Annotated in this window: 50 protein-coding genes and 1 pseudogene (2 of these 51 only partly in view); 29 read left to right on the top strand and 22 right to left on the bottom strand. The window is 74.0% G+C overall.

Annotated features, from left to right (window positions below; all coding sequences use genetic code 11):
• On the top strand, positions 1-942 hold the 3' portion of the coding sequence (gene glgX, locus ACFWZH_RS18450) for a glycogen debranching protein GlgX (RefSeq protein WP_384431636.1). It extends 1,281 nt beyond the left edge of the window; only the last 942 of its 2,223 coding nucleotides appear in the window; the start codon falls outside the window, past its left edge; its stop codon occupies positions 940-942.
• 234 nt (positions 943-1,176) lie between these two features.
• Positions 1,177-3,729 carry a malto-oligosyltrehalose synthase gene (gene treY, locus ACFWZH_RS18445; protein WP_384431632.1) on the top strand — a complete coding sequence of 851 codons (2,553 nt, stop codon included), beginning with the start codon at positions 1,177-1,179 and terminating at the stop codon, positions 3,727-3,729.
• Between the two features lie 7 nt (positions 3,730-3,736).
• On the opposite strand, the gene ACFWZH_RS18440 is transcribed toward treY, so the two are convergent.
• Positions 3,737-4,645 (bottom strand): LysR family transcriptional regulator, encoded by a 909-nt coding sequence (locus ACFWZH_RS18440; protein ID WP_384431629.1) that lies wholly within the window; start codon positions 4,643-4,645, stop codon positions 3,737-3,739.
• 120 nt (positions 4,646-4,765) lie between these two features.
• On the opposite strand from ACFWZH_RS18440, the gene lpdA reads away from it, so the two are divergent.
• Both lpdA and otr(A) read left to right on the top strand, forming a co-directional pair.
• Positions 4,766-6,202: a dihydrolipoyl dehydrogenase gene (gene lpdA, locus ACFWZH_RS18435; protein WP_384431626.1), complete on the top strand. Its 1,437-nt coding sequence runs from the start codon at positions 4,766-4,768 to the stop codon at positions 6,200-6,202.
• A 178-nt stretch (positions 6,203-6,380) separates the two neighbouring features.
• On the top strand, positions 6,381-8,333 hold the full coding sequence (gene otr(A), locus ACFWZH_RS18430) for a tetracycline resistance ribosomal protection protein Otr(A) (RefSeq protein ID WP_384431624.1): 1,953 nt from the start codon (positions 6,381-6,383) through the stop codon (positions 8,331-8,333).
• A gap of 22 nt (positions 8,334-8,355) precedes the next feature.
• Here otr(A) and ACFWZH_RS18425 read toward each other — a convergent pair whose 3' ends face one another.
• Positions 8,356-8,901: an FHA domain-containing protein gene (locus ACFWZH_RS18425; RefSeq protein WP_384431621.1), complete on the bottom strand. Its 546-nt coding sequence runs from the start codon at positions 8,899-8,901 to the stop codon at positions 8,356-8,358.
• 199 nt (positions 8,902-9,100) lie between these two features.
• Here ACFWZH_RS18425 and treZ point away from each other — a divergent pair, with 199 nt between their 5' ends.
• From treZ to ACFWZH_RS18405, 4 genes are all read left to right on the top strand, one after another.
• Positions 9,101-10,873, top strand: a complete 1,773-nt coding sequence (gene treZ, locus ACFWZH_RS18420; protein WP_384431618.1) for a malto-oligosyltrehalose trehalohydrolase — start codon at positions 9,101-9,103, stop codon at positions 10,871-10,873.
• 25 nt (positions 10,874-10,898) lie between these two features.
• Complete coding sequence (locus ACFWZH_RS18415; protein WP_384431615.1) at positions 10,899-12,542, top strand: PucR family transcriptional regulator; 1,644 nt, start codon at positions 10,899-10,901, stop codon at positions 12,540-12,542.
• 63 nt (positions 12,543-12,605) lie between these two features.
• Entirely contained in the window at positions 12,606-13,556 is a 951-nt protein-coding gene (locus ACFWZH_RS18410; RefSeq protein ID WP_384431737.1) for a metallophosphoesterase family protein, read from the top strand.
• Positions 13,553-14,212, top strand: coding sequence for a 4'-phosphopantetheinyl transferase (locus ACFWZH_RS18405; RefSeq protein ID WP_384431614.1), 660 nt, complete (start codon positions 13,553-13,555; stop codon positions 14,210-14,212). Before ACFWZH_RS18410 ends, ACFWZH_RS18405 begins: the two co-directional genes overlap by 4 nt.
• Before the next feature lie 154 nt (positions 14,213-14,366).
• On the opposite strand, the gene msrB is transcribed toward ACFWZH_RS18405, so the two are convergent.
• The 4 genes from msrB to ACFWZH_RS18385 all read right to left on the bottom strand — a co-directional run bounded on the left by msrB (position 14,367) and on the right by ACFWZH_RS18385 (position 18,247).
• Positions 14,367-14,774, bottom strand: a complete 408-nt coding sequence (gene msrB / locus ACFWZH_RS18400; RefSeq protein WP_384431611.1) for a peptide-methionine (R)-S-oxide reductase MsrB — start codon at positions 14,772-14,774, stop codon at positions 14,367-14,369.
• A gap of 20 nt (positions 14,775-14,794) precedes the next feature.
• Positions 14,795-16,198, bottom strand: a complete 1,404-nt coding sequence (murC, locus tag ACFWZH_RS18395) for a UDP-N-acetylmuramate--L-alanine ligase (RefSeq protein ID WP_384431608.1) — start codon at positions 16,196-16,198, stop codon at positions 14,795-14,797.
• 139 nt (positions 16,199-16,337) lie between these two features.
• On the bottom strand, positions 16,338-17,015 hold the full coding sequence (locus ACFWZH_RS18390; RefSeq protein ID WP_384431605.1) for a response regulator: 678 nt from the start codon (positions 17,013-17,015) through the stop codon (positions 16,338-16,340).
• Complete coding sequence (locus ACFWZH_RS18385) at positions 17,012-18,247, bottom strand: sensor histidine kinase (protein WP_384431602.1); 1,236 nt, start codon at positions 18,245-18,247, stop codon at positions 17,012-17,014. The genes ACFWZH_RS18390 and ACFWZH_RS18385 overlap by 4 nt, the downstream gene beginning before the upstream one ends.
• Positions 18,248-18,431: 184 nt before the next feature.
• Between ACFWZH_RS18385 and ACFWZH_RS18380 the strand changes: the two genes are divergently transcribed.
• Both ACFWZH_RS18380 and ACFWZH_RS18375 read left to right on the top strand, forming a co-directional pair.
• Entirely contained in the window at positions 18,432-19,532 is a 1,101-nt protein-coding gene (locus ACFWZH_RS18380; RefSeq protein WP_384431599.1) for an ABC transporter permease, read from the top strand.
• The gene (locus tag ACFWZH_RS18375) at positions 19,529-20,215 is read left to right on the top strand and encodes an ABC transporter ATP-binding protein (RefSeq protein ID WP_384431596.1); all 687 of its coding nucleotides are present in this window, start codon (positions 19,529-19,531) and stop codon (positions 20,213-20,215) included. The genes ACFWZH_RS18380 and ACFWZH_RS18375 overlap by 4 nt, the downstream gene beginning before the upstream one ends.
• Before the next feature lie 114 nt (positions 20,216-20,329).
• Here ACFWZH_RS18375 and ACFWZH_RS18370 read toward each other — a convergent pair whose 3' ends face one another.
• Both ACFWZH_RS18370 and ACFWZH_RS18365 read right to left on the bottom strand, forming a co-directional pair.
• Positions 20,330-20,803 (bottom strand): indole-3-glycerol phosphate synthase, encoded by a 474-nt coding sequence (locus tag ACFWZH_RS18370; protein ID WP_384431734.1) that lies wholly within the window; start codon positions 20,801-20,803, stop codon positions 20,330-20,332.
• A 156-nt stretch (positions 20,804-20,959) separates the two neighbouring features.
• Positions 20,960-21,784, bottom strand: a complete 825-nt coding sequence (locus ACFWZH_RS18365) for a pyrimidine reductase family protein (protein ID WP_384431593.1) — start codon at positions 21,782-21,784, stop codon at positions 20,960-20,962.
• 67 nt (positions 21,785-21,851) lie between these two features.
• On the opposite strand from ACFWZH_RS18365, the gene zapE reads away from it, so the two are divergent.
• Positions 21,852-22,976 carry a cell division protein ZapE gene (gene zapE, locus ACFWZH_RS18360; RefSeq protein WP_384431590.1) on the top strand — a complete coding sequence of 375 codons (1,125 nt, stop codon included), beginning with the start codon at positions 21,852-21,854 and terminating at the stop codon, positions 22,974-22,976.
• Positions 22,977-23,015: 39 nt separating this feature from the next.
• Here the strand turns inward: zapE and ACFWZH_RS18355 are convergent, their stop codons facing one another.
• Positions 23,016-24,014, bottom strand: coding sequence for a hypothetical protein (locus ACFWZH_RS18355; protein WP_384431587.1), 999 nt, complete (start codon positions 24,012-24,014; stop codon positions 23,016-23,018).
• Positions 24,015-24,066: 52 nt separating this feature from the next.
• Here ACFWZH_RS18355 and ACFWZH_RS18350 point away from each other — a divergent pair, with 52 nt between their 5' ends.
• Together ACFWZH_RS18350 and ACFWZH_RS18345 are read left to right on the top strand one after the other, a co-directional pair.
• On the top strand, positions 24,067-24,720 hold the full coding sequence (locus ACFWZH_RS18350; protein ID WP_384431585.1) for a TetR/AcrR family transcriptional regulator C-terminal ligand-binding domain-containing protein: 654 nt from the start codon (positions 24,067-24,069) through the stop codon (positions 24,718-24,720).
• Between the two features lie 88 nt (positions 24,721-24,808).
• Entirely contained in the window at positions 24,809-26,185 is a 1,377-nt protein-coding gene (locus ACFWZH_RS18345; RefSeq protein ID WP_384431582.1) for an alkaline phosphatase PhoX, read from the top strand.
• Between the two features lie 82 nt (positions 26,186-26,267).
• Here the strand turns inward: ACFWZH_RS18345 and ACFWZH_RS18340 are convergent, their stop codons facing one another.
• The 3 genes from ACFWZH_RS18340 to ACFWZH_RS18330 all read right to left on the bottom strand — a co-directional run bounded on the left by ACFWZH_RS18340 (position 26,268) and on the right by ACFWZH_RS18330 (position 28,303).
• A complete protein-coding gene (locus ACFWZH_RS18340; protein ID WP_384431579.1) occupies positions 26,268-26,513 on the bottom strand; it encodes a hypothetical protein in 246 nt (81 codons plus the stop codon).
• A gap of 48 nt (positions 26,514-26,561) precedes the next feature.
• Entirely contained in the window at positions 26,562-27,230 is a 669-nt protein-coding gene (locus tag ACFWZH_RS18335; protein WP_384431577.1) for an ABC transporter, read from the bottom strand.
• Between the two features lie 122 nt (positions 27,231-27,352).
• Entirely contained in the window at positions 27,353-28,303 is a 951-nt protein-coding gene (locus ACFWZH_RS18330; RefSeq protein ID WP_384431574.1) for an ATP-binding cassette domain-containing protein, read from the bottom strand.
• Between the two features lie 282 nt (positions 28,304-28,585).
• On the opposite strand from ACFWZH_RS18330, the gene ACFWZH_RS18325 reads away from it, so the two are divergent.
• The gene (locus tag ACFWZH_RS18325) at positions 28,586-29,344 is read left to right on the top strand and encodes a peptidyl-tRNA hydrolase (RefSeq protein ID WP_384431571.1); all 759 of its coding nucleotides are present in this window, start codon (positions 28,586-28,588) and stop codon (positions 29,342-29,344) included.
• A gap of 118 nt (positions 29,345-29,462) precedes the next feature.
• Here ACFWZH_RS18325 and ACFWZH_RS18320 read toward each other — a convergent pair whose 3' ends face one another.
• The 5 genes from ACFWZH_RS18320 to ACFWZH_RS18300 form a co-directional block, all read right to left on the bottom strand.
• A complete protein-coding gene (locus ACFWZH_RS18320) occupies positions 29,463-29,810 on the bottom strand; it encodes a DUF1330 domain-containing protein (RefSeq protein WP_384431732.1) in 348 nt (115 codons plus the stop codon).
• Positions 29,811-29,927: 117 nt separating this feature from the next.
• Positions 29,928-30,839 carry an AAA family ATPase gene (locus ACFWZH_RS18315; protein WP_384431569.1) on the bottom strand — a complete coding sequence of 304 codons (912 nt, stop codon included), beginning with the start codon at positions 30,837-30,839 and terminating at the stop codon, positions 29,928-29,930.
• Between the two features lie 2 nt (positions 30,840-30,841).
• Complete coding sequence (locus tag ACFWZH_RS18310) at positions 30,842-32,053, bottom strand: RNA ligase (protein ID WP_384431566.1); 1,212 nt, start codon at positions 32,051-32,053, stop codon at positions 30,842-30,844.
• Positions 32,054-32,225: 172 nt separating this feature from the next.
• Positions 32,226-32,813 (bottom strand): hypothetical protein, encoded by a 588-nt coding sequence (locus tag ACFWZH_RS18305; protein ID WP_384431563.1) that lies wholly within the window; start codon positions 32,811-32,813, stop codon positions 32,226-32,228.
• A gap of 230 nt (positions 32,814-33,043) precedes the next feature.
• A complete protein-coding gene (locus tag ACFWZH_RS18300; RefSeq protein WP_384431560.1) occupies positions 33,044-33,889 on the bottom strand; it encodes an SDR family oxidoreductase in 846 nt (281 codons plus the stop codon).
• A gap of 141 nt (positions 33,890-34,030) precedes the next feature.
• Between ACFWZH_RS18300 and ACFWZH_RS18295 the strand changes: the two genes are divergently transcribed.
• Positions 34,031-34,429, top strand: coding sequence for a winged helix-turn-helix transcriptional regulator (locus ACFWZH_RS18295; RefSeq protein WP_384431557.1), 399 nt, complete (start codon positions 34,031-34,033; stop codon positions 34,427-34,429).
• Between the two features lie 291 nt (positions 34,430-34,720).
• On the opposite strand, the gene ACFWZH_RS18290 is transcribed toward ACFWZH_RS18295, so the two are convergent.
• Positions 34,721-35,848 (bottom strand): NADH:flavin oxidoreductase, encoded by a 1,128-nt coding sequence (locus tag ACFWZH_RS18290; protein WP_384431554.1) that lies wholly within the window; start codon positions 35,846-35,848, stop codon positions 34,721-34,723.
• 205 nt (positions 35,849-36,053) lie between these two features.
• Here ACFWZH_RS18290 and ACFWZH_RS18285 point away from each other — a divergent pair, with 205 nt between their 5' ends.
• From ACFWZH_RS18285 to ACFWZH_RS18265, 5 genes and pseudogenes are all read left to right on the top strand, one after another.
• A complete protein-coding gene (locus ACFWZH_RS18285) occupies positions 36,054-36,743 on the top strand; it encodes a LysE family translocator (RefSeq protein WP_384431551.1) in 690 nt (229 codons plus the stop codon).
• A gap of 135 nt (positions 36,744-36,878) precedes the next feature.
• Positions 36,879-38,196: pseudogene (locus tag ACFWZH_RS18280) on the top strand (DUF692 domain-containing protein).
• A 5-nt stretch (positions 38,197-38,201) separates the two neighbouring features.
• Complete coding sequence (locus tag ACFWZH_RS18275) at positions 38,202-39,209, top strand: TIGR04222 domain-containing membrane protein (protein ID WP_384431548.1); 1,008 nt, start codon at positions 38,202-38,204, stop codon at positions 39,207-39,209.
• A 113-nt stretch (positions 39,210-39,322) separates the two neighbouring features.
• Positions 39,323-40,120, top strand: a complete 798-nt coding sequence (locus tag ACFWZH_RS18270) for a TIGR04222 domain-containing membrane protein (RefSeq protein ID WP_384431546.1) — start codon at positions 39,323-39,325, stop codon at positions 40,118-40,120.
• Positions 40,121-40,204: 84 nt separating this feature from the next.
• Positions 40,205-41,890 (top strand): alpha/beta hydrolase, encoded by a 1,686-nt coding sequence (locus ACFWZH_RS18265; protein WP_384431544.1) that lies wholly within the window; start codon positions 40,205-40,207, stop codon positions 41,888-41,890.
• Positions 41,891-41,962: 72 nt separating this feature from the next.
• Here ACFWZH_RS18265 and hemQ read toward each other — a convergent pair whose 3' ends face one another.
• Entirely contained in the window at positions 41,963-42,724 is a 762-nt protein-coding gene (gene hemQ, locus ACFWZH_RS18260) for a hydrogen peroxide-dependent heme synthase (protein WP_384431542.1), read from the bottom strand.
• Positions 42,725-42,726: 2 nt separating this feature from the next.
• On the bottom strand, positions 42,727-44,205 hold the full coding sequence (gene hemG / locus ACFWZH_RS18255) for a protoporphyrinogen oxidase (RefSeq protein ID WP_384431539.1): 1,479 nt from the start codon (positions 44,203-44,205) through the stop codon (positions 42,727-42,729).
• Between the two features lie 125 nt (positions 44,206-44,330).
• On the opposite strand from hemG, the gene ACFWZH_RS18250 reads away from it, so the two are divergent.
• The 4 genes from ACFWZH_RS18250 to ACFWZH_RS18235 all read left to right on the top strand — a co-directional run bounded on the left by ACFWZH_RS18250 (position 44,331) and on the right by ACFWZH_RS18235 (position 48,923).
• Positions 44,331-45,452, top strand: a complete 1,122-nt coding sequence (locus tag ACFWZH_RS18250) for a DUF4349 domain-containing protein (protein ID WP_384431536.1) — start codon at positions 44,331-44,333, stop codon at positions 45,450-45,452.
• A 94-nt stretch (positions 45,453-45,546) separates the two neighbouring features.
• Positions 45,547-46,743: a thiolase family protein gene (locus ACFWZH_RS18245; protein WP_384431534.1), complete on the top strand. Its 1,197-nt coding sequence runs from the start codon at positions 45,547-45,549 to the stop codon at positions 46,741-46,743.
• A gap of 162 nt (positions 46,744-46,905) precedes the next feature.
• Positions 46,906-47,544, top strand: a complete 639-nt coding sequence (locus tag ACFWZH_RS18240) for a chloramphenicol phosphotransferase CPT family protein (RefSeq protein WP_384431531.1) — start codon at positions 46,906-46,908, stop codon at positions 47,542-47,544.
• A complete protein-coding gene (locus tag ACFWZH_RS18235) occupies positions 47,541-48,923 on the top strand; it encodes an FAD-dependent oxidoreductase (protein ID WP_384431528.1) in 1,383 nt (460 codons plus the stop codon). Before ACFWZH_RS18240 ends, ACFWZH_RS18235 begins: the two co-directional genes overlap by 4 nt.
• A gap of 54 nt (positions 48,924-48,977) precedes the next feature.
• Here ACFWZH_RS18235 and ACFWZH_RS18230 read toward each other — a convergent pair whose 3' ends face one another.
• Positions 48,978-49,976 carry a hypothetical protein gene (locus ACFWZH_RS18230; protein ID WP_384431526.1) on the bottom strand — a complete coding sequence of 333 codons (999 nt, stop codon included), beginning with the start codon at positions 49,974-49,976 and terminating at the stop codon, positions 48,978-48,980.
• A gap of 37 nt (positions 49,977-50,013) precedes the next feature.
• Positions 50,014-51,081 (bottom strand): uroporphyrinogen decarboxylase, encoded by a 1,068-nt coding sequence (gene hemE, locus ACFWZH_RS18225; RefSeq protein WP_384431524.1) that lies wholly within the window; start codon positions 51,079-51,081, stop codon positions 50,014-50,016.
• A gap of 102 nt (positions 51,082-51,183) precedes the next feature.
• Between hemE and ACFWZH_RS18220 the strand changes: the two genes are divergently transcribed.
• The 5 genes from ACFWZH_RS18220 to ACFWZH_RS18200 all read left to right on the top strand — a co-directional run.
• Entirely contained in the window at positions 51,184-51,840 is a 657-nt protein-coding gene (locus ACFWZH_RS18220; protein ID WP_384431521.1) for a DUF3000 domain-containing protein, read from the top strand.
• A gap of 283 nt (positions 51,841-52,123) precedes the next feature.
• Entirely contained in the window at positions 52,124-52,786 is a 663-nt protein-coding gene (locus ACFWZH_RS18215; protein ID WP_006602452.1) for a response regulator transcription factor, read from the top strand.
• Between the two features lie 77 nt (positions 52,787-52,863).
• Positions 52,864-54,144, top strand: coding sequence for an HRDC domain-containing protein (locus ACFWZH_RS18210; RefSeq protein ID WP_384431518.1), 1,281 nt, complete (start codon positions 52,864-52,866; stop codon positions 54,142-54,144).
• A 498-nt stretch (positions 54,145-54,642) separates the two neighbouring features.
• Positions 54,643-55,869, top strand: a complete 1,227-nt coding sequence (locus tag ACFWZH_RS18205) for a thiolase family protein (RefSeq protein WP_384431515.1) — start codon at positions 54,643-54,645, stop codon at positions 55,867-55,869.
• Positions 55,866-57,088, top strand: partial view of a 3-hydroxyacyl-CoA dehydrogenase NAD-binding domain-containing protein gene (locus ACFWZH_RS18200; RefSeq protein WP_384431512.1) — the 5' portion only. It continues 913 nt past the right edge of the window; 1,223 of the gene's 2,136 nt are visible here — the first part of the coding sequence; it begins with the start codon at positions 55,866-55,868; its stop codon lies beyond the right edge, outside the window. The genes ACFWZH_RS18205 and ACFWZH_RS18200 overlap by 4 nt, the downstream gene beginning before the upstream one ends.

The following is a 57,088-nucleotide window of genomic DNA, read 5'->3' as shown; positions in this document are numbered from 1 at the left end:
TCGTCGGACCTCTATCAGGAGGACGGGCGGCGGCCGCTGGCCTCGGTGAACTTCGTGACCTGCCACGACGGCTTCACGCTGCGCGACCTGGTCTCGTACAACGACAAGCACAACGAGGCCAACGGCGAGGACAACCGCGACGGCGAGCGCTACAACCGGTCCTGGAACTGCGGCGCCGAGGGGCCCACCGACGATCCCTCGGTGCGGCGGCTGCGGTCCCGGCAGATGCGGAACTTCCTCGCCACGCTGATGCTGTCGCAGGGCGTGCCGATGCTCAGCCACGGCGACGAGTTCGGACGCAGCCAGCAGGGCAACAACAACGCCTACTGCCAGGACAACGAGCTGTCGTGGGTGCACTGGCCGCAGGACGTGCCGGGGGCGGGCGCCGAGCCGGGGACGGCCGACGACGCGGACGGGGCGGACGGGGCGAACGCGACGGATGAGGCGGCCGGGCCGCAGGAGGCACCGGGGGCGGACGAGGAGCAGCGGGCGCTGCTGGCGTTCGTCCGGCAGATGGTGTGGCTGCGGCGCGACCACCCGGTCTTCAGGCGCCGGCGGTTCTTCCAGGGCCACCCCATGGAGGGCACCCACGACGAGCTGTCGGACATCGCGTGGTTCACGGCCGGCGGCGGGGAGATGGGGCCGCGCGACTGGCAGTCGGTGCACGCCAAGTCGCTGACCGTCTTCCTCAACGGCAGCTCGATCTCCGAGCCGGGTCCGCGCGGCGAGCCGATCAGCGACGACTCGTTCCTGCTGATGTTCAACGCCCACGACCAGGAGAAGGAGTTCGTGATCCCCGAGCACCTCGGCCGGCAGTGGCAGGTCGTGGTGGACACCGACCGGCCGGAGGGGGTGGCCGACGGCGCCGGCGCCAAGGTCAAGGCCGGCGACCGGCTGACGCTGACCGACCGGAGCCTGCTGGTGCTGCAGCGGCCGGCGTAGCCTCGGGCGTCCGGTCAGGCCGGTCCCAGCCGCCAGGCGGCCACGGGCGCCGGGTAGCGGCCCAGTGTCCAGGCGGCCGCATGCCCGTGCCGGGGGTCCGGCGCGTCGCGGAGTACGGACACCAGCGCCGGCTGGGGAGCAGCCGCTGCCGGTGAGAGTGATCAGGCCGCTCGGGTGATGACAATGCCGGAAGGAGATGACAGATCGGGCCCCGGGCGGGGTACGGGTGTTCCCATGACGCAGCCATCGAGTCCGTCGCCGACCGCCACCTACCGGCTGCAGCTCCAGCCGGACTTCCCGTTCGCCGCCGCCGAGCGGGCCGTCCCCCATCTGGCCGCGCTGGGCGTCTCCCATCTGCATCTCTCCCCGGTGCTGGAGTCGGTGCCGGGGTCCACGCACGGCTACGACGTGGTCGACCACTCGGCGGTACGGGCCGAGCTGGGCGGCGAGCGGGGGCTGCGGGCGCTGGCGGCGACGGCCCGTGCGCACGGGCTCGGGCTGGTCGTCGACATCGTGCCGAACCACATGGCCGTGCCGGAGCCGGTGGCGCTCAACGGCCCGCTGTGGGAGGTGCTGCGCGACGGGCCGGCCTCCCCGTCTGCGCGGTGGTTCGACATCGACTGGGACGGCGGGCACGGCGGGCGTCTGCTGCTGCCGGTGCTCCACGGGCCGCTCGGCGACGAGGCGCAGCACTTCCGCGTCGACGCCGCGGAGGGGGTGCTGCGCTATCACGCGCACACCTTCCCGCTGCGCCCCGGCACCGAGGACCTTCCGCTGGAGCGCCTCCTGCCGGCGCAGTGGTACCGCCTCGCCTGGTGGCGGCTGGCCCGCAGCGAGCTCAACTACCGCCGCTTCTTCACCATTTCGGAGCTGATCGGGGTGCGCGTGGAGGACCCCGAGGTCTTCGCGGCCACGCACGACACGGCGCTGCGGCTGGTCCGTGACGGCGTCATCGACGGGCTGCGGATCGACCACCCGGACGGCCTGGTGGACCCCGCCGGCTATCTGGCCCGGCTGCACGAGGCGACCGGGGGCCGCTGGACCGTCGTCGAGAAGATCCTCACCGGCGACGAGCGGCTGCCCGCGAGCTGGACCTGCGCCGGCACGACGGGCTATGACGCGCTGCGGCACATCGACGGGCTCTTCGTCTGCCCACAGGGCTCCGGGCGGCTCTTCTCCCACTACCGCGACTTCGTCACCCCGCTGGCCGACGAGGGGGGCGACTGGGAGGAGACGGTGCGCCGGGCCGCGTACGAGGTCGTCACCCACGATCTGGCCGCGGAGGTCGAGCGGCTGGTGCGGACCGCGGCACGGATCAGCGCGCGCGACCCGCGGCCCGGTGACCACGCACCCTGGGCGCTGCGGCAGGCGATCCGGGAGCTGCTGGTGCGGCTGCCGGTCTACCGGCCGTACGCCGCCGACGCGACGCGGGCGGTGACGGACGCGGCGATGCTGGGGCGGGCGGCGGTGCGGGCGCGCGGCGCGTTCCGGGTGCCCGAGGAGGCGCGGGCGGTGGACCTGGTCCACGATCTGGCGCTGGGCCGGTGGACGGACGAGGCGGCGGGGGGCGACGGGTCGCGGGAGCCCGCGCCCGAGCGGCACGACGCGGACCGCGCCGACTTCGCCGCCCGGTTCGCCCAGACCGCGTCCGCGCTGCGCGCCAAGTCCGTCGAGGACACCGCCTTCTACCGCTATCCGGTGCTGCTGTCGGCCTGCGAGGTCGGCGGCGACCCCGGGGAGCCCGCGCGGGGCCCCGCGGCCTTCCACGCCTACTGCGCCCGGATCCAGCGGGACTGGCCGGCGACGGCCACGGTGCTCACCACCCACGACACCAAGCGCAGCGCCGATGTGCGGGCGCGGATCGCGGTGCTGTCGGAGTGCCCGGACCGGTGGCGGGACGCGCTCGGCGCGATGGGCGAGGCGGCGGTGTGCGGGGCCGCGGGCGGTTCGATGGACGGCGCGGGCCCGGCGGACCCGATGGTGTCCTGGCTCGTCTGGCAGACCGCGTTCGGCCTGGGCGCGCCCGCCGGGCAGTCCGCGGCGACGGGGGCGCTCCCCCAGCTACCGCTGGGGGCACCCCCACCGGACGACAGCTGGGAAAGGGTCGCGGCCGCGGTCCTGAAGTCCGTACGGGAGGCCGGGCTGCGCACCTCGTGGACCGAGCGGAACGCGGACTACGAGGAGGCGGTGGCGGAGTTCGTCCTGGGCGGGCCGTGCGGTCCGTCGGCCGCCCCGCTCGCCGCGCTGGGCGAGGAGCTGGCCCCGTTCGTCCGCGCCAACGTACTGGGGGCCACGCTGTTGCACCTGACCATGCCCGGCGTCCCCGACCTCTATCAGGGCACCGAGCTCGGCTATGCCGCGCTGGTCGACCCGGACAACCGGCGGCCGGCCCGGTTCCGTCCGGAGCTGCTCGCCGAGCTGGACGGCGGGGCCGCGCCGCGCGATCTGTCCGGCGAGAAGCTGCGGTTGACGGCCGCGGCGCTGCGGCTGCGGCGCGAGCACCCCCGGTGGTTCGGCGCCGGCGCGGCGTACGAGCCGGTGGAAGCCGAGGGGCCGGCGGCCGAGCACTGTGTGGCGTTCTGCCGTGGCGGGCGGGTGCTGACGGTGGTGACCCGGCTGTCGCTGCGGCTGGTGGAGACCGGCGGCTGGTGGGACACCGGGCTCCGGCTGCCCTCCGGGGGGACGTGGCGCGAGCTGCTGAGCGGGCGGGAGCTGCCGGGCGGCGCGGTGGTGGGGCTGAGCGAACTGCTGGGGGAGTCGCCGGTGGCGCTGCTGGTCCGCGAGTGACGCGCCGTCAGTCGGCTGGCCGGCCGGACCGGGGGCCGTCGTCCCCCGCCCCGTCGGCGGCCCGCAGCAGCTCGGTGAACTCCGCGGCGGCACCGGTCAGTTCGACGCGTGAGAAGACCGTGATCTCGCGCCGCCAGGGCGGGTCGGTGGGCACCGACGCACAGTCCAGGCCGCGCAGTTCATGGGCCGCGGTCAGCAGGACGCCGACGCCCGCCGACGCCATCCGCACGGCGGTCGAGCTGTGCTGGGTGCGGACGGCGGTACGCGGGGTGAAGCCCACCCGTTCGCACTCCAGGTCCAGCCAGCGCCGGCCCTCGACCATCGGCTCCAGGCTGCACCGCACCCAGGACCGGTCGGCCAGCTCGGCCAGCCGCACCGACTCGCGGGCGGCGAGCGGATCGCCGTGCGGCACGACCAGCACCATCCGCTCCCGCCCCACGACGGTGACCGGCCCCTGCCAGTCCTTGGGGCCCGGCCCGAGCGCCATGTCGGCGACACCGCGCGCCATGTGCTCCTCCAGCTCCTCGGTGGTGGCGTACTCGTGGAGCACCAGGCGCACACCGGGGTGCTCGCGGGTCCAGCGTGCGCAGACCTCCGGCAGCACCCCGATCGCCTGCGCATGCACCGTCGCGATATGCAGTTCGCCGCTGTGCGCGCCGCCGGCGGCCAGCGCGGCGCGGCGGGCCTGCCGGGCGCTGCGGACGGCGAGTTCGGCGTGCGGGAAGTAGGCCCGGCCCATCGCCGTCAGCCGCACCCCGCGCGGCATCCGCTCCAGCAGCGGGCCGCCGACCTCCCGCTCCAGCGCCTTGATCTGGTGCGAGAGCGCGGACTGGGTGACGTGCAGCGCCTCGGCGGCGCGGGTGAAGGACTCCTCCTCGATGACCGCCACCAGATACTCCATCTGCCGCAGGCTCATCGCCCCGCCCCTCCCCGCCGCACGCCCCACCGCCCATGACGATCCTTCATCACCACCATAGAAACATTGCCTTGGACTCATCGCCGCAGGTGGGCGGAGTCTGAGCACATGCCTGATCGCATGAGTGAGACAGACTCGAACACCACGGACGTCATCGTCATCGGCGGCGGCACGGGCGGCTACAGCACCGCCCTGCGCGCCGCGTCCCTGGGCCTGCGGGTGGTCCTGGCCGAGCGCGACCTGATCGGCGGCACCTGCCTGCACCGCGGCTGCATCCCCAGCAAGGCCATGCTGCACGCCGCCGAGCTGGTGGACGGCATCGCCGAGGCCCGGGAGCGGTGGGGCGTCAAGGCCACCGTCGACGCCCTGGACTGGCCGGCGCTGGTGGCCACCCGCGACGACATCGTCGCCCGCAACCACCAAGGCGTGGCGGGGCACCTGTCGACGGCACAGGTCCGGGTCGTCAAGGGCACGGCACGGCTGACCGGTTCGCGTACGGTCCACATCGAGGGCGCCGGGGACGTCACCGCCCGGCGCGGCATCGTGCTGGCCACCGGCTCCCGGCCGCGTCTGCTGCCGGGCCTGGAAGCGGACGGCCGCACGATCGTGACCAGCGACGACGCCCTGTTCGCGGCCGAACTCCCGGCGTCCGTAGTGGTCCTGGGCGGTGGCGCGATCGGCGTCGAGTACGCCTCGTTCCACCGTTCCATGGGCGCCGAGGTCACACTCGTCGAGGCGGCGCAGCGGCTGCTCCCGCTGGAGGACGAGGACGTCGGCCGCCACCTGGCGCGCGGCCTGAAGAAGCGCGGCATCACCGTCCGTACGGGCGCCACCCTCACCGGCACCGAGCTGCTGCCGGACGGTGTCCGGGCCACCGTGACCACCGCCGGCGGCGAGGAGCTGGTGATCGAGGCCGAGCGGCTGCTGGTCGCGGTGGGGCGCGCCCCGGTGAGCGACGGGCTCGGCCTGGAGGCCGCCGGACTGTCCACGGACGCCCGGGGGTTCGTCGTGCCGGCGGACTGGTCGCGGCTGGAGACCGCCGTACCGGGCATCCACGTGGTCGGGGATCTGCTGCCGCCGCCGTCGCTGGGGCTGGCTCACGCCTCCTTCGAGGAGGGCCTGCTGGTGGCCGAGACTCTGGCGGGCGTCCCCACGCGGCCGGTGGACTACGCGACCGTCCCGCGGGTGACGTACTCCTCGCCGCAGACCGCGTCGGTCGGTCTGACCGAGGCCGAGGCACGCGCCCGCGGCCTGGAGATCAAGGTCAACTCGATGCCGCTGGCCGCCACTGCCAAGGGCATGGTGCACGGACAGGGCGGCATGGTGAAGGTGATCGCGGCGGCCGACGGTGCGGGCGGCGAGGCCACCGGTGCGGTGCTCGGCGTGCATCTCGTCGGGCCGCACGTCTCCGAGATGATCTCGGAGAGCCAGCTGATCGTGGCCTGGGACGCCGAACCCTCCGACATCGCCCAGCACGTCCACGCCCACCCGACCCTGTCGGAGGCGGTCGGCGAGGCCTTCCTGACGCTGGCCGGCCGCGGGCTGCACCAGCACTGAGCGGACGGGGGCGCGCCCCCGCGGACCGGACGATCAATTCGGTTGCGCGGGGGCGCGCCGTTGGTCAGCATGGCCCGGTCAGCACGACCCTTTCTGAAGCAGGAGCACGGAATGCGCGGATTCCTCGGAACGCCCCCTCGCCCCGTCCGGACGACCGTTCTTGAGGAATCCACCTTCCATGCTTCCCTCGCACACCCTGAACATCGGGATTCTCGCCCACGTCGACGCAGGTAAGACCAGCCTCACCGAGCGGCTGCTGTTCGACACCGGCGCCATCGACCGGCTCGGCAGCGTCGACGCCGGCAGCACCCGTACGGACACCGGCGAGCTGGAGCGGCAGCGCGGCATCACCATCCGCTCGGCCGTCGCCTCCTTCACCGTCGGCGAGGTCCAGATCAACCTCATCGACACCCCCGGGCACTCCGACTTCATCGCGGAGGTCGAGCGCGCCCTGGGGGTGCTCGACGGCGCCGTGCTGCTGCTGTCCGCGGTGGAGGGCGTCCAGGCCCGGACCCGGGTGCTGATGCGGACACTGCGGCGGCTGCGGCTGCCCACCCTGCTCTTCGTCAACAAGATCGACCGGGTCGGCGCCCGGGACGAGGCGCTGCTCGCGGACATCCGCCGCCTGCTGACGCCGGTCGCCGTCCCCATGACGTCGGTGTCCGGCCTGGGCACCCCAGGGGCGCGCTCGGTGCCGTACGCGCTGGAGGACCCGGGGGTCCGCGACCGGATCGCCGAGGCGGTGGCCGAGGCGGACGAGTCCGTGCTGGCCCAGCTGGTCGAGGGCCCGCCGCCCACCGCGGACGGGCTGCGCGCCGCCCTCGCCGCGCGCACCGCCGACGGTTCGCTGCACCCGGTGTACTTCGGTTCGGCGCTCGGCGGCCAGGGCGTCGGCACGCTCGTCGACGGCATGGTCCGGCTGATCCCACCGGCCCCGGTGGTCACGGGCACCGAACCCCGCGGCACGGTCTTCGCCGTCCACCAGTCGCCGCGGGGCGAGCGCACGGCCCATATCCGGCTCTACGAGGGCGAGTTGCGGCCCCGGCAGCGGATCGAGCTGCACCGTCCGGGCGCCCCCGACGGCGCCGGCGGCCCGCTGACCGGCCGGATCACCGCACTCGACGTCGTCGGGCGACCGCCCGGCGACGACGGACCGCTGACCCCGGGCAACATCGCGGTGCTCCGCGGGCTGCCCGGCATCCGGACCGGCGACCGCCTCGGCCCGCCCACCGGCGCTCCCGCCGAGGCCGGTCTCTTCCCCTCCCCCACCCTCGAAACCCTCGTCCGGCCCGGCGATCCGGCACACGCCGCCGCGTTGCGCGCCGCGCTGCTGGCACTCGCCGACCAGGACCCGCTGCTGCAGGTCCGCCCCGCGCCCGACGGCGCCACCTCGGTGCTGCTGCACGGCGAGGTGCAGAAGGAGATCATCGCGGCCACCCTGCGTCAGGAGTACGGCATCGAGGCCGTGTTCGCACCGAGCCGGGTGGTGTGCGTGGAGCGGCCGTGCGGCGTCGGCGAGGCGCTCCACGAGATCGCCCGGCGCGGCCACACCGGCCCCTGGGCCACGGTCGGGCTGCGCGTCGAACCGGGCGCCCGCGGCTCCGGCCCGGTCTTCGCCTACGAGACCGAACTGGGGGCGCTTCCGCACGGCTTCCACCAGGCCGTCGAGGAGACCGTACTGGCGACCCTGCGGCGGGGCCCGCGCGGTCTGGCGGTGACGGACTGCCGTGCGGTGCTGACCCGCTCCGGCTTCATCGGCCCGGTCAGCACCGCCGGGCACTTCCGCGCGGTCACGCCCGGCGTGCTGCTGCGCGCCCTGGAGCGGGCCGGCACCCGGGTGTACGAGCCGTACCACGCCTTCGAGGCCGAGGTCCCGCTCGCCGCGCTCGCGCCCGTGACCGCCCGGCTGGCCGCGCTGGGCGCGGAGCTCGGCGAGACCTCCGGCGGCCGCCGGTCCTGGCTGCTCAGCGGCGCCCTGCCGGCCCGCCATGTCCAGGAGTTCGAGGGGCTGTTGCCGGGGCTGACGCACGGCGAAGGGGTGTGGATGTCGTATCCGTCGGGCGATCGCCCGCTACGGCAGGACGCGGCGTCGCTCAGGGAGGGGAGCCAGGTCCTGGGGCAATGCACCTAGGGCCTGCCCGATGGGTCAGGCCCTAGCGCTCCGTCAGCACGTAGTCCACCCTGCCGAAGGTGATGTGGTCGCCGGGGCCGACGGGGACCTCGCCGACCACCCGGCGGCCGTTGACGCAGGTGCCGTTCGTGGAGCCGAGGTCGCGCAGCAGCCAGCCCTTGCCGGCGCTGCGGAGTTCGGCGTGGGCGCGGGAGACCGTCTCGTGGTTCAGGCGCAGGCCCACCCCCGGGGCCCGCCCTATGAGCAGGGGGAACGGTCCCGGCTCCGGCAGCAGGAGCTTGGGCAGCCGCTCGGTGCGCCAGGCCCTGCGCACCCGTATGTGGAAGGCCGATACCCGGCCGACCATCCGCAGCAGGGTGCCCTGGAACTTGCCGCGGCTCTCCAAGTCGGCGGTGACCAGGTCGAGTTCGGAGTGCTGTTGGGCGGTGAGGACGAGTTCCAGACGCCGCAGAAAGGTGTCCTGGGACAGCCGTCCCTGCGCCGCGCCGTCGCGCAGCAGATCGAGAGCGCGTTCCCGGTCGGCATCCGACGGGCGCGCCGGGCGCGCGGGGAACTCGAGCGAAGTCATGCCGTGATTGTCCGACCACCGCGTGCCGCTGTCCAGGCGATGTAGGTGCGCGGGGCGGTCGACCCGGTCACGTCGGCCGGCTCCCCGGAACGGCCCAGCGCGATGGCGCATTGTCGGCCCGCACCGCCCCGCCGGGCTGTGCGGGGGCGCGACGGCATGCTTGGCTCGTGGGAACCGCCGCGATCGAAGGAGGACGGCCGTGCTGTTCGAGGTGTGGGCGCCGAGGGCCGGGCAGGTCGTTCTCCAGTGGGCGGGGGACCGGGCCGGTGAACCGCTGGTCGCGATGGAGCGGGACGAGGACCGCGCGGGCTGGTGGCGCGCCGAGGCGCCGGCCCGCGACGGCGACCGCTACGCCTTCCGGCTCGACGGCGGGCCGCCGCGGCCCGATCCACGCGCCGCGCGGCTGCCGGACGGCCCCGGCGGGCCCGGCGCGGTCGTCGAGCACGACCGGTTCGGCTGGCGGCACCCGTGGTCCGGCCGCCCGCTGCCCGGCGCGGTCCTCTACGAGCTGCACATCGGGACGTACACCCCCGAGGGCACCTTCGACGCCGCGGCCGCGCGGCTGCGGCACCTCGCCGACCTGGGGGTCAGCCATGTGTCGCTGATGCCCGTCTGCCCGTTCCCGGGCACCCACGGGTGGGGGTACGACGGGGTCGCGCCCTGGGCGGTGCACGAGCCGTACGGCGGGCCCGACGGGTTCAAGCGGTTCGTGGACGCCGCGCACGGCCTGGGCCTGGGAGTCGTCCTCGACGTGGTGCACAACCACCTCGGACCGTCGGGCAACCACCTCCCCGAATTCGGGCCGTACTTCACCGAGACCCATCACACGCCGTGGGGAGCGGCGGTCAACCTCGACGCGCCCGGCTCCGACGAGGTGCGCGGCTACCTCGTCGGCAGTGCGCTGGCCTGGCTGCGCGACTACCGGCTCGACGGGCTGCGGCTGGACGCCGTCCACGCGCTGCACGACGACCGGAGCCCGCACTTCCTGGCCAAGCTGTCCGCCGCCGTGGACGGGCTGGCCGGCCGCCTGGGGCGCCCGCTGTTCCTGATCGCCGAGTCCGACCTCAACGATCCGCGCACCACCGCACCCCGGGAGGGCGGCGGCCAGGGCCTGCACGCCCAGTGGAACGACGACTTCCACCACGCCCTGCACACCGCGCTCACCGGCGAATCCCAGGGCTACTACGCCGACTTCGCACGTGCCCCGCTCGCCGCCCTCGCCAAGACCCTGACCGGCGGCTTCTTCCACGACGGTACGTACTCCAGCTTCCGCGGCCGGGTGCACGGCGCGCCGCTGGACCTGCGCGACACGCCCGCGTACCGACTGCTGGCCTACGCCCAGACGCACGACCAGGTCGGCAACCGGGCGCTCGGCGACCGGCTCGCCGCCGACGTGCCCCCCGGGCTGCTCGCCTGTGCCGCCGCGCTGGTGTTGTGCTCGCCGTTCACCCCGATGCTGTTCATGGGTGAGGAGTGGGGGGCGACCACGCCCTGGCAGTACTTCACCGACCACACGGATCCGGAGCTGGCGGAGGCGGTACGGGCCGGCCGGCGGCGCGAGTTCGCCGCGCACGAGTGGGCGGGCGAGGTCGGCGACTGGCCCGACCCCCAGGACCCGGCCACCCGCGACCGCTGCGTCCTGGACTGGTCCGAACCGGCCCGCCCGCCCCACGCCCGCCTGCTGGCCTGGCACCGTACGCTGCTGACGCTGCGCCACGAGCTGCCCGCGCTGACCGACCCCGATCCGCGCCACACCGACGTCCGCTTCGACGAGGACGCCCGCTGGCTGCTGCTGCGGCGCGGCCCGCTGCGGGTGGCGGTCAACCTGGGGCGGGACACCACGGCGGAGATCGCGGTGGCGGACCGGGACACCGGCCTGCAGGCACTGGCGGGCTGGCCCGAGGCCCGGCTCCCCGGCGCGGACGGGGTGCTGCGGCTCCCGCCGGAGTCGGTGGTGGTCCTGGGCCCCTAGGCGCTGTCTGAGGGACACTGGAGCCGTGCCCCTGCGTATCTCCGACCTCCTGGCCAGGCCCGATCTCCGTCTGTCGGTCACCTACGAGGTGCCGCCGCGGCTGCTGGACCGCACGGTCGAGGCGGCGACCGTCTCGGATCTGCTGACGCCGGGCAAGTGGCTGCAGGGCGGTGAACTGCTGATGACCATCGGCCTGTTGCTGCCGATGGAGCCGGCCGCCTGCCGGGCCTACGTCCGGGACGTCGCCGAGGGCGGGGCCGCGTGCCTGGCGCTCGGGCTGGGGCAGGGACTGCCGTACCAGGAGGCGCCGCGCCCGCTGGTGGCGGCGGCCGAGGAGGCGGGCCTGCCGCTGCTGACGGTGCCGGACGAGGTGCCGTTCATCGCCGTCACCAAGGCGGTCTTCGACGCGCGGGCCGACGAGCAGCGTGCGGCGCTGCACCGGGCGTTCGCGACCCAGCGGCGGCTGACGGCCGCCGCGGCGGCCGGCGACGGGCTGCGGCCGATGCTGGCGGAGTGGACGGCCGCCACCGGGGTCGGCGCCGTGGTGCTCGATCCGCTGGGGCGCCTGCTGGCGGCGGGCGGGCGCGAGCCGCAGCCACCGCCCGCGCAGGCCCGCGAGCTGATCGAAAGGGTCGCCACGCGCGGGCTGCGCGGCAGCGCGTCCAGTACGGCCGCGGGGCAGCAGCTGGAGGTGCAGCCGCTGGGTGCGCGGCGGCTGCGCGGGCTGCTGCTGCTCACCGGCAGCCCGGACGAGGCCGCCCGCTCGGTCGTCCCCGGTCTGGTCTCGCTGCTGTCCCTGGAGCTGGAGCGCCGGCATCTGCGCGACGAGCCGGAGCGCCGCCGCAGGTCGGCACTGCTCTCGGAGCTGGTCGCCGACGAGGATCCGTCCGCCGACCGGGCCCGGGACATCCTGCACTCGGTGGGGCTGACCGCCGAGCGGGTGCGGGGGGTCGTGGTGGATCCGGGCGGCGCGGACGGTGCGGCCGGTGCCGGACGGCCTGCGGGAGACCCGACGGGGGACGCGGCTGCCGACGCCGCCCAGGAGACGGCCGCCGATCTGGCCCTGGCGATGCCCGGCGGCCTGGTCCGGGTCACCGAAGCGGCGCCGGGCGGCGCACCTGGCCGGCTCATCGAGGCGGTGGTCGGCGAGGAACTGGACATCCGCGATGTGCTCGCCCGCTTCGCGCCGCACTGCCCGGCGGGCATCGGCCCGGCCACCGCCCCCGAGGCCGTACGGGTGTCGCTGCGTCAGGCCGCCGGTCTGCTCGCCGTCAGCCGGTCCAGCGGCGAGCCGGAGGAGGCCCGGCAGAGCCAGTCCAGCCGGCTGCTGCTCGACCTCGGTGACCGCCGTACGCTGCACGGCTACGCCGATTCCGTGCTGGGTCCGCTCGACCTCGCGGACAACGGCGAGGAGCTGATCGCCACCCTGGCGGCCTGGCTGGAGACCGGCGGCGCCTGGGACGCCACCAGCCGCCGCCTCGGCGTCCACCGGCACACCGTGCGCAACCGCCTCGACAAGGCCATGGACCTCACCGGCCGCCGCCTCGACGACCCCGACGACCGCTTCGACCTGTGGCTGGCCACCCGCATCCGGCGCGGCGGCGCGCCGTCCGCCCACACCGCCGCCCGACCCGCTCCCCCGCCGCCCCCCACACCACCAGCCCGGTGACCGACGCCGCTGTGTGCCCGCCCCGCCTTTCGTTCTGGCCTCCACACCGTCTTTACTTCGATGGTGACCTATGAGATCCGCACCCTAGAACCCGGCGCCGCCGGCCCAGCCCCCACCGCCCCCGCTCCCGGCTCCGTACGGGGCGGCGGGCGCGGGACCCTGGTGGCCGTCAGCGATCTGCACATCCGCTACAAGGAGAACCGCGAGATCGTCGAGCGGTTAAGACCGCGGTCCGATGACGACTGGCTGCTGGTCGCCGGTGACGTCGGCGAGTACGTCTCCGACATCCGCTGGGCGCTCGGCCTGCTCAGCGAGCGGTTCGCCAAGGTGGTGTGGGTGCCGGGCAACCACGAACTGTGGACCCCGCCGGACGACCCGGTGCAGCTGCGCGGCGTGGCGCGCTATGAGCATCTGGTGGACATCTGCCGGGAGTTGGGCGTCCTGACGCCCGAGGACCCCTATCCGGTCTGGGAGGGCGTCGGCGGGCCCGCGGTCATCGCCCCCCTCTTCCTCCTCTACGACTACACCTTCCGCCAGCCGGGGCTGACGTCGAAGGCGGAGGCGCTCGCCCAGGCCGAGGAGGCCGGGGTGGTGTGCACCGACGAGTTCCATCTGCACCCGGACCCCTATCCGACGCGGGAGGCCTGGTGCCAGGCGCGGGTGGCGGCCACCGAGGCCCGGCTCGCCGCCGTGCCGGAGGAGCTGCCGACCGTCCTGATCAACCACTGGCCCGTGGTGCGCGAACCCACCCGGCCGCTGTGGTACCCGGAGTTCGCGCTGTGGTGCGGTACGGAGGCGACCGCCGACTGGCCGCGGCGGTTCCGCGCCGCCACCGTCGTCTACGGCCATCTGCACATCCCCCGGCTGCTGATGTGCGACGGCATCCCCCATCAGGAGGTGTCGCTCGGCTACCCGCGGGAGTGGCAGCGCCGCTCCGGCGAACCGGGCCGCCCGGTCCAGATCCTTCCCACCCCGGCCGCGGTCGCGCCCGACGTCACGGGGAGCCACGCATGATCGACAAGTTGCTGCCCGCGCCGATCGTGACCGCCGAGGCCTTTCAGGACGTGCCCCTGTCCGAGATGTTCCCCGAGGAACAGGCGCTGGTGGCCAAGGCGGTGCCCAAGCGTCAGCTGGAGTTCGGCACCGTACGCAGCTGCGCCCGCAGTGCGCTGTCCCGGCTGGGCTTCGCCCCCGCGCCGCTGCTGCCCGGCCGCGACCGGGCGCCGCAGTGGCCGGCCGGTGTCGTCGGCGCGATGACGCACTGCGCCGGCTACCGCGCGGCCGCCGTGGCCCAGCGCCGGGACATAGTGACCGTGGGTCTGGACGCGGAGCCGAACCTGCCCGTGGACGACCCCGGCGTCATCGATCTCGTCACCCTGCCCGAGGAGCGCGCCCAGCTCCGCCATCTGGCGGACCTGGAACCGGAAGTCAGCTGGGACCGGCTGATCTTCAGCGCCAAGGAGAGCGTCTACAAGGCCTGGTACCCCCTCGCCCAGCGCTGGCTGGGCTTCGAGGACGCCCTGCTCACCCTCGACCCCACGGACGCCACCTTCACCGCCCGCCTCCTCGTCCCCGGCCCCGTCGTCGACGGCAGGGAGGTCACCGAGTTCAGCGGGGGGTGGCTGGTCGAGGCCGGGTTCGTGGTGACGGCCATCGCCATGACGGCATGAGGCGGGGCTGACGGCTCACGGCTCACGGCTCACGGCTCACGACTGACAACGGCACGGGGCCGGCGGTGGGAGGGGGTTGCCCCGCCCGCCGCCGGCCCCGCGTCTCGTCCGGTGTCAGCCGGCTTGGCCGACCGTCAGTCGTCTTCGTCGCTCGTCAGTCCTCGTCCGCCGTCAGCCGCAGCGAGATGCTGTTGATGCAGTAGCGCTGGTCCGTGGGGGTCGGGTAGCCCTCGCCGGCGAAGACATGGCCGAGGTGGGAGCCGCAGCGGGCGCAGCGGACCTCCGTCCGCACCATGCCGTGGGAGCGGTCCTCGATGAGCTCGACCGCCTCGGAGTCCTTGGGGTCGTAGAAGGACGGCCAGCCGCAGTGGCTCTCGAACTTGGTGTCGGAGCGGAAGAGCTCGGCGCCGCAGGCACGGCAGGAGTAGACACCGGCGGTCTTGGTGTCGGTGTACTCGCCGACGAACGCGGGCTCGGTGCCGGCCTGCCGGAGCACCTGGTACTCGGCGGGGGTCAGCTCGGCGCGCCACTGCTCATCGGGCTTGTCGATCTCGTACGGCATCTGGGTGCCTCCTCCTCAGCTCAGCTGCCCAGGCGGGTCAGGATGGCGGGGCCGAGGTCGGTCACATCGCCCGCGCCCATGGTGAGAACAAGGTCACCGGGCCCGGCCATTCCGGCGATCACGTCCGGGACGGCGGCCTGGTCGCTCTCGGCGGTGACGTCGGCGCCGGCGGCGCGCGCGGCGTCGATGATCAGGGAGCTGGTGACACCGGGGATGGGGTCCTCGCGGGCCGGATAGATGTCCAGGACGACGGAGGCGTCGGCGAGGGCCAGCGCCTGGCCCATCTCCACGCCCAGCTCCTGGGTGCGGGAGAAGAGATGCGGCTGGAAGACGACGACGATACGGCTGTCCGAGCCCTGCGTGGCGCCGCGGATGGCCTCCAGGTCGGCGGTCATCTCCGTGGGGTGGTGGGCGTAGGAGTCGATGACCTGGACGCCGGCGGCCTCGCCCTTGAGCTGCAGGCGGCGCTTGACGCCGGTGTACTTGCCGAGGGCGGAGGCGAGGTTGTGCGGCGGCAGGTCCAGGGCGACGCCGGCGGCCAGGGCGGCGACGGCGTTGTGGGCGTAGTGCCGGCCGGGGACGGAGACGGTGAAGGTCAGGATCTTGCCGCTGGTCAGGGCGACGGTGACGTCGCTGGTCAGGCCGCGGGGGTTGACCTTGAGGATGCGGACGTCGGCGTCCGGCGACTCGCCGTAGGTGACGACCTCGATGTCGTAACGGCCGGCGATCTTGGCGGTCAGCTCGCGGGCGCCGGGGTGGTCGGCGGAGATGACCAGGGTGCCGCCCGGGCGGATGCGGCCGACGAAGGTCTCGAAGGACTCGTAGATCTCGTCCATCGAGGCGTAGTTGGCGTGGTGGTCCAGCTCGACGTTGAGGACGATGGCGACCTCGGGGGCGTACTTGTGGAAGCTGCGGTCGCTCTCGTCGGCCTCGGCGACGAAGATCTCGCCGGAGCCGTGCTCGGCGTTGGAGCCGGGGGCGTCGAGGTCGCCGCCGATGGCGTAGGACGGCTTGAGGCCGAGGGCACCGAGGGAGACGGCGAGCATGGAGGTCGTCGTCGTCTTGCCGTGGGTGCCCGCCACCGCGATGGGGCGCAGGCCGTCCATGAGGGAGGCCAGCGCGTCGGAGCGGTGCACGACGGGGATGCCGCGCTCATGGGCGGCGGCCAGCTCGGGGTTGTCGGGGCGGATCGCGGAGGAGACCACGACGCTGGTGGCGTCGGCGGCGAGATGCCCGGCGGCATGGCCGATGTGGACCGTGGCGCCGAGGTCGCGCAGGGCCCGGGCGGTCGCGGAGTCCTTGGCGTCGCTGCCCGCCACCTGGGCGCCGCGCTGCGCGAGGATCTTGGCGATGCCCGACATGCCGGCTCCACCGATGCCGATGAAGTGCGGCCGTTCCATCGAGGCTGGGATGGCGGGTGCCATGGTGCGTCTCCCTGATCGTCGATCATCGCGAGCGGTACTGCTGTCGTTCTGTCGTGCTGCCGATGATTCTCGCACCCGGCACCGACAGCGCCGGTCCGCGGACCCCGGCCGGCGACGGCACCGGTCCGCGGGCCGCCGCTCAGCGGCGGATCAGGCCCTGGGCGGTGGCGGCGGCGACCGCGGACGTGCGCGAGTCCACGCCCAGCTTGGCGTAGATGTGGACAAGGTGGGACTTGACGGTCGCCTGGCTGAGGAAGAGCCGCTTGCTGATCGCGGCGTTCGACAGGCCGTCGGCGACGAGCTGGAGGACCTCGGTCTCCCGGCGGGAGAGCGCGGTGGCGGGGGTCCGCATCCGGTCCATCAGGCGCAGCGCGATGGTGGGCGCGAGCGCGGACTTGCCGGCGGCGGCGGTGCGCACCGCGGCGGCCAGTTCCTCCGGCGGGGCGTCCTTGAGGAGGTAGCCGGTGGCGCCGGCCTCGATGGCGGCGAGGATGTCGGCGTCGGTGTCGTACGTGGTCAGCACCAGGACCCGGGGGGCACCGGGGCGGGCGGCGATCGCGGCGGTGGCCTGGGAGCCGAGCATCCGACCGCCGAACTGGAGGTCCATGAGGACCACGTCGAGGTCGCGCTCCGCGGCGAGCTCGACGGCCTGCTCGGCGGTGGCGACGTCGGCGACGACCTCGAAGTCCGGTTCGGTCTCCAGGACGGCGCGCAGCCCGGCACGCACGACGGGGTGGTCGTCGGCGAGCAGCAGCCGGATGACGGGGGCCCCGCCCTGGGGCGAGGCCGGCGTCCCGGGAGAGTCCGTAGTGGTCACGAGGCGGCCTCCGGGGTGGCGGGTGCTGCGGTGCAGGGCAGGGTGACGGCGACGGCGGTGCCCTCTCCGGGGGCGGACTCCACGGCGAGGGTGCCCTGCAGCGCGCGGGCCCGGGCGCGCATCGCGGCGAGGCCGAAGCCGGTGCCGGAGGCCGCCGCGGAGCCCGGTGCGGGCACCTCCGCGGGCACGAATCCGGCGCCGTCGTCGACGACGTCCAGGGCGACCTCGGTGTCCATGTAGCTGAGGGTCAGCTCGACGCGGTCGGCGGCGGCGTGCTGCACGGTGTTGGCGAGCGCGGACTGGGCGATGCGCAACAGGGCCACCTCGTGCGGGGTGGGCAGGGCGGTGGGCGCGCCGGAGACCTGGCAGTGCACGGCGAGACCCGACGTACGGGCGGTGGTGGCGCAGAGCCGCTCCAGGGCGGCCGGCAGCGTCCCCGCCTCCAGGTCGGGCGGGCTCAGCGCGCGCACGAAGCGGCGCGCCTCGGCGAGGTTGTCCACCGCGGCGGTACGGGCCTGGCGGACATGGCCGAGGGCCGTGCCGGGCCGCTCCGGCAGGGCGCGTTCGGCGGCCCGCAGCAGCAGCTGGATGCTGGACAGGCCCTGGGCGAGGGTGTCGTGGATCTCGCGGGCCAGCCGCTCGCGCTCGGCGAGCACTCCGGCGGCGTGTTCCGCCGTGGCGAGTTCGCTGCGGGCCGCGGTCAGCTCCTCGATGAGGCGGCGGCGCTGCTCGCTCTCCCGATAGAGGGCCTCGTAGCCGAGGACGACGGCGACGGCGACGGCGGCGCCCAGCGCGGGCCCCAGCACCGTGCCCACGCTCAGGGTGTGGGTGTGCCAGCCGAATCCGGCGACGGCGAGGGCGGTGGTGGCCACGACGGCGGGCAGCGCCCAGCGCAGCGGCAGCAGATGCAACTGGACGAAGAAGAGCGGGAAGGCCAGCCACACGCCGTCCGGGGTGAGGGCGAGCAGCACCAGCCAGAGCAGTGCCACGGCGCCCAGCCAGAGCGCGGCGGCACCCGTGGAGCTGCGCAGACGGGGCAGCTTGGGGCCGATCGCGTACACGGCGAACAGCGCGACGGCGGTCGGGACGACGGCCGCGGCGTCCGGCGCGTGGTCGGCGACCGCGCGGACGACGGCCAGCCCGAGCAGCGCGGCCACCATCAGATGCAGGCAGCTGCGCAGGACCCGCAGGACGGGGGTGAGGGAGTGATCGGTCACGGCTTCTTCGGTCACGGCCTCTTCAGGCTAAGGGCCACCTTCACCTGCGGCATCAATCGAAGGGTTGATCCCGGGGCGCACCTTTCGACGCCGGTGAACCACTCCGCGGCGCGATGCCGGAGCCCCGCCCGGGAGGCGACGGTGGACACCAGTCGCCGGGCAGTGGGTCCGGCGCCCGGATCCGAGGAGAGACCCGCCGGTGTTCGTCGCCTGGAGAGACCTGAGATTCGCCAAGGGGCGGTTCGCCCTGATGGGCACCGTCGTCGTGCTGATCACGGTGCTGGTGGGTCTGCTGTCCGGCCTGACCGCGGGCCTGGGCCGGGAGAACACCTCGGCGATCACCGCGCTGCCCGCCGACCACCTGGTGTTCTCCGCCCCCGCCGGGGACGACGCCGTCGCCTTCGCCGGTTCGCGGCTGCCGGAGCGGACCGTGGGGCGGTGGGCCCGGGTGCCGGGCGTACGGTCCGCCGAACCGTTGGGTATCACCACGACGAAGGCGGGTGCGGACGGGCGGACGGCCACGGTGTCGGCGTTCGGGGTGCGCCCGGGGGCGCGGCTGGGCGCGGACACCGGGCGGGTCGGCGAGGGCGCGGTGGTGCTGTCCGAGAAGGCCGCCGACTCGCTCGGTGTGCGGGCCGGGGGCTCGCTGACGCTGGGCGGCCGTACGGTGCGCGTCGCGGCGGTGTCGGGCGCGGCGATGTACAGCCACACACCGGTGGTCTGGACGACGCTGGGCGACTGGGCGCGGCTGTCGGGCGGCTCCGGGGGCCAGGGCCGCGGCTCCGCTCCCGCCCCGGGGGCGACCGTGCTGGCCCTGTCCACCACCGGGAGCGCCGATCTGGCGGCCGCCGACAAGAAGCTGGGCACCCGGACCGTCACGACCGACGACGCGCTGCAGGCGATCGGCTCGTACTCCGCCGAGAACGGCTCGCTGCAGCTGATGCGGGGCTTTTTGTTCGCCATCTCCGCGCTGGTCATCGGGGCGTTCTTCACGGTGTGGACGATCCAGCGCAGCGGCGATGTGGCCGTGCTGAAGGCGCTGGGCGCCTCGACCCGCTATCTGCTGCGGGACGCGCTCGGCCAGGCCGTCGTCCTGCTGGTGATCGGTACGGGCCTGGGCACCGCCGTGGCGGCGGGGGTGGGTGCCGGGATCGGCGGCGCGGTGCCGTTCGTGCTCGATCCGTCCACCGTGCTGATCCCCGCCCTGATCATGATCGCGCTGGGTGCCGTGGGCGCCGCGCTGTCCATCCGCCGCATCACCTCCGTAGACCCGCTGACCGCCCTGGGAAGTGCCCGATGAGCCTCGAACTGACCGATGTGACCCTCACCTACCCCGACGGCGGGGCCCGGCTGACCGCGCTGGACGAGGTCTCGCTGTCCGTGCCCGCCGGATGTCTGACCGCGGTGATCGGGCCGTCCGGGTCCGGGAAGTCCAGCCTGCTCGCGGTCGCCGCGACGCTGATCGGCCCGGACCGCGGGCGGGTGGTGATCGACGGTACGGACACCGCGGGCCTGGGCCGCGGCGAGCTGACGGCGCTGCGCCGCACCACGATCGGCACGGTCTTCCAGCAGCCGAATCTGCTGCCCTCCCTGACCGCCGTCGAGCAGCTGCAGGTGATGGCCCATCTCGACGGCCGCTCGCCCCGCAAGGCGCGCTCCCGGGCGCTGGAGCTGCTGGCGGCGGTCGGCCTGGACGGGCAGGCCCACCGGCGCCCGCACCAGCTGTCGGGCGGGCAGCGGCAGCGGATCAACATCGCCCGGGCGCTGATGAACGAGCCCGCCGTGCTGCTGGTGGACGAGCCGACCAGCGCGCTGGACCACGAACGCGGCGCCGCGGCCCTGGATCTGCTGCTCACCCTGACCCATCAGCGCGCCACCGCGACGGTGCTGGTCACCCACGACGCCGCGCATCTGGACGCGGCCGACGAGATCGCGGAGGTGCGGGACGGGCGGCTGCGTCCGCGGGTCGGGGCCCGTTCCTGACGGCCGCCGGGGCACCGTCTTGGACGGCCGCCGGGGCGGTGCGCGCCGCCCCGTACACCCGCGCGGGGCGCGAGTACGCCGACCGGGTGGCGCGCCCGCACTGCGCGGACGAGGTCAGGCAGACCCCTGGGGCTGGTCGTCCGCAGCGTGCGAGAAGAGCTTGAGCACCGGGACGCCGACCTTGTGGCGGGCGCGGGAGGCCCAGTCGCGGTGGAAGAACTCCTCGACGAAGTGCGGCGTGGTCAGCACGATCACCTCGTCCGCGCCGGTCTCGTCGACGACGGAGCGCAGCAGGTCCAGCGGATGGGCCTCGACCACCTGTCCGATGGCCTCCGCGCCCGCGTCGCGCAGCGCTTGCAGGGTGTGGGACAGGGCGAGGTCGGCGGGGGCGTCCGCCGCGCTGCCGCCCGGTTCCTCGCCCTCCCGCACGGCGTCGTCGAACTCGCCGAGGGCCACGTCGTCGATGGCCCGCAGCAGTACGTCCTGCTTGCCGCGCGGCTGCATCAGGACGACGAACGACATCGGATCGTCGCCGTGCAGGGTCGTCACAAACTCCACGTCGGCGGGCGTCAGTGGCTTCTCGATCATCAACACGCTCGTGAACACGACGGACGCCCTTCTTCTCTTCGGGGCACTGCGGTGCGCGGTGCCCGACAGAAACCATCCTGCCCCGTCGCCACACGGGACTGCTGGCTTTTAGTGTGCCCAAAGGAAGCTAAGCGGAACAGATAATTCCGCCGATTGTCAGGACCGACGGTAGCGAGTGAACAGAAACCCGGCCTCCTCCAATACGGACGCCAGGACGAACCGCTCGGGAACCGGGACGGCAGGTCCGTCCATGATCCTCGGCGCGGCGCCCACGGCGACCACCGGGGCCAGGGTCAGACACATCTCGTCCACCGCCCCCGCCGCCGCGAACTGCCCCAGCAGGCGCGGCCCGCCCTCCGTGAGCAGCCGGGTGTACCCCTGTCCGGCCAGCACCCCGGCCACCCGGGCCGGATCGACGCCCAGCCCCTCACCGGCGAACAGCACCTCGGCCCCCGCCTCCCGGGCCTTCGCCACCTGGTCCGCCGGCGCGCCCGCACCGGTCAGTACGAGGGTGGGCACCAGCGGCTCGGTGAACAGGGGCAGGCCGAAGTCCAGCCCGAGACCGGCGGTGACCACCGCGATGGCGGGGGCCGGGCCCTGACCGGCGGCGGCCCGCCGGGCGGCGAACGCCTCCCGGGCGCGGGCCGGCCGGTAGCCCTCCTGCCGTACCGTTTCCGCACCCACCACCACGACATCCGCGAGCGCCCGCAGCACCCCGAAGATCCGCATGTCGGCATCGCTGGAGAGCGGCTGCGAGCGGCCCTCGTGATGAGCCGCGCCGTCCATCGACGACACCATGTTGGCGCGCAGCCACCCGCCCCGCCGCGCACACGCCGGATCGTCCGGCGCCGGATACGCGTAGGCCTCGGCCAGCTCGTCCAGGGTCCACTCCCGGTCGGTCGGACCGGGCGGCGGCGGCCCGGCAACCGTGCCGTCGGGGGAGGTCGCGGGCGGGGTGGGGAGGGGGAACAGGCGTCGCATGGCGGCAGTGTGACATGCCTCGCTCGGCGGACCGGCGGATACCGCCGAGGAGATAGGCTGGACGGCTGTGTCGCCTTCCCAGCCCTCTTCCGCGCAGCCCGACCCGATAGCCGGACCGCCGGCCGACGGGGACGCCGTGGCGCCCACCGCGCTCACCTCCCGCGCCCCGCACGTCCCGGCCGACCGCCTGGTCGCCGAGATGGTGCCGCCGCCGCGCTTCCAGGACGCCCGCTTCGACACCTACATCCCGGACGCCCAGCAGCCCAGCCAGGCCGAGGCCGTCCAGGTGCTGAGCGACTTCGCGGACGGCATCGACGCCGGAACGGGCGCGGGCACCACCAAGCGGCGCTGGTTCGCCAGGAAGCCGGCGGCCCCCAAGGGCCCGCGCGGCGTCTATCTGGACGGCGGCTACGGCGTCGGCAAGACGCACCTGCTCGCCTCCCTGTGGCACGCCGCCCCGGCCCCGGCCGAACGCAAGGCCTTCGGCACCTTCGTCGAGCTGACCAACCTCGTCGGCGCGCTCGGCTTCCAGCAGACCGTCCGCACGCTCGGCGACCACAAACTGCTGTGCATCGACGAGTTCGAGCTGGACGACCCCGGCGACACCGTCCTGGTCTCCAGCCTGCTCGGCAAGCTGGTGGACGCCGGCGTGGCGCTGGCCGCCACCTCCAACACCCTGCCCGGCAAGCTCGGCGAGGGCCGGTTCGCCGCCGCCGACTTCCTGCGCGAGATCCAGGGCCTGAGCGCCCACTTCCGTCCGCTGCGGATCGACGGCCAGGACTACCGCCACCGCGGTCTGCCCGAGGCCCCCGCCCCGTACGACACCGAGACCGTCACCCGCGCCGCCTACCGCACGCCCGGCGCCTCGCTCGACGACTTCCCCTCCCTTCTGGAGCACCTGTCGAAGGTGCACCCCAGCCGCTACGGCGCGATGTGCGACGGCATCGAGGCGGTCTGCCTCACCGACGTCCAGGCGGTCCCCGACCAGTCCACCGCGCTGCGCCTGGTGGTCCTCGCCGACCGCCTCTACGACCGCGAGGTGCCTGTACTGACCTCCGGCAAGGCCTTCGACGAGCTGTTCAGCGAGGAGATGCTGCGCGGCGGCTACCGCAAGAAGTACTTCCGGGCGATCTCCCGCCTGACGGCGCTGGCCCGCGACGCCAAGCCGCTGGTCGCCGACGAGGCGCCGTAGGGGCGCTCCGGGCCCTGCCCGGCCGATCCAACGGGAGGGCTACGACTTCCCGTAGTGCCGGGCCAGGGCGTGGAACGCCTCCTTCGGCTCCCAGGGCGCGACGGCGTCGCCGCGCTCCCCGTCCAGCACCTTGACGATGCCGTACGACCCCAGGTCCGCGTCCCGGAGCGGATCCTCGCGGTGCGGCAGGGCGTAGCAGGCGAAGCTGAACCAGAAGGTCGTGTCGACCCCCTCCTCCTCGAAGAGCGGCAGCAGGTCGTCCATGTAGCGGACCTGTTCGCCCTCGTCCCGCACGGTCCCCGGCGTGACGGTGCCGTCCGGCTGGACGACGAGCCAGCCGGCCGCACCCATGTCGCCGGCGCCCCGGTAGGCGCAGCAGCCGGCCTCGGTGACCACGACCGGCTTGCCGTGCGCGAAGTACGCCCGCAGGTCCTCGCGGTAGGTGGTGGCGTTGCGGCTGCTGCGGTACGCGTCGACGCCGACGAGGTCGAAGGGCGTCCAGTCGATGTGCTCGATGGGGATCGACGCGTAACTGAGCGGACCGCCGAACCGCGGCCGGACGGCCCTGGCCACCTCGGCGAGGAAGGCGTTGACCGGCTCCGGGATCGCGGCGAGCGCCTTCTCCCGCACCTCCGGTGCGGCCCGCAGCGGCTCCATACGGTCGTTGAAGGTATCGCCGGGCAGGTAGCCGCAGTTGAAGATGCTGATCTCGCAGCCGGTGGCCAACACGACATCGGCCCCTTGGCGCCGCAGCTCCTCGGCGCGGTCCGCGCACTCGACGAAGTACGGCAGGAGCTGATCCTCCGTCATCTCGCAGGGGAACGGCGAGTACCAGACCGCGAGTCCGGCCTCCGCCGCGGCCTCGGCCGCCGCGCTGATCCGCCCGGGGTCGCCGCCGGTGATGCGCACGGTGTTGCAGTGCAGGTCCTCGGCGATGACCCGCATGTCGCGCGCCGCGAGGTCGGGGGTGAATCGGGGGTTCGTGTTGTCGCCGTTCGGAAACGTTCCGGTGTCGTACTGCACGCCCTTGCCACGCATGGCACCCCTTAAGGTTCGTCGCGTATCTTATCCACCGCGTAAGATACACACTGTGCCTAAAGATGTGAACAGTGAGGCGCCGCCCCCAGGGCGCCGACGCAGGGGCGCCGCACTGGAAGCCGCCCTGCTGGACGCCGCCTGGGAGGAGCTCCTCGCCGTCGGCTACCACGACCTGACGTACGAGGGCGTGGCGGCCCGCGCCCACACCAGCCGGACGGTGCTCTACCGGCGCTGGCCCGAGCGCCGCGACCTGGCCCTGGCCGCCCTGCGGCACCGCACACCGCCACTGCCCCCGCCGCCACCGGACACCGGCGCGCTGCGCACCGACGTCCTCGCACTGCTCGACCAGATCACCACCCGGCTGTCGGCGATCACCCCCGTCCTGGAGGTGCTCACCGACAGCCGGACCCGCGGCACCGACCTGGGCGATTTCATGACGGAGCGCTCGCGCGAGGCCGGCGGGGACGCGATGGCGCAGGTGCTCGACCGCGCGGCCCGGCGCGGCGAGCTCGACCCGTCCCGGATCCCCGCCCGGGTCGCCGCCCTTCCGATCAACCTCGTGGCCAGCGGGATGCTGATCACCCATCGCGCTCCCGCGGAAGCCGACGTCACCGCGGTGGTCGACGAGGTGTTCCTCCCGCTGATCGCGCACTACGGCCGGGCCGGCTCCCGGACCGCGGACCCCGCGGCGGAACGGGAAGAGTGACCGGCCCGCGCAGCCTGGTTCCCGGCGGCGCGGGTGCGTGGTACACACGAGCGGGTTACATCACCTGTCCGCCAACAGGGAGTGGCCCATGTCTGCGACACGACGTCAGATTCTGACCAGAGCCGGTGCGTTGGGGGTTTCCCTCGCCTTCTCCGGAAACGTCACCGAGATCTTCGCCGGGACCGCGACCGCCCGGAGCATGGGGCGGCGCGGCTACGGCCCGCTGGTCCCCGACCCGGCCGGTCTGCTCGATCTGCCCAAGGGCTTCCGGTACAAGGTCCTCTCCAAGGAGGGCGATGCGCTGCCCTCCGGGGAGGGCAGGGTGCCCAGCAACTGCGACGGTATGGCCGCCTTCCCCGGTTCTCCCGGCCGCCACGGCAGTACCTACCTGGTCCGCAACCACGAGAACCGCACCGGCTCCCGCTCCGCCGTGCCCCGGGTCCCCGACCTGACGTACGACCCCGGTGGCGAGGGCGGCTGCACGGCCCTGGAGCTGGACCGGAACAACACCGTGCGCTCCGAACGGGTCGCCATCGCCGGCACCTCCACCAACTGCGCGGGCGGCCACACCCCGTGGAACACCTGGCTGACCTGCGAGGAGACCGAGTTCCGGGCCGGTGAGGAGAACTACACCAAGGACCACGGCTTCATCTTCGAGGTCGACCCGTACGACCCCCGGCGCACGGGAGCCGTCCCGCTGACGGCCATGGGTCGCTTCCAGCACGAGGCCGTCGCCGTGGACCCCGGGACCGGCACGGTCTACGAGACCGAGGACGCCTTCGAGAAGCCGTTCGGGCTCTTCTACCGCTTTCTGCCGAACAAGCCGAGGGGCGGGCGCGGTTCGCTGCGGGCCGGCGGCCGGCTGCAGGCGCTGCGCGTCCCCGGAGTGCCCGACCTGTCCACCATCCAGGAGCCCGGCACCACCTTCGACCATGTGGAGTGGGTGGACGTCCCCGACCCGCTCGCCCGCCAGACCCCCATCCGCTTCCAGGACTTCGGCCCCCGGGGCATCACCCACGCCCAGAAGCTGGAGGGCTGCTACTGGGGCGGCTCCTGCGTCTACTTCGTCTCCAGCTTCGCGCACCGCGACGCCGGTTCGGCGGCGGACCACTACGGCCAGGTCTGGAAGTACGAACCGCAGCGGCGGCGCCTGACCCAGGTCGTCGTCTTCGGGCCCGACTCCGATCTGCAGCTTCCCGGCGAGTCCCCCGACAACATCTGCCTGGCGCCCAGCGGCGGCCTGATGGTCTGCGAGGACGGCGAGGGGGCCCAGCACGTCTTCGGCCTCACCCGGCACGGCGAGGTCTATGCGATGGCGCGCGGCCGCCAGAACATCGGCACCCCGGAGAAGCCGGAGTGGGGCGAGTTCGCCGGTGTGACCTTCTCACCCGACCACCGCACGATGTACGTCAACTGCTACACGCCGGGGACGACGTTCGCGGTGACCGGGCCGTGGCAGCACTGATGCGGCGGGCCCGCGCCGACACGGCGGGACCGGGCTGACCATGGGGTGGCCGGTCGTGCGCGGCGTCCTTAGTGGCGGCCGGTCACCCCGAGCAGGCGGTGCGCTGGGCCTCCTGCCATTCGCACACCGGGCAGAGCACGATGCCGGGGCGGTCGGCGGGGTACTCGGTGGGACGGCCGCAGTGCAGGCAGTCGGCGCGGGGCGCGGGCGCGGGCGCGCCTGCGTTGCCGGTCGCGCCTGCGTTGCCGGTCGTGCCCGCGCGGCCGGTCGTACCGGCGCTGGTGGTCGTGTCGGCGCTGGTGGTCGGGGGATCGTCGGTGCCTGCCATGGTGCCGAGCCTACGCCCGCGCCCACCCGAGCGCGGGCCCCGTGCGGGTCAGTTGCGGCGGGAGCTGAGGGCGCAGGCGGCGGCCGTGGCAGCGGCGGCGATCAGGAAGGCGAGGGCGAGCGGGAGCCAGGGGGTGCTGATCGTGCCGTGGACGGAGCCGGTGACCAGGCCGGTGACGGCGGCGTTGGCGGGCGAGACACCGAGGACGAGCAGGAACAGTGCGCCGGTGAGGCCTGCCGGGATGCTCCAGGCGGAGCTGCGCAGGACCGGCCAGTTGCACAGCGCGCCGATCGCGGTGCCCAGCAGCAGGCAGGCCAGCGCGGCGAGCAGCCCCGCGGCGGCCGCGGGCAGAACCGGGACGGCGACGCGATGGTCGGTGGAGCGCGGGTCGGACAGCAGCACGGCCGCCGCCGTACCCAGCAGCGCGAGCAGCGTCCCGGCACCGGCCGCGGTGAGCACACAGGCCAGGTGCACCCGGCCGGGCCCGGCGGCGGCCGCGGCGCAGTTGCGGGCGGCCGGCGGCTCGTTGGTGACGCAGACCCGGGTGAGCCACACCGCTACGGGCAGCAGGGCGCCCGCGGCGTAGCCGAACGCGTCGAGGATCGGGCCACCGCTCTGGACGCCGATGGCCAGGAAGGCGGCGTAGCAGATGACCGGCGGCAGCCAGCGGTGCGAGCCGATGAGCAGCGCGGCCTGGTAGCGGAGGAGCGCGATCACGGGGAGGGGCCTCTTCGGGGTGTCGGAATCGGGGCGGAGCCGGCGGCGGACGGGGCGGAGCCGGCGGCGGGCGGGTCGGGACGCGTCGGAGCCCGGCCCGGGGGCGGGAACCACGGGGTCGTTCAGGGGGCGGGCGCCGCGTGCCCCGGGGCGGGGGTCTCGGCCGGAGCCGGGCCCCGGGCCGGGGCGACCGAGCGGATGTGCCAGGGCGGACGGGCGGCGAGCAGGGCCCGCAGCAGGGCGTCGGAGTGGGCGGCCGCGACCGTCAGCCGAAGCGTGCCGTCCGGGCCCGGCGCGATCTCCGGTCCGCCGGGAAGCCGTGCCGTCCCACCGGACAGCCCGGAACCCGCACCGGGCAGCGCCGCCGCCTCAGGCTCCGGCACGCGCCCCGGTGCGCCCTCCACCTCGATGACCACCCGTCGGCCGGTCGCCGCCGCCGCGCCCGCGGCGGGCCCACCGCTCTCCTCCTGGGGCAGCAGCCGCCCCTCCGCGACCCGATAGCGGGCGTCGGCCGCGCCGGCCAGCCGGTGCGGGTCGTGGTCGACGAAGACGACCGTGCCACCGGCGGCGACCCGCTCGGCGACGGCGCGGTCGAGCACCTCGCGCGCGCCGCGGTCCAGGCCGGTCCAGGCCTCGTCCAGGACGAGGAGTTCGGGCTCGGCGAGCAGGGCCTGGGCGACCGCGACCTTCTGGCTGGTCCCCTTGGACAGCTCGCCCAGTCGCGTGTGCGCATGCCCGGCGGCGCCGAAGCGTTCGAGCCACTCGGTGGCACGGCGGGCCGCTTCGGAGCCGGGTACGCCGTGGATGCGGCCGAGGTGGGTGAGGTAGCCGACGGCGGTGAAGGGCATGGCGGCCGGGAAGCGTTCGGGTACGTACGCACTGCGCGGCCGGCCGGTGATCCGCCCGGTGCTGGGGCGGTCGAGGCCGGCGAACAGCCGCAGCAGGGTGGACTTCCCGCTGCCGTTGGTCCCCTCGACGCGCAGCAGCGCACCCGCGGGCACGTCCAGACGGACATCCTTCAGCACCCACGGCCCGCGCACCCCGTAGCGCCGCCCCACCCCGTCCAGCCTCATCCGCTGTGCACCTCCACTGCCTCCGGCCTCACGGCGTCCCCCGGGACCCCGCGGTGCTCCCCCGCCGCCGTCCCCCGCGGCCGCGCCGTCCCCGACGGTAGCCGGAGCGACCGCCCGATGCGCGCGCGGGTGCGCACCGGGCGTCAGCCGCGTACCGAGTGAACCCCGGGCCCGTCGGGCGGTGTTGGCCGGCCGCCGACCGGTGCGAAAGCCCCGCCGGCCGGCCCCACCGGTCGCGAGGCCGGCGCCGGGGTTGTCAGTGGCGGCTGGCAGACTGGGCGGATGACCAGCACCGAGACCGCCGGGCAGCCCGGCAACAGCTCCGGCAGCCCGTCCCAGCACGCAGAGACCGACCGGGACGCGGCACCCCAGTTCGTGCTGCCGCTGGTCGCGCGGATGGAGCGGGCCGAGCCGCCGGCGCGTACGGACGCGCTGGAGACGGCCGCGCGGGCGGTGCTGGTGCTGCTGTCGGACGAGCGGTCGGCCGGGGACGGCGAGTGGGCCGAGGCGGTGCGGGCCTGGCAGGACGCCCGGATCCGGAAGGTGGTGCGGCGGGCGCGCGGCGCGGAGTGGCGGCGGGCCGAGGCGCTGCCGGGCATCACGGTCGGCGGGGACCGCGCCGAGGTGCGGGTCTATCCGCCGGTGCCGCTGGACGGCTGGCCGAAGGACCTGGCGCGCCTCCAGGTCTCGGGCACGGAGCTGGACGACCCGCAGCCGCCGAAGGCGCCCGCCGAGGGGCTGCCGGTGCTGTGGCTCAACCCCGAGCTGGAGATGTCGGCGGGCAAGGAGATGGCGCAGGCCGGGCACGGCGCCCAGCTGGCGTGGTGGGAGCTGTCCGAGGAGGAGCGGGCGACCTGGCGCGCGGCGGGGTTCCCGCTGGCCGTCCGCTCCGCGGAGCGTACGCACTGGGAGGCGCTGACCCGCAGCGGGCTGCCCGTGGTGCGCGATGCGGGCTTCACGGAGATCGCCCCGGGCTCCTGCACAGTGGTCGCGGACCACCCCGCACTGCGCAAGACGCTGCCGCGGGCCCTCCCGCAGTAGCCATGCGCTGACCGCCATGCAGGGGAAGCCCTGCCAGGGCAGCCATGCGCCGACCGGCGGAACCCCGTTGCGGGTAGCCGGGGGTGCCGAGGCGGCACTCCCCCACTCGTCGAGCGGACTACTCGGCCGACAGGCCCTCCCGTATCGCCTGGGCCGTGGTGGTCGGGTCGTAGCCCTCGGGGACGCCGTCGACCAGGATGATGTCGCCCTTGATGTGCCGCGCGCGCAGCGGGGCGATCTCCTGGTACGCGGGTGAGTCCCACCAGGCCCGCGCCTCGGCGATGCCGGGAAAGCCGATCAGCACGACGTGGCCGGGCCAGCCGCCCTCCTTCACTTCGTGCTGCGCCGCGTGCACGAGGAAGCGGCCGCCGTACGGCTCGAAGGTCGCGGTGATGCGCTCGAGGTACTCGGCGATCTCCGGGTGCGGAGCGGCTTCCTGCAGGTGGGCTATGGCGTAGGCGGGCATGGCGTCCTTCCGTTCCGTTCGGTTGGGCTCCGTCACTCCGACGATCATGGCACGCGAACACGCCGGGGGTGCGGGCTTCGCGCCGGCCGCCGCGGTGCCCGCCCCGCCATAACTCCCTCAGAAGTTGCCGTAGTTGACCTGCCAGGTCGGCAGGCCCATCCGGCGCCAGACGGCGACGACGCGGTCGCGGTCGTCCAGGGAGACGCGCACCGCGAAGCGGCGGCGGACGTGGCGGTCGAAGAGTTCGGCCTTGACCACGTCGTCACGGCGGCCGTCGCCGGCGGCGCGCATCCACAGCTCGTCGTAGGGGACGTCGTGCCGGCGCAGCCACTCCTCGGTCCGCTCGCGGTGCTCCTCGCCGCGCCCCGACAGCAGGACGACGACGTCGTCGTCGGCGCGCCGGAAGGAGCGCAGGGCGTCGCGCACCGAGACGTTGAGCAGGTCCTCGCCGCAGCGGGAGAAGTCGTAGGGGCCGCGATCGCCCCTGATGGCGAGCGTGCCGTCGATGTCGCACAGCACCGCCGCCGGAAGGGCCGGGTCGGCGGCGTACGGCGCGACCGGCACCTCGTCGTTGAGCCACTCCGCGGTGAGCCGCCAGCCGCCCTGCCTGGCCTTCGCGTGCTTGTCGGCCAGGAGCCGGATGATGTCCTCACCGGCCGTGCGGTCGCGCTCGGCGTCGCGCCGTATGCACTCCTCGACCGGGACGTCGGTGAAGTCGTGCACGACGAAGGCGGCCTGTCCGGCCACGGCGGCCTTCAGGCGCTTGGGGATGTGGGGCGTCAGGTGCGTGTTGTCCACGACGACGTCGAAACCGTCGTCGACGGCGGCCCGTACCGCCGCGTCCTGGATCGCGAGCACGGTCTGCTCGTGCGCGTACGACCGGCGCTCGGGGGCCGGGATGTCGAGCATGGTCCGCAGGTCGTCGAGGTTCACCCGGCGCATCCGGCCCTCGGACTCCGCCTGCAGCCTGCGCGCGGCGGTCGTCTTGCCCGAGGCCGGGAGCCCCGTCATGACGTGTACTTCGGGCACGGTCAGTTCTCCTCGTCGTTCTTGAAGGGGTCGGATGCCTCCGGCCGGAGGGAACGGTACGTCACCAGCTCCGTGGGGCGCCCGTCCAGGCGCTGGAACATGGCGGGCCGGACGGCGGCGTCGGGCAGCGCCTGCGCGGCGCGGGCGAAGGCGCCGCGGTCGCCGGCGAGGTGGGCCAGCGAGCGGTACGCCTCGTCGATCGCCTGCTCGCGGTCGGCCACGTCCTTCTCGATCCGCGCGATCACCTCGTGCACCCAGGCGTCGAACTCGTCGGGCACCTGCTCCAGCAGCGCGTCCAGGGGCCGGCCGCCGGACGCCTCGATGTCGGCCGCCGAGCAGCCCAGCGCCTGGGCCACCTGCTTGACGGGCAGACCGGCGAAGCGCTGGATGCCGTGGCCGCGCCAGATGTCCCGCTCCGTCACACCGGTGAGCACCTTGTGCAGCCGTACGTACTCGGCGAGCTTGGCCTTGGCCCGTACGCCCGAGGCGAAGCGCAGTACGAAGCCCTCGGCGTTCGTGCCGGTGGCGGCGCCGCCGCCGGGCAGCCGGTTGGCCTCGGTCAGGGCGAGCAGTTCGGCGAGCGGCATGGCGGGCCGGACGGTGACGACCGAGCCTATGCCGTGCCAGCACGCCGCGGCGTCGGCCAGGGGTATCTCCGTGCCGTCCTTGGCGAGGGCGGCGAGCAGCACCAGGTCCCGGCGGTCGCCGTAGTCGACGACGATGCGGTTCTGCGGGTAGAGGATCTCGGCGAGATAGGTGATGCCGGGGACCAGCGCGGAGGTGTCCTTGCCGTCGAGCAACCGCTGGGCCCAGGTCGCCTGGGTGCTGACGAACGAGCCCTTGGACGCGACGTGCCACCGGTCGGCGTAGTGGAAGACCACCGCGAGGCTGCCGTCGACCTTGTCGTACACCTCGAACGGCTCGTCCGGGAGGGCGGGCGCGTACGGCTGGCCGGACGCGTGCTCGCCGACGTTGAAGAACTTGGGAAGCGGAAGCGCGACGATCTCGCCGGTGGCGTCGTCGGCGACCAGGCCGCGGCAGCGCATGGTCACCCTGTTCCACACGCGCTCGTACTGGGCCGTCCTGGTGTACGTGTAGAGGGACAGCGGCAGTTCGGGGTGCCGTTTGCGGGTGACGTGCCCGGCGTCGAGGGCGGCCGTCAGCTCCTGCGGCGGCAGCAGCTCGTGAAGAGTCGGGGTCGTCGCCTGGCTCATGTGTCTCTCGGTTCCTCCTGGTAGTGACCCTTGATTGTGGTCTGCAGGAGGCCCGGTGACCAGCGAATTTGATGCGCGGGCGCGGTCGGGGCGGGGAGGGCTCGGCGGCGGGCGCCATGCGGCGACCGCCGTGGTCGAGCACCCCCGACCGCGTCGGCGACGAGTCAGCGGATCACTTCTCGGCGGGGCGGGGCGGCATCCAGTGCTCGACGTTGAAGTCGCCCTTCTCCATGGTCTCGAAGGGGGCGGAGCCCAGGCACTTGCCGACGCTCTTCTTCGGCAGGCCGTCCATCGCCCAGCTGTAGCCGAGCCGGTCCTTCTTGCCGCTGTCCAGCACGGTGAAGCCGAACCGCTTGCCCTTCAGATCACCGACCTTCGGCATACCCGGGGTGTTCTTGAAGTGCGACTCCGTCACGACGCCGGTGGCGACGGCGACCGGGCCGCCGGTCACCAGGCAGTCGATACGGCCCTTCATGTAGCCGCCCCAGTCCTTGCCGACGTAATGGCTGACGCGGAACGTGCCGCGCGCCTGATCGGCGAAGCCATGGGCGTCGAGGGTGAAGTGCACGTTGTCGCCGGGCTGGCGCTTCAGTTTGACGGAGCCGGTGAGCGAGGGCTCCTCGACGGTGTGCCGGGCGGCCCGGGCCCCGCCGTCGACGGCCGCCGCGGCCGGCCCCGTCAGGCCCAGGGTCAGCGCGGTCGCCGTGCACGCGGCGAGCGCCGTGGCGGCCATGACGAAGGGGCGACGCATTGCAGGCATTCGTTCTCCAAGAGGCGAGACGAGAGGTCGGAAATCGGTGCAGCGGCGAGGAGTTCCCCATCCCCGCTGCTCTCCACGGTCCTCTGGGTCCTTGCCTCAGGCGTCGCCCCGCAGAAGGAACACCCTCCGCCGAGCGGTGGAGTCGGGGATGGGCCGACAGACCGAGGTCCAGGGCCGTTCCGACGGGTCACGGCCGGGTCCGCCGCCTTTCCGGCCCCCGTCGGACACCCCTAGCGGAAGGCCGCGACATGCCGCCGGGCCCAGTCGGCGAAGGTGCGGGGCGGGCGGCCGAGGACGCGTTCGGCGTCGGGGCTGATGTGCTGCTCGGCGGGGGTGGGTTCGCCGAGGATGGCCAGCGTCGTTTCGACGACGGGCTCGGGCATGAACCGCAGCATGTCCTCGCGGGCCTCCGCACGGGTCTGCTCGAGGAAGTGGACGGGTTCGCCGAGCGCGGCACCGAGCGCCGCGGCGCGCTGCCGGGGCGTGGTGAGGGCGGGGCCGGTCAGCTCGTACGTCCGCCCCAGGTGCCGGTCCTCGCGCAGTGCCGCGGCGGCGACCTCGGCGATGTCGGTCGGGTCGACGGTGGGCAGGCCGGTGTCGCCGAACGGGGCGGCGACGGTCCGCCGGTCCCGGACCGACTCGGCCCAGGCATAGGCGTTGGAGTGGAAGCCGCCGGGCCGCAGGATCGTCCACCGCAGGCCGGAGTCCCGGACCGCGGCCTCGATGGCGCCTGCCGTGCCCGCGTGCGAGGCCGACTCCGGCCGGGTCGCGACTCCTTGGGACGACAGCAGCACCACCCGTTCGACGCCGCCGGCCTTGGCCGCGTCGAGGATGTCGGGCGTGCTCAGCAGGTGCGCGCTGGGACCGCCGTTCTGCAGGAACACCGCGTCGGCGCCGTCGAAGACCTCCCGGAGACTCTCCGCGTCGGTCAGGTCCGCCCGCCGGTGCCGCACGCCCTCCGGCACGTCCTGCGCCGCGATCCTCCGCGAGGTCGCGGTCACCTCCTCACCGGCGGCCGCGAGGGCCGCTACGAGGGGTCGGCCCACGTTGCCGGTCGCACCCGTCACCACGATCATGAGCAACTCCCTTGGTTTTCCGCATGGTTGTCGACGCCCGAGCGGGCGAGAACGCTCCGGAGGACTGCTCTCCGGGCGACGGGAGGACGCTAACAGCGGCCGTATAGTAGGTACCTAGAGGAAAGTGACTACCCCGAGGGGATGCACATGGCCGACGGAGCGACCCGGACGACGTCGATCGAGGCCGACCCCCAACTCGCCTGCCCGATCAGCCCGGTCGTGGACCTGGTGTTCAGCCGCTGGACCACGCCGGTCCTGTGGACCCTCCATGCGCACGGACGCCAGCGCTTCGTCGAGCTCGAACGGCGGATCACCCACATCAGCCCGAAGGTGCTGACCCAGCGGCTGCGGCAACTGGAGCGCGACGGCCTGGTGGTGCGCACGTACCACCCGGAGGTTCCCCCGCGCGTCGAGTACGAGATCAGCGGCCTCGGGCGCAGCCTCGCGCCGCTCTTCGCGCATCTCGCCGAGTGGGGCGCCGGCCACCTGGACGAGGTCGAGCAGGCCCGGCGCGACTACGACGCCGACGCGACCCGTTAGCGGGCGGCGGCAACAAGGAAGGGCCCCCTCCTCATATGAGGAGGGGGCCCTTTGCCGAGCGCCCGGCAGGCCTTGCACCTGCATCTCCCACCGGTTGGTGGACGTCTTTCCTTGGACCACAGACGCTTGGCTCCCGCCCGTGGGCCGGAGCTTCACCATGATCATACATGGTGTTCGGGGTGCGTCGTCCGTGCCCGGACCCTGAGGGCCACGCGGGCCCGCGGAGGCCGGGAGGCCGGGAGGCCGCGGAAGCCGGCGCGGCCCATCCGGCCCCGACCCGTCGGACAGGCCCTAGTTCAGGGTCTTCAGCGCCGCCGCGTCGTACGGCTTCAGCTCGTCGAACCGGCCCGCCAGGACCTTCGTCGCCCACTCCGGGTCCTGGAGCAGGGCGCGGCCGACGGCGACCAGGTCGAACTCGTCCCGCTCCAGGCGGTCGAGGAGGTTGTCGATGCCCTGGACCGGGGCACCCTCGCCCATGAAGCCGCGGATGAAGTCGCCGTCGAGGCCGACCGAGCCGACGGTGATGGCGGGGCGGCCGGTGAGCTTCTTGGTCCAGCCCGCCAGGTTCAGGTCCGAGCCCTCGAACTCCGGGAGCCAGTAGCGGCGGGTGGAGGCGTGGAAGGCGTCGACGCCGGCCTCGGCGAGCGGGGTCAGGATCGCCGCCAGCTCCTCCGGGGTCTCGGCGAGCCTCGCGTCGTAGGCCTCCTGCTTCCACTGCGAGTAGCGGAAGATCACCGGGAAGTCGGGCGAGACGGTCTCGCGGACCGCGGCCACGATCTCGGCCGCGAACTTCGTACGGGCGACGGGGTCGCCGCCGTAGGCGTCGGTGCGGCGGTTCGTCCCCGCCCACAGGAACTGGTCGAGGAGGTAGCCGTGGGCGCCGTGCAGTTCGACGCCGTCGAAGCCGATGCGCTCGGCGGCCGCGGCGGCCTCGGCGAAGGCGCCGACGACCTCGTCCAGATCGCTCCGGGTCATCGCCTTGCCGGTGCCCTCGGTGCCGTCGACGCGGATGCCGGAGGGGCCGACGGCGGGGGCGTCGGCGTAGGGCGGGTCGCCCTGCTTGCGCACCATGCCGATGTGCCACAGCTGCGGCACGATCGTGCCGCCGGCCGCGTGCACGGCGTCGGCGACCTTCGCCCAGCCCGACAGCTGCTCCTCACCGTGGAACCGCGGCACACGGTCGCTCTGCCCGGCCGACTCGTGGCCGACGTAGGTCCCCTCGGTGACGATCAGGCCGACCCCCGCGGCGGCGCGGCGGGCGTAGTACGACCGCACGTCCTCACCCGGAACACCGCCCGGGGAGAACATGCGCGTCATCGGCGCCATCGCGATGCGGTTCGGAACGGTCAGGCCGTTCAGGGTGACGGGTCGGGACAGGATTTCCGCCGCGCGGGAGGCGGAGGACGCGGTGACGGTCACGGAGTGCTCCTCGTAGGTACCGGTCGGTATGTGCACACGCATTCAATGCGTGCAGTGCCAACCAGGGCGGCTGTCGCGGCATTCCGACCGTCCGGCGAACCAGCCTGTGATCCCGGCCACGCGCCGGGCGCCGGGGCCGTACGACCGTCCTCGAGGGGGCGGCTCCGCAGGACGGAAGTTTCGGTCCAGACCGTATCGTTGGCCCATGATTGCCTCACTTCTCGGGTTCACCACCGTGGCCGCGCTGCTGACCATCTCCCCCGGTCCCGACTTCGCGGTGGTCCTGCGGACCGCGCTCGGCTCGGGGCGGCGCGCCGCGCTGTGCAGCGCGCTGGGCATATCCACCGGGTGCTTCGTGTGGGGGCTGGCCGGGGCGATCGGGCTGACCGCGATGCTGTCGGCCTCGGAAGCGGCGTACCGCGTCGTGGGGCTGGCCGGTGCGCTGTATCTGATGTGGCTCGGGGTGCAGGCGCTGCGCAGTGCCCGGCGGGGACGGACGACCGGGCGCACGGAGACGACGGGGACGGGGCGGGAAGCAGCCGCGGGCGGGGGACCGGCGCAGGCCGCGGGCGCGACCAAGGACGCGCTTGCGACGCCCCTGGGCGCGTTCCGTACCGGTCTGCTGACCAATGTCCTCAACCCCAAGGTCGGGGTCGTCTATATGTCGCTGCTGCCGCAGTTCATCCCGCACGGTGCGCCGGTGGTCGCCACCACACTGCTGCTGGTCACCGTCCATGCCGCACTGGGCGTGCTGTGGCTGGGCGGCGTCGCGCTCGCGGTCCACCGGGCGCGGGCCGTCTTCCAGCGTCCGCGCGTACGGCGGAGGCTGGATCAGGCCACCGGCGGGGTGCTGATGGCGTTGGGCGCCGCGGTGGGGTTCGAGACCGCCCGCTGACTGCCGCGGGGGCCCCGGCGGGTGCGCGCGGGAAGCTCAAATCAACCTCTGAACTCGGCCGGTGCAGGGTTTGGCCCCTGTTGACGGGGCCATGAGTACCCCGACCACGGAGCGAGAGGGGGAGCCATGGAGCACATGGAGCGCCTTGGTACGGGAATCGGCTGGCGGCCGGAAATCGCCGCGGAGATCGCGGAGCTACCCGGGGTGGACTGGGTCGAGGTCGTGGCGGAGAACATCTGTCCGGGCCATCTGCCGGACGCCCTGCGGGAGTTGCGCGAGCGCGGCACGACCGTCGTGCCGCACGGTGTCTCACTCGGTCTCGGCGGCGCCGACCGTCCCGACGCCGGCCGTCTGAGCGCGCTGGCCGAGCGCGCCGAGGCGCTGGGCGCGCCGCTGGTCACCGAGCACATCGCGTTCGTCCGGGCCGGCGGGCCGCTGACCGCCTCCCCGCTGATGGAGGCCGGGCACCTGCTGCCCGTACCGCGCACCCGTGACGCGCTGGACGTGCTCTGCGAGAACGTCCGGATCGCCCAGGACGCGCTGCCGGTGCCGCTGGCCCTGGAGAACATCGCCGCGCTCGTCAACTGGCCGAACGAGGAGTTCACCGAGGGCCAGTTCCTCTCCGAACTGGTCGAGCGGACCGGGGTGCGGCTGCTGATCGACGTCGCCAACCTGCACACCAACCACGTCAACCGGGGCGAGGACCCGGCGGTCGCGCTCGACGAGCTGCCGGTCGAGGCCATCGCGTACGTCCACGTCGCGGGAGGGGTGGAGCGGGACGGGGTGTGGCACGACAGCCACGCCCATCCGGTGACCCGGCCGGTGCTGGACGTGCTGGCGGAGCTGTGCGCCCGGACCGCCCCGCCCGGTGTGCTGCTGGAGCGCGACGAGGACTTCCCCGAGGGCGGGGAGCTCGCCGGTGAACTCGACGCGATCCGCACCGTGCTGAAGGAGGCCCGTCATGCGCAGGCGGCTTGAGCCCGTACCGTGCACGACGTCGCTCCGGGGCCCGGGCGCCGCCCCGGCGATCGGCACCGACGCGGCGCGGCAGCGGCTGGCGCTGGCGCAGACCGCGCTGCTGTCCGCGCTGGTCGCCGGGACGCCGGCACCCGAGGGCTTCGACCGCACCCGGCTGCGGGTGCAGAGCCGGGCGCTGACCGCCAAGCGCGCCGCGGTCGTCGCCAAGGTCGCACCCGAGCTGCCCGAGATCCTCGGCGCCGACTACCGGGCGGCGTTCGCCGGCTTCGCCCGGAACCGGCCGATGTCCGGCGGCTACCGCCAGGACGCGCTGGACTTCGCGGCGCATCTGCTGGCCCAGGACCGTCCCCAGGACCCGGCCGCACGGCAGCGGCTCACACGCTGGTGGCGCGATCGCGCAGGCCCCAAGCCGCCGTCCGCCCGGCCCGCGGCACGCCTGGCGCGTGCCGTGCGCGACATGCTGGGCCGGAGGTGACCGCGATGTCCTTCGCACAGTGGGTGAACACCGCGGTCGGTGTCTCGTCGTTGCTGCTCGTCCTCGGCACGGTGACGGTGCGGCTGCGGACGCCGTCGGCCCCCAGGGGGGACGCGCTGACACACGGCGTGTGGGAGGCGGCGTTCCTGGCCGGCGGCCCCGGGCGGGTGGTGGACGCCGCGGTCGCCGGGATGCACGAGGACGGGCTGCTGGCGGTGGGCGGGCCGGGCGTGGTGACCGTACGCGGTGCCGCCGCCCGCGACGCGGTCGAGGCGGCCGTGGTGGACGCGGTCCTGCGGACGCCCGGCGGGGCGCTGGCCACGGTGCGCTTCGAGGCGATGCGCAGCCCGGCGGTCCAGGGCGTCGGTGACCGGCTGGCGGCCCGCGGGCTGCTGCGCCCGCCGCGGCTCGGGCGGGGCTGGCGCCGGTGGGCGAGCACGCAGATGACGGCGTGCACGGTGCTCTTCGCCGTGGCGTTGGTGCTCTCGATCGCCGGGGTGGCCGGGGACGACGGGTACCAGGCGCCGGTGGTCTTCGACGTCGTGCCGGCGTTTCTCGGCGGCGTGGTGATGGGCGCGGTGTGCCGGAAGGCGCTCCGCAAGCGGATCACCAAGGCGGGGTCCGTGGCGCTGCGCGCCGCGCGGACGGGCGGCTCCCAGGGCTACGTGGGCGGTGCCTGGCAGCCCGCCGCGCAGGTGGTGGCGCTGGGGGGTACGGCGCTGATCGCGGACGAGTTGCTGCGGCAGCAGTTCGAGGAGGCGCAGCGGGCCACCGCGGCCGCCGCTTCGGGCAGCGGGTCCTCGTCGTCCGGCAGTTCGTCCGGCAGCTCGTCGTCCTGCGGCTCCGGGGGCGACGCCTCCTGGTGCGGTGGGGCCGACGGCGGCTCGGGGTCCGGGTGCGGCGGCGGTTCGTCGTGCGGCGCGGGGGCGTCGTGCGGGGGCGGTTCCAGCGGCGGCTCGTCGTGCGGCGGGGGTTCGAGCTGCGGGGGCGGGGGCGGCTGCGGCAGCAGCTGACGCGAGGGGGGGCGGTAACCGCGCGTGCGGTGCGGGTGGCGGTGCGTGCGGTGCCTCACATGTGGAGAAAATGCGTGGCGTTCGTGACCGGCCCTCCCGTATGAACACTGCATATGTGGCTTCTTTTCCTCCTCGTCGCCTGTGTGGCGGCGGTGGTCTCCTGTGCGCGGGTCTGCCGTGCCGCGGTCGTCTCCGCCCGCACCGTCCGACCGGCCCCGCGGCCGGCCCCCGGCCCCCCATCGGATCCGGCCGCCGCTGACGGGTCCGAGCCCGGTCTGACCCTGTACGAGATGGCCTATCTCTCCGGCGGTCCGCACCGACTCGCCGATGTGGTGCTGGTGCTGATGGCGCAGCAGCGGCGGCTGCTGCTCGCCCACACCGGCTGGGCCACCGTCGTCGACCCGGTCGGCAAGGACTCCGTGGAGCGCGCCACGCTCACCGCCATAGGGCCCGACGGGCAGCGCCCGATACCGGCGGTGCGGGAGGCCCTGGTCGCCGACGACGCGGTGCGGGCGGTCGCCGACCGGTTGGTGGCCGACGGGCTCGCGCTGCCCGCCGGGGCGCGGCCGGGCATCCGCGGCGCGGTCCGGCAGGTGCGGGCCGCCGCCCTGCTGGTGGTGCTGTCCGCCGCGGCGAGCTACTGGATGGCGCCCTCCGACGCGGACAACGGGCTGGCGCTGGGCTGGTTCGCGCTCCCGCTGATCCTCACCCTCGGCACGCTGGCCATGGCCCGCTTCGAGCTGTATCCGTACGGCGACTGGGCCACCGACGCGGGCGAACGGCGACTGCCCGCCGCCGGCTCCCCCAGCTCCCCCGCCGCTTCGGTCTCACTCACCAGACTCGCGCTGCACGGCCCCATGGCCCTCACCGACCCCAGCCTGCGCGCCGCGCTCCACTCTTCCGGGGCATAGCGTCCGACACCGGCACCAGGTGCTTTACATCGGCAATGAGCGCCTCAACTATCCCTTTTGTATGCACACACGAAGGGACGGCCAGTGAGAGCACTTGCGTTGTACGGCACGATCGGATCGCTGATCGTGACCGCCGTCGCCACCGCCCCGGCGGGCAGCGCCCCGCGCGCGTCCAGCGCGCCGCCGGCGCCCGTGGCCCACCGCATCGACTTCGGCCGGTGCGCGCCGGTGGAGCATCTGCCGTCGACCGTCGAGTGCGGCAAGCTCACCGTCCCCCTCGACTACGCGCGGCCGGACGGCAAGAAGATCGACCTCACGGTCAGCCGGATCCGCGCCACCTCGCCCGGCGAACGGCAGGGCTCCCTGGTCTTCAACCCCGGCGGCCCCGGCGCGTCCAGCCTGGAGTTCCCCCTCTACGGCGGGCTCCCCAAGTGGAACAAGCTGGCCCGCGCCTACGACTTCGTCGGCTACGCGCCGCGCGGCGTCGGCCGTTCGGCGCCGCTGTCCTGCCAGGACCCCGAGGAGTTCGCCAAGGCGCCGACCGACAGCCGGTCGCAGCCCGACGCGGCCTACAAGCGCAAGAAGGTGGCCGAGGCGAAGGCGTACGCCCGCGGCTGCGCCCGCCGGGCCGGGGCGGACCTGCCGTTCTACAACTCCGTCAACAACGCCCGCGACCTGGACATGCTGCGGGCCGCGCTCGGCGAGAAGCGGCTGACGTTCATGGGCGCCTCGTACGGGACGTACTTCGGTGCGGTCTACGCGACGCTCTTCCCCGGCCACGTCCGGCGGATGATCTTCGACAGCGTGGTCAACCCCGCGCCCCAGCAGATCTGGTACCGCAACAACCTCGATCAGTCCATCGCCTTCGAGCGCCGGTGGGGCGACTGGCTGCGCTGGGTCGCCAAGCACGACGACCACTACCACCTCGGGACGTCCAAGAAGGAGGTGCAGGAGTCGTACGACAAGGCCGCCACGCGGCTGCGCCGCCACCCGCTCAACGGCAAGATCGGCCCCGGCCAGCTGCAGGCGGCGTTCCTCAAGACCGGCTACAACGACGCCTTCTGGCCGCTGCGCGCCGAGGCGCTCTCGGGCTACCTGCACGGCGACCCCAAGCAGCTGGTCTCCCAGGCCATGCCCCAGACCCGCACCGCCAAGGACGAGGAGAACGCCAACGCGGTGTACACCGCGGTGGAGTGCAATGACGCGCACTGGCCGCGCTCGTGGCAGACCTGGGACCGGGACAACACCGACATCGCGCGGATCGCGCCGTTCGAGACCTGGGACAACGCCTGGATGAACCTGCCGTGCGCCTTCTGGCCCGAGCGGTCGCAGGCGCACGCGGACGGCACCGACTCCGCGGAACAGGGCGCGGCGCAGGACCTGCTGGACGCCGCCGGCCACACCGCCGCGAACGGGCTGGACGACCTGCTCCTGGGGACGCACGGACCGCTGGACATCCACACCGAGCCGGGGGCGCTGCCGCCGGTGCTGCTGCTCGCGGCCGAGCGGGACGCGGCGACCCCGTACAAGGGCGCGGTGGAACTGCAGCGGCGGCTGCCCGGCTCCTCGCTGGTCACCGAGAACGCCGCGGGCACCCACGGCATCGCGTTCGGTGAGAACGCCTGTGTGAGCAAGCACGCCGAGGACTACCTGCTGCGCGGGAAGATCCCGGCACACCGCGTGTACTGCGCGCCGCACGCGGAGCCGGTGCCGGGCCAGGCGGCGAACCGGGCGCAGCTGGCGCGGCCGGGCGCGCGGCCCGGCAAGTAGCGCGGCCGGCCGAGGACAGCGCTGTGGGCCGTCCCCTCGAAGGGGGCGGCCCACAGCGCTGTGCGGAACGGGTCAGGCCAAGCCGGCGACCAGCTCGGCGACCGGCTTGCGCCGCCCCGTGTAGAACGGGATCTCCTCGCGGACGTGCATCCGCGCCTCGGAGCCGCGCAGATGACGCATCAGGTCGACGATGCGGTAGAGCTCGTCGGCCTCGAAGGCGAGCACCCACTCGTAGTCGCCGAGCGAGAAGGACGGCACGGTGTTGGCGCGCACGTCGGGGAAGCCGCGGGCCATCTTGCCGTGGTCGGCGAGCATCCGGCGGCGGTCCTCGTCGGGGAGGAGGTACCACTCGTAGGAGCGCACGAAGGGGTAGACGCTCACGTAGGCGCGCGGCTGCTCGTCGGCGAGGAAGGCCGGGATGTGCGACTTGTTGAACTCGGCGGGGCGGTGCAGTGCCATGTTCGACCACACCGGCTCCAGCGTGCGGCCGAGCCGGGTGCGGCGGAAGAGGTTGTACGCCTCCTGCAGGGCGTCCGAGCTCTCCGAGTGCCACCAGATCATGAGGTCGGCGTCGGCGCGCAGACCGGACACGTCGTAGGTGCCGCGGACCACCACGTCCTTGGCGGAGAGCTGCGCGAACAGCTCCTCGACCTCGTCTGCGTAGCCGCTGCGGTCCTCGGGGAGGACGTCGCGCAGCTTGAACACCGACCACAGGGTGTAGCGGATGACCTCGTTGAGGTCCTTGGCCTTCTTGCCGGCGTTCGGGGCCTTCTCGGGCGCCGCGGGCGTCTGCGGTGCGGAAGCGGGGGTGGAAGCGTCTGTCATGTCGTCCATTCTCACTCGCCGGGCCGGGCGTGCGGCCGCAGGGTGTCCAGGATGTCGTCGGCGGCCCGGTGCGCCGAGGCGATGCAGGCCGGGATGCCGACGCCGTCGTAGGGCGCGCCGCACACCCGAAGGCCCGGCAACTGCGCGACGGCGTGCCGGATGCGGGCCACCCGTGCCAGGTGCCCGACGGGGTACTGGGGCAGCCCGCCGGCCCAGCGGGTGACCTTCGCGGCGACCGGCGCGGCGGTCAGGCCGACCGCGGCCCGCAGGTCGGCCCGCGAGAAGGCGATCAGTTCGGCGTCCTCGCGCAGGAGGTCGTCCTCTTCGCCGTAGCGCCCGAGGGAGGTGCGCAGGACGAAGAGGTCGGGGTCGGCGTCGCCGATCCAGCCCCATTTGTTGCCGGCGAAGGTGGACGCCTTGATCTTGCGGCCGTCCACGGGCGGCACCAGGAAGCCGCTGCCGGTGAGCTGCCGCTCCATGTCGGCACGGCGGAAGGCCATGGTGACCAGCGCCATCGAGGCGTACTCGACGGCGCCCAGCTCGGCGGCGGCGGGCTCGCTGACGGCGGCGAGCAGACGGGCCGCGGCGGGCGCGGGCGCGGCGAGGACGACGGCGTCCGCGAACAGCGGCTTCCCGTCGACCACGACGCGCCAGCCGTCGGCCGACCGCGCCACGGCGGTGACCGGCGCGCCGGTGCGGATCTCGCCGCCCTTGGCGCGCACGGCGTCGGCCACCGCGCCCGGCAGCGTCCCGATGCCGCCGGCGATGCCCATGAAGACCGGTTTGTCCTGGGCGGAGCCGGTCGCGGCGGGACCGGTCACATGGGCCGCGGCGGCGGCCCGCGCCTGGATGCCGCGGACCCCTTCGAGCAGCGAACGGCTGGTCCGCGCGGCCTCGAACAGCTGGGGCACGGCGGCGCGCAGCGAGATCCTGTACGCGTCGCCCGCGTACACCCCGCCCAGCAGGGGCTCGACGAGCCGGTCGACGACCTCGCGGCCCAGGCGGCGGGCGACGTACTCGCCGACGGCGACGTCCTCGCCGACCTCGGTGCGCGGCAGCCGGGTGTCCTGTTCGATACGGGCCAGCCCCTCCGGGGAGATCACACCGGAGGCGGCGAGCGGCGCCAGGTCACCGGGGACGCCCATCACATGTCCCTTGGGCATCGGGCGCAGCGCGTCGCGGGTCCACAGTCGGGCGGTGGCGGTGGTGGGCGGCTGGAGCCGCTCGCCGAGTCCGACGGCGCGGGCGAGGTCGACCGCCTCCGGCCGTCTGGCCAGCATCGATTCGGCGCCCAGGTCGACCGCAACGCCCGCGATGTCGCCCGCGCGCAGTTTGCCGCCCAGCCGGTCCGACGCCTCCAGGACGGTCACCCGGGCCCGGCCGTCGAGGAGGCGGTGCGCCGCCGCCAGTCCGGAGATGCCCCCTCCGACGACGACCACATGGCCGGTGCTGCCGGGCCCGCCGCCCGGAACGGTGTGCGCTGCACTCATGCCCCCACTCTCTCAGAGCGCACCGGCCGCACCGTGACCGGATCGCGATCCACGGACGGCAACCGCGGTCGGCGGCGGCCCGTCGAAACGGCGACATCGGCACGCCACTCAGACGGGGAGCGTTCATGCGGCGAGCGAAGCAGGGTGGGGGTCCCTCCGGCCGACGGCAGGAGGAGGGACGGGCGGCGGCACCGGCGAGGGGGGTACGGGCCCGGCGGGGCGCCGTCGCGGGGGCGCTGCTGGCCGCGTCGCTGGTGGTCGCCGGGTGCAGCGCGTCGGGCGACGAGTCCGCGGCCGGCGACGCGGCGGCGCCGAAGGGGGCGGTCGCACCGAGCCGGGCGGCGGACGGACGGGCGGCCGGCGGCGGGGCGACGGCGGAGGGCGGCACCCGCCCGGGAGACCGCGGCGGCAAGGCACCGCGGATCGCCCCCTCGCAGATCATCCGTACCGCCACCCTCACCGTGCAGACCAAGGACGTCGCGGCGGCGCTGGCCAGGGCGCGGGCGGCGGTCGACGGCGCGGGCGGCTACACGGCCGACGAGACCACCGACCGGGACGGGCAGGGGCACGAGCGCTCGCGGATCGTGCTGCGGGTGCCGCCCAAGGAGTACGACGCGGTGCTGGGGCGGTTGTCCGGGCTGGGCAGGCTGCTCTCCCGCGAGGTCTCCGCGAAGGACGTCACCGACCAGGTGGTGGATGTCGACAGCCGGATCAGGTCCCAACGGGCGAGCGTGGCGCGGGTCCGGGCGCTGATGGCGAAGGCGACGACGATCAGCGACATCGTCTCGCTGGAGTCCGAGCTGAGCACCCGGGAGTCCAGCCTGGAGTCGCTTCAGGCCGAGCTGAAGTCGCTCAAGGAGCGGACCGGGACGGCCACCATCACGCTGCTGCTGCGGCAGCCGGACGCCGAGGCGCCCGGCGACCCGGACCCGGCGTCCTTCTCGGACGCGCTGTCCGGCGGCTGGCACGCCTGGGAGACGGCGTTGCGCTGGGCGCTGGTGGCGATCGGCGCGGTGCTGCCGTTCGCGGGGACGGCGGCGCTGGTGTACGTCCTGTGGCGGCTGGTCCGCGGCCGGCTGCCGGCCGGAGCGCGCGTCCGGCGGCGCACGGACGGCGGGAGCGGCGGCCCGCGGCCGGCGGACGGCGCCGAGGACGTCCCCGAGACGTCCGGGCGGGCCGGTGCGGCCGCCGCCCCGGGCACGTCCGATGCGGCCGGTCGCGGGGAAGGTGACCGAGGACCCCGTTGACAGCGGACACCGGCGGGCAAAGACTCGGGGCGACGGGTGGCGATCTTCGTACCGCCCGCCGACCGCCGAGCCGGGACAGCGAGGACAGCGCCTGATGACCGACCATCGCCTGCGGGATGTCTACATCGTCGATGCGGTACGCACGCCCGTCGGCAAGTACGGCGGTGCGCTGGCCGGGGTCCGGCCCGACGATCTCGCCGCCCATGTGCTCAAGGCCCTGGTGGACCGCACGCCGGGCCTCGATCCGGCGCGGATCGACGACGTCTGCTTCGGCGACGCCAACGGCGCCGGCGAGGACAACCGGAACGTGGCACGGATGGCGGTGCTGCTGGCCGGGCTGCCGGTCACCGTCCCCGGCGTGACCGTCAACCGGCTGTGCGGCTCCGGCCTGGAGGCGGTCATCCAGGCGGGCCGCGCCATCGCGCACGGCGATGCGCACCTCGCGGTCGCCGGCGGGGTGGAGTCGATGAGCCGCGCGCCGTATGTGCTGCGCAAGCCGGAACGGGCCTTCCCCGCGGGCCACCAGGAGATGTTCTCCTCGACGCTGGGCTGGCGGATGGTCAACTCCCGGATGCGCCCGGAGTGGACGGTCTCGCTCGGCGAGGGCGCCGAGCAGATCGCCGACCAGCACGGCATCACCCGCGAGCAGCAGGACGTCTTCGCGCTGGCCAGCCATCAAAAGGCGGTACGCGCCTGGCAGGAGGGCTCTTACGCGGCGGAGGTGGTGCCGCTGCCGGGCGTGGACCTGGAGCGCGACGAGACCATCCGCGAGGGCTCCTCCCTGGAGTCGCTCTCCAAGCTGAAGCCGGTGTTCCGTACGGCCGGCGGCACGGTCACCGCCGGGAACTCCTCGCCGCTGAACGACGGTGCGGCGGCGCTGCTGCTCGCCGACGAGGAGGGCCTGCGGGCCACCGGGCGCGAGCCGCTGGCCCGGATCCGCGCGAGCGCGGTGACCGGCGTGGAGCCGCAGCTCTTCGGCCTGGGGCCGGTGGAGGCGGTGCGCCGCGCGCTCGCGCGGTCCGACCGCGGTTTCGCCGACCTCGCCACCTTCGAGCTCAACGAGGCCTTCGCGGCCCAGGCGCTGGGCTGCATGGGCCAGTGGCCGGAGCTCGACCCGTCCGTGGTGAACCCGTTCGGCGGCGCCATCGCCATCGGCCACCCCCTGGGCGCCTCCGGTGCCCGCCTCGCCGGCTCGGTCGCCCACCAGCTCGCCGCCCGGGGCTCCGGCACCGGACTGGCGGCGCTGTGCATCGGCGTGGGGCAGGGCCTCGCGCTCGTCATGGAACGCTGACCGGTCGGTGTCCTACCAGGTGCGTCGGCCGCCCGCGGCACGGCGCGTACCGCGGCGGCAGGAGGCGCACACGGGCAGACTCGTTGCCGTTCCCGTTGCCGTTCCCGTTCCCGTTCCCGTTGCGCGCCACGCCCGCCCCCTATCCCTTCTGAGGTGCCCCAGATGACCGTGCCCGACCTGACCGCCCCGGAGTCCGGGCTGATCATTTTCCTGAACGGCACGTCGAGTTCGGGGAAGTCGAGCCTGGCCGAGGCGCTGCTGCACACCCTCGACGAGCCGTGCTTCCATCTGCCCGTGGACGCCTTCCACCGCATGCGCTCACGCCATGAGCTCACACCGGACGAGCTGCGCGCCACCCTGGTGCGCACCTGGCGGGGCTTCCACCGCGCGGTCGCCGGGATGGCGGCGGCCGGCAACACCGTCATCGTCGACCATGTGCTGAGCGAGCCCTGGCGGCTGCGCGACTGCCTCGACCTGTTCCCGCCCCGGGACGTCGTCCTGGTCGGTGTCCGCTGCTCGCCCGAGGAACTGGCGCGCCGCGAACGGTCCCGGGGCGACCGCCCGCTGGGCCTGGCGGCCGGTCAACTGGCGCAGGTGCACGCCCATGGGATCTACGACATCGAGTGCGACACCACCGATACCGCTCCCGAGGAGTGCGCCCGGCAGATCAAGGAGTTCCTGCCCGGGCGGCCCACCCCCACGGCCTTCGAGCGACTCGGGACGGTCCACGGCACCGTCCGGGGCGGCGGGGCGGAGCACAGCGGTGCCGCGGTACGAGTGGCGACGGAGGGACGACGGTGACGGCGGAGCGGCTGGTGATCGTCGGTGGCGATGCGGCGGGGATGGCGGCCGCCTCGCAGGCGCGCCGGCTGAAGAAGCCCGGAGAGCTGACGATCACCGCGTTCGAGCGCAGCCACTTCACGTCGTACTCCGCCTGCGGCATCCCGTACTGGGTGGGCGGTGTGGTCGACGGGCCGGACGCGCTGATCGCCCGTACGGCCGAGGAGCACCGCGCCCGGGACATCGATCTGCGGATGCGGACCGAGGTCACCGAACTCGACCTGGACCGCGGCCGGGTACGCACCCGCGACCTGGACGACGGCGGCCGGGAGTCCTGGACCGGCTTCGACAAGCTGGTGCTGGCAACCGGCGCCCGGCCGCTGCGCCCCGGCCTGCCGGGGATCGACGCCCCGGGGGTGCACGGTGTGCAGAACCTCGACGACGGCCGGGCCCTGCTCGACACCCTGGGCGCGTCCGCGGGCCGGCGGGCGGTGGTGGTCGGCGCGGGCTACATCGGCGTGGAGATGGCCGAGGCGCTGATCCGGCGCGGCTACCAGGTCACCGTCCTGGAACAGAGCGCGCAGCCGATGTCCACCCTCGACCCGGACATGGGCGCGCTGGTCCACGAGTCGATGTGCTCGATGGGCATCGAGACGGTGACCGGCACGACCGTCACCGGCGTGCTGACGGACTCCGCGCAGCGGGCCCGCGCGGTGACCACCGAAGACGCCGAGTACCCGGCGGACGTGGTGGTGCTGGGCATGGGCGTACGTCCCGAGACCACGCTGGCCGCCGCGGCCGGGCTGCCGCTGGGCGAGTCGGGCGGGCTGCTCACCGACCTGGCGATGCGGGTGCGCGGCCAGGACGCCGTCTGGGCGGGCGGCGACTGCGTGGAGGTCCACGACCTGGTCTCGGGCCGCACCCGCCATATCGCGCTGGGCACCCACGCCAACAAGCACGGCCAGGTCATCGGCGCCAATGTGGGCGGCGGGTATGCGACCTTCCCCGGTGTCGTCGGCACCGCCGTCAGCAAGGTCTGCGATCTGGAGATCGCCCGCACGGGCCTGCTGGAGCGGCAGGCGCACGCGGCCGGCCTGCGCTTCGTCACGGTGACCGTGGAGTCCACCAGCCGGGCCGGCTACTACCCCGGCGCCCGCCCGATGCACGTCAAGATGCTCGCCGAGCGCCGCACCGGCCGGCTGCTCGGGGTGCAGATCGTCGGCCGTGAGGGCGCCGCGAAGCGGGTCGACATCGCGGCGGTCGCGCTCACCGCCGGGATGACGGTGGAGCAGATGACCGCCCTCGACCTCGGCTACGCCCCGCCGTTCTCGCCCGTCTGGGACCCCGTACTGGTCGCGGCCCGCAAGGCGACGGCGGCGGTACGGGCCGCCGGCGGCTGACGCCACGGTGGCTGTCCGGCGGATCGGCGTCGGGCAGGCCCCGGACGTCCGTCTCTAGCACGCGGCCCCCAGCGCGCCGAGCAGCTCCTCGCGTGCGGTGCGCACCCGCTGCCGGGCCGCACGGGCCAGCCCCGCCACGAACGCCGGGCACAGCCAGGCCTCCAGCGGCGCGCCCTCCCCGGGCCGGCCGCTGCGCTCCGCGAGCAGCCGGCGCCCGCTGGGGCTCTTCAGGCGCATCCCGGCCGTGATGACGTCCTCGGGGGCGTCGGGGAGGACCGGGTGCGCCGCCTCGTCGTGGCCGCAGCCTCCTTCGGCGGGCGCCGCCGGTACGGACGCGAGCCCGGCGATCAGATCGTTGAGCGGCCCCGGACAGTCCACGAGGCCGGCCGCGTACCGGGACAGCGCGGCGACGATGACGACCAGCCCGGCGCGCTCGGCGGGCTCGGTCGCCTCGGCGAGCGACTTGCCGTAGTGGGACAGCGACCAGGACACGCTGACCCCCGGGGCCGGGTGGCCGTCGAGGATGGAGACCAGGTCGGCGGCCTCCTCCTGCTCGGCGGTGGACAGGCGGGCCGGAATGCCGTCGGTGGTCCCCGGGGCGAGGATGTCGACGGCGACCCGGGCGTAGCCGGCGACATTGCGCGGGCAGCGCCACACCCCGGCGCAGTGCCGGTCGCCCCGGTCCGCCTGCGCCGCGCCGTGCTCCAGCAGCGGGAGGTAGGAGACCAGGCGCGGCAACTGCTCGTCGAGATCGCCCTCGTAGGGGTGCTCGTCGTGGCCGCAGGGGTGCCCGCGCAGCGCCCGGTCGGTGGCGCGCAGCGCGTCGAGGACGGCGGCCGCGGTGCCGTCGGAGGCGGACTGCAGGGTGACGTAGTCGGCGGTCATCAGCAGTCCGAAGGTCCACAGCCAGGCGCGCTCGCCACCGGGGTCGGCGGCGAGCGCGCGGGCGCAGGCCAGGACGAGTTCCGTGTCGTGGTCCGCGTAGTACTCGGCGCGTACCTCTTCCCAGGCCGCGGCGAGATCCGCTATCGGGGCGTCGGGGGTGGCGTTCATGCCCTCCACGACGCCCCGCGGCGAGAAGCAGTTCCGCTCAGCGCGCCGTCTGCGTGTGGACGTACTCCACCAGGCGGGTCAGCGCGTCCGGGTCGGTGTCGGGCAGGACGCCGTGGCCGAGGTTGAAGACGTGGCCTTCGAGGCCGGCGGCCGCGTCGAGCACCTCGCGGGCCTTGGTCTCGACGGCCTCGCGGGGGGCGAAGAGCACCGCCGGGTCGATGTTGCCCTGGAGCGCCTTGCCGGGGCCGACGCGGCGGGCCGCCTCGTCCAGCGGCACCCGCCAGTCGACGCCGACGACGTCCGCGCCCGCCTCGCCCATCAGGCCGAGGAGTTCGCCGGTGCCGACGCCGAAGTGGATGCGCGGCACGCCGAGGCCCTCCACCGCCTTGAAGACCTTGGCGGAGGCGGGCATCACCGAGCGGCGGTAGTCCGCGGGCGAGAGCGCGCCGACCCAGGAGTCGAAGAGCTGCACCGCGCTCGCCCCGGCCTCGATCTGCACCTTGAGGAAGGCGGCGGTGATGTCGGCGAGGCGGTCCAGCAGGTCGGCCCACAGCTGCGGGTCGCCGTACATGAGGGCCTTGGTGTGCTCGTGGTTGCGGGACGGGCCGCCCTCGACGAGGTAGCTGGCGAGTGTGAACGGCGCGCCGGCGAAGCCGATCAGCGGGGTGCTGCCCAGCTCGCGCACGAGCATGCCGATGGCCTCGGTGACGTAGGGGACGTCGCCGGGCTCCAGGGCGCGCAGCTGGTCGAGGTCGGCGCGGGTGCGGATCGGGTTCGCGACGACCGGGCCGACGCCGGGCTTGATGTCGAGGTCGACGCCGAGGGCCTTGAGGGGGACGACGATGTCGCTGAAGTAGATGGCGGCGTCGACGCCGTGGCGGCGCACGGGCTGCAGCGTGATCTCGGTGACCAGCTCGGGCCGCATGCACGAGTCGAGCATCGCGATGCCCTCGCGGACCTTGCGGTACTCCGGCAGTGAGCGGCCCGCCTGGCGCATGAACCACACCGGGGTGTGCGGCACCGGCTCACGTCGGCAGGCCTTGAGGAAGGCCGAGTCGTATGTAGCGGTCTGCTGCTGGCCCGCGGGGGCTTCGTTGGCGCTCACGCCCCAAATCTTCGCATGCGCCCCTGGGGGCCTCCGAATGGGCGACGCGCGAACCGGGTGTCCTCCGCGTATACGGGCTCGGTTCCGCCTAATCTTCCGGGCATGGCTGCGGCTCACGAACACCTCGCGGACAGCGCGGACGAGGCCCCGATCCCCTTCCGTCAGGCGGTCGAGGCGCTTCGCGCGGCCCGACTGCGGCCGGAGATCGAGATCGACCCGACGCCCGCCCCCAAACGGCTCGCCCCGTTCGCGTACGCGCTGGAGGCGGCGGTCGTCGAGCACGGCTCGGGACCGGGCAGCGAGGACAAGGACCTGGCGGACGGGCGGCTGGTGCTGCTGCACAACCCGGCCGGGGACGACGCCTGGCAGGGCGCCTTCCGCGTGGTGACGCTGGCACGGGCGGAGCTGGAGCCGGAGATGGGCGCCGATCCGCTGCTGCCGGAGGTGTCCTGGTCGTGGCTGACGGGTGCGCTGGAGGCGCGCGGGGTGTCCTACGGCGCGCCGAGCGGCACGGTGACCCGGGCCGGGTCGTACTACTTCGGCGGGCTCGCCGCGCGCGAGCCGGCGACCCAGATCGAGATCCGGGCGTCCTGGACGCCGGCCGAGGGCCCCGGCGGGGTGCCGGACATGGCGGCGCATCTGGCGGCGTGGTGCGATCTGCTGTGCCAGGTCGCGGGGCTGCCGCCGGCCGCGCTCGACCTGGCGCCGCGCGGCGGGGTCGTCCCGCTGCCGCAGCGCCGCGGCGCACAGCCGCGCTGAGCGGTCCGCCGCGTATCCACAGCCTTGCCACGCAGTCAAGAGGGCGCCGCGCCGCGCCCACCTTGATCACGTTCGCGCACGGCTCTGATCATCTCGGTATGCACTCCGTGCCCACACCTGATCGATCATCCATCCGATTTGCCCGAATTGCCCCTAACTAAATCGTGATCAAAGTCTAAAGTCCCGCCGGATTGCTGCCGAAGAGGTCAGTGACCCTTCAAACACGGATCATTCCGGCTCCCCCAAGCCGGCTTCCGTCCCCGCCACTCCCCCAGGAGGCCCGGTGTCTGTTCTCCTCGAGCAACCTTCGAGCCTGGTCGCCTACCGCCCGAACAAGCCGACGGCCATGGTCGTCGTGGCCGACCCTCGCGTCCGCTCCACCGTCACCCGCCACCTGTGGGCCCTCGGAGTACGTGACGTGATCGAGGCGTCGTCCATCGCGGAGGCCCGTCCCCGCGTCGGCAACCCGCGCGACATCTGCGTTGCCGACGTCCACCTTCCCGACGGCTCCGGCCTCACGCTGCTGTCCGAGACCCGGGCGGCCGGCTGGCCCAACGGGCTCGCGCTCTCCGCGGCCGACGACATCGGCGCCGTACGCAACGCCCTGGCCGGCGGCGTCAAGGGCTATGTCGTCACGGGTACCCGTACCAACCTGGGCATTCCCGGCCGTCCGGGCACCTCTCCGATCGGCGCCAACGCGGCCCGTATGCAGCGCCGCCCACCGGGCGCCCCGGGACATCCCGGCGGCTACCGCGAGCTGTCGGGCCGCGAGGTCGAGGTGTTGCGGCTGGTGGCGGAGGGCCAGTCCAACAAGGCCATCGGCGTCTCCATGGGGCTGTCGGCGCTGACCGTCAAGAGCCACCTCGCCCGGATCGCCCGCAAGCTCGGCACGGGCGACCGAGCCGGAATGGTGGCGGTCGCGCTGCGCACCGGCATCATCCACTGACCCTTTACACGACCGGCTCGCCCGTCGAGGGAACGTTCCCTCGACGGGCGACGTGCATACACAGATACCCTTGACTGGTGACCGACGCCCAAAAGACCGCAGCAGACACGACACTGCGAGCACCCGGAGACTCGCCTCCGGATTCCCGACCGGCGCCGGTCCCTCTCCTGGAGCCCCGCGAGGGCATCCCCCCGGTGACCGCCACACCCGAGGCGCTCGCCGAGGTGGTGGCCGCCTTCGCGGCCGGTACCGGACCGGTGGCCGTCGACGCCGAGCGCGCCTCGGGCTACCGCTACGGCCAGCGCGCCTACCTCGTCCAGCTGCGCCGCGAGGGCGCCGGCAGCGTACTGATCGACCCGGTCGGCTGCCCCGACCTGTCGGCTCTGGGCGAGGCGATCGGCGACGCCGAGTGGGTGCTGCACGCCGCCACCCAGGACCTGCCGTGCCTGCGTGACATAGGGATGGTCCCCTCCCGGCTGTTCGACACGGAGCTGGCCGGGCGGCTGGCCGGCTTCGCCCGGGTCGGCCTGGGCGCGATGGTCGAGAACGTCCTCGGCTACGCCCTGGAGAAGGGCCACTCCGCCGTCGACTGGTCCACCCGCCCGCTGCCCGAGCCCTGGCTGCGCTACGCCGCGCTCGACGTCGAGCTGCTGGTGGACCTGCGCGACGCGCTGGAGGAGGAGCTGACCCGGCAGGGGAAGATGGAGTGGGCCCGGCAGGAGTTCGCGGCGATCGCCGCCGCTCCCCCGCCGCCGCCCCGCAAGGACCCCTGGCGCCGCACGTCCGGCATGCACAAGGTCCGCCGGCGCCGCCAGATGGCCGTCGTACGGGAGCTGTGGACGGCCCGTGACCAGGTCGCCCAGCGGCGCGACGTGTCGCCGGGCAAGGTGCTCGGCGACGCCGCGATCGTGGAGGCGGCGCTGCACCTGCCGCCGAACAGCCACGCACTGGCGGGGCTGTCGGGCTTCGGCCACCGCATGGGCCGCCGGCAGCTGGAGCAGTGGCAGGCCGCCGTCGACCGCGCCCGCGCCCTCCCGGAGAGCGAGCTGCCGCAGCCCGGCCAGCCGCTCAACGGGCCGCCGCCGCCCCGCTCCTGGGCCGACAAGGACCCGGTCGCCGCGGCCCGCCTGTCGGCCGCCCGCGCCGGGGTCACCGCCCTGGCCGAGCGGCTGAACCTCCCGCAGGAGAACCTCATCACGCCGGACACGGTGCGCCGGCTGTGCTGGGAGCCGCCGGCCGAGCCGACCCACGAGTCGGTCGCCCAGGCCCTCGAGGGCCACGGCGCCCGCCCCTGGCAGATCGAACAGGTCGCGCCGCTCCTGACCGAGGCGCTGCTGGCGGACCCGGCCGCCGGCTGACGCGTGCGGCGGTCCCCCGACCGGGGACCGCCGCGACCGCGCCTTCGTCACCGCCGAAGGCCGCCGCTCCCCGCCTCCCCTACCGGCACCGCCACCGGAGTTCCCCGAGCGCTCGCGGTCCCGATGCGCGTCCCTTGCCGGGGCGGTCCGCACCGCCACACCACCCCATTTCGCCACCCTGCGGACATCTGGGGTGCCGACGGGTGGAATTCCGCCACCGCCGGACACCATTCGGCCCCTTTCCCGGCGCCCGGACGCGCCTCCCTGCGGCCCGCCGCCCAGCCGCACGCCGCCCGTGCCCGCCGGGCCGCCGCCCGGCCACGCACCCCCTCCACCGCCGGGCCGCCGCCCAGCCCCCTCCGCCTCCATCCGGTGTGACCTTCGCCGCTCCGGCCGATGGGGGTGTGCAGCTTGGTTACCCGTAAGTAGCATGTCGGTGTGAAGCGTCCCTGGGGGCGCCACGCAGCAGTGCCACCCCGCACCTGGAGGAGAGCCAACGTGCCTCGTACCGCTAGGGACGTCGTCTTCGTCGACGGCGTCCGCACCCCGTTCGGCAAGGCGGGCCCGAAGGGCATCTACCACGAGACCCGCGCCGACGATCTCGTCGTGAAGGCCATCCGGGAGCTGCTGCGCCGCAACCCGGACCTGGACCCCGCGAAGATCGACGAAGTCGCGATCGCCGCCACCACGCAGATCGGCGACCAGGGCCTGACCCTGGGCCGCACCGCCGGCATCCTCGCGGGCCTCCCGCAGTCCGTGCCCGGCTACTCCATCGACCGTATGTGCGCCGGTGCGCTGACCGCCGTCACGACCACCGCCGGCTCCATCGCCTTCGGCGCGTACGACGCCGTCATCGCGGGCGGTGTCGAGCACATGGGACGCCACCCGATGGGCGAGGGCGTCGACCCCAACCCGCGGTTCGTCAGCGAGAAGCTGGTCGACGAGTCCGCGCTGTTCATGGGCATGACCGCGGAGAACCTCCACGACCGCTACCCGCAGATCACCAAGCTGCGCGCCGACGAGTACGCCGTGCGCTCGCAGGAGAAGGCGGCGAAGGCGTACGCGAACGGGAAGATCCAGCAGGACCTGGTCCCGATCTCGGTACGCAACACCAACTCCGAGGTCGGCGAGACCGGCTGGGGTCTGGTGACCACCGACGAGCCGATGCGCCCGGGGACCACCCTGGAGAACCTCTCCGGTCTGAAGACGCCGTTCCGTACGCACGGCCGCGTCACCGCCGGTAACGCCGCCGGTCTCAACGACGGCGCCACCGCCTCGATCATCGCCTCCGAGGACTTCGCCCGGGAGAACAACCTCCCGGTCAAGATGCGCCTGGTCTCCTACGCCTTCGCGGGCGTGGAGCCGGAGGTCATGGGCTACGGCCCGATCCCGGCCACCGAGAAGGCGCTCGCCAAGGCGGGCCTGGGCATCGGTGACATCGGCCTGTTCGAGATCAACGAGGCGTTCGCCGTGCAGGTGCTCGCCTTCCTCGACCACTACGGCATCGCCGACGACGACGCGCGCGTCAACCAGTACGGCGGCGCCATCGCCTTCGGCCACCCGCTGGCCTCCTCCGGCGTCCGGCTGATGACGCAGCTGGCCCGCCAGTTCGAGGAGCAGCCGCAGGTCCGCTACGGCCTGACCACGATGTGCGTCGGCTTCGGCATGGGCGCCACCGTCATCTGGGAGAACCCGCACTTCGAGTCCGCCGGAGGCAGCAAGTGAGCACCACCACCACCGCCGAGCTGCTGAAGGGCGCGGCCGAGCTGTTCCCCGACGAGGTCGTCACGTCCGCGCACGTACGCCACCTCGACCTGCCGTTCGGCGCCGGGCGCTTCGCGCTCATCACGCTGGACAACGGCTTCGACCACACCAAGCCGACCACCTTCGGCCCGGGCTCGCTGGCGAACCTCAACGCCGCGCTCGACCAGGTCGAGAAGGAGGCCGCGGACGGCGACATCGTCGGCGTGGGCCTCACCGGCAAGCCGTTCATCTTCGCCGTCGGCGCCGACCTCAAGGGCATCGAGCTGCTGACGAAGCACGGGGACGCGCTGGCCATCGGCAAGGGCGGCCACGATGTCTTCAAGCGCCTGTCCGGGCTCGCCGTGCCGACCTTCGCCTACTACAACGGCGCCGCCATGGGCGGTGGCGTCGAGGTCGGTCTGCACTGCTCGTACCGCACCGTCTCCAAGGCCCTGCCGGCCTTCTCCCTCCCCGAGGTCTTCCTGGGCCTGGTCCCGGGCTGGGGCGGCTGTGCGCTGCTGCCGAACCTGATCGGCGCCGACAAGGCCGTCTCGGTCATCATCGAGAACTCGCTCAACCAGAACAAGCAGCTCAAGGGCCAGCAGGTCTTCGACCTCGGTATCGCCGACGCGATCTTCGAGGGCGCGGACTTCCTGGAGCAGTCGCTGATCTGGACCGCGAACGTCCTCAAGGGCGACGTGACGGTCGAGCGCGCCGAGATCGACCGCGGTGCGGCCTGGGACCAGGCCGTCGAGCGCGGCAAGTTCATCGCCGACGGCAAGGTGCACGGCGCCGCGCCGGCCGCCTACCGCGCGCTGGACATCATCGCCGCGGCCAAGAGCGGTGACCTGCAGGCCGGGTTCGACGCCGAGGACGTGGCGCTCGCCGACCTGATGATGGGCGGCGAACTCCGCGCCGGCATCTACTCGTTCAACCTGGTGCAGAAGCGCGCCAAGCGCCCCGCCGGCGCGCCGGACAAGAGCCTGGCCCGTCCGGTCACCAAGGTCGGTGTCGTCGGCGCCGGTCTGATGGCCTCTCAGCTGGCCCTGCTCTTCCTGCGCCGCCTGGAGGTGCCGGTCGTGCTGACCGACATCGACCAGGAGCGGGTCGACAAGGGTGTGGGCTACGTCCACGCCGAGATCGACAAGCTGCTCGGCAAGGGCCGGATCAACCAGGACAAGGCCAACCGTCTCAAGGCCCT

The sequence above is a fragment of the Streptomyces sp. NPDC059008 genome (genome assembly GCF_042749045.1).
In the GTDB taxonomy this organism is placed as follows: Bacteria; Actinomycetota; Actinomycetes; order Streptomycetales; family Streptomycetaceae; genus Streptomyces.
Note: the sequence above shows the minus strand (reverse complement) of the source record. Positions and strands in the feature narration are given on the sequence as shown.

Bases quoted from the DNA above. Each gene is read 5' to 3' on its own strand.
- ACFWZH_RS18285 (WP_384431551.1), top strand. From the start codon at position 36,054: ATGATTGCCTCACTTCTCGGGTTCACCACCGTGGCCGCGCTGCTGACC.
- ACFWZH_RS18330 (WP_384431574.1), bottom strand. From the start codon at position 28,303: ATGAGGCTGGACGGGGTGGGGCGGCGCTACGGGGTGCGCGGGCCGTGG.
- ACFWZH_RS18250 (WP_384431536.1), top strand. From the start codon at position 44,331: ATGCGGCGAGCGAAGCAGGGTGGGGGTCCCTCCGGCCGACGGCAGGAG.
- ACFWZH_RS18340 (WP_384431579.1), bottom strand. From the start codon at position 26,513: ATGGCAGGCACCGACGATCCCCCGACCACCAGCGCCGACACGACCACC.
- ACFWZH_RS18375 (WP_384431596.1), top strand. From the start codon at position 19,529: ATGAGCCTCGAACTGACCGATGTGACCCTCACCTACCCCGACGGCGGG.
- ACFWZH_RS18345 (WP_384431582.1), top strand. From the start codon at position 24,809: ATGTCTGCGACACGACGTCAGATTCTGACCAGAGCCGGTGCGTTGGGG.
- ACFWZH_RS18245 (WP_384431534.1), top strand. From the start codon at position 45,547: ATGACCGACCATCGCCTGCGGGATGTCTACATCGTCGATGCGGTACGC.
- ACFWZH_RS18295 (WP_384431557.1), top strand. From the start codon at position 34,031: ATGCACATGGCCGACGGAGCGACCCGGACGACGTCGATCGAGGCCGAC.
- hemQ (WP_384431542.1), bottom strand. From the start codon at position 42,724: ATGGACGACATGACAGACGCTTCCACCCCCGCTTCCGCACCGCAGACG.
- treY (WP_384431632.1), top strand. From the start codon at position 1,177: ATGACGCAGCCATCGAGTCCGTCGCCGACCGCCACCTACCGGCTGCAG.
- ACFWZH_RS18270 (WP_384431546.1), top strand. From the start codon at position 39,323: ATGTGGCTTCTTTTCCTCCTCGTCGCCTGTGTGGCGGCGGTGGTCTCC.
- ACFWZH_RS18240 (WP_384431531.1), top strand. From the start codon at position 46,906: ATGACCGTGCCCGACCTGACCGCCCCGGAGTCCGGGCTGATCATTTTC.
- murC (WP_384431608.1), bottom strand. From the start codon at position 16,198: ATGGCACCCGCCATCCCAGCCTCGATGGAACGGCCGCACTTCATCGGC.
- ACFWZH_RS18230 (WP_384431526.1), bottom strand. From the start codon at position 49,976: ATGAACGCCACCCCCGACGCCCCGATAGCGGATCTCGCCGCGGCCTGG.
- ACFWZH_RS18220 (WP_384431521.1), top strand. From the start codon at position 51,184: ATGGCTGCGGCTCACGAACACCTCGCGGACAGCGCGGACGAGGCCCCG.
- ACFWZH_RS18275 (WP_384431548.1), top strand. From the start codon at position 38,202: ATGTCCTTCGCACAGTGGGTGAACACCGCGGTCGGTGTCTCGTCGTTG.
- ACFWZH_RS18305 (WP_384431563.1), bottom strand. From the start codon at position 32,813: ATGCCTGCAATGCGTCGCCCCTTCGTCATGGCCGCCACGGCGCTCGCC.
- ACFWZH_RS18300 (WP_384431560.1), bottom strand. From the start codon at position 33,889: ATGATCGTGGTGACGGGTGCGACCGGCAACGTGGGCCGACCCCTCGTA.
- ACFWZH_RS18425 (WP_384431621.1), bottom strand. From the start codon at position 8,901: ATGACTTCGCTCGAGTTCCCCGCGCGCCCGGCGCGCCCGTCGGATGCC.
- ACFWZH_RS18440 (WP_384431629.1), bottom strand. From the start codon at position 4,645: ATGAGCCTGCGGCAGATGGAGTATCTGGTGGCGGTCATCGAGGAGGAG.
- ACFWZH_RS18320 (WP_384431732.1), bottom strand. From the start codon at position 29,810: ATGCCCGCCTACGCCATAGCCCACCTGCAGGAAGCCGCTCCGCACCCG.
- lpdA (WP_384431626.1), top strand. From the start codon at position 4,766: ATGAGTGAGACAGACTCGAACACCACGGACGTCATCGTCATCGGCGGC.
- ACFWZH_RS18370 (WP_384431734.1), bottom strand. From the start codon at position 20,803: ATGATCGAGAAGCCACTGACGCCCGCCGACGTGGAGTTTGTGACGACC.
- ACFWZH_RS18325 (WP_384431571.1), top strand. From the start codon at position 28,586: ATGACCAGCACCGAGACCGCCGGGCAGCCCGGCAACAGCTCCGGCAGC.
- msrB (WP_384431611.1), bottom strand. From the start codon at position 14,774: ATGCCGTACGAGATCGACAAGCCCGATGAGCAGTGGCGCGCCGAGCTG.
- ACFWZH_RS18355 (WP_384431587.1), bottom strand. From the start codon at position 24,014: ATGCGTGGCAAGGGCGTGCAGTACGACACCGGAACGTTTCCGAACGGC.
- hemG (WP_384431539.1), bottom strand. From the start codon at position 44,205: ATGAGTGCAGCGCACACCGTTCCGGGCGGCGGGCCCGGCAGCACCGGC.
- ACFWZH_RS18310 (WP_384431566.1), bottom strand. From the start codon at position 32,053: ATGAGCCAGGCGACGACCCCGACTCTTCACGAGCTGCTGCCGCCGCAG.
- ACFWZH_RS18365 (WP_384431593.1), bottom strand. From the start codon at position 21,784: ATGCGACGCCTGTTCCCCCTCCCCACCCCGCCCGCGACCTCCCCCGAC.
- ACFWZH_RS18405 (WP_384431614.1), top strand. From the start codon at position 13,553: ATGATCGACAAGTTGCTGCCCGCGCCGATCGTGACCGCCGAGGCCTTT.